Genomic DNA, 57,671 nt, shown 5'->3' with positions numbered 1-57,671 from the left:
CAGCAGACCGGCATCACGAACGGCGGGCGCATCAGCACCCAGGGCGCCTTCTGCGGCCCGGGCCCGAGGAAGTGCAAGATCTGGCAGAACATGCCCATCACTTCCCACGGCTGGTGATCGCGTTCGAATACGCGCGGGCCGTGAATTCCGCGAATGCGGGTCGAGCTGACTGATATGGCAATGATGCCGTAAGACGCCGCGCGCGCCGGGCGCGGGAAACCGGCGGGTCATTAGCCTGAAAAGGCCCGGGCGGAAAGTAGCCGCCCGGTGCATTGCGGCGGCGACTGGCGGGAGCGCGCGATGAAGTGTCAGCGGTACGGCGGGACGGCCATGAGGAAGATCGGCCTCGGTCTCCTCGCCTGCGCGTCGGTCGTGGCGGCGCTGGCCGCAGTGGGACCCGCCGCCGGGGCCACACGCACCCACGGGCGGGAGACGCCACGCCACCAGCCACGCCACCAGGAGTCCGGGCTCCGGCCCGCGCGGCCCGACAGGGACGCCGCCCAGCCCGGGCTCACCGCATCGAGTCCCACGACCAACCGCGGGACGCAGCAGATCACCATCAATGTCGCGAACGGCGGGACCGGCATCCAGAACGCGATGTGCAGGGGCAACCGGGCCTGTGACATCGCGCAGGCGCTCGGCACGCCCTACGCGAGCGCATCGCCGGCTCCGGCCCCGCAGGCGTCGCCCAAGGCGAGGGCGGCGACCCGTGCGGGGGCGGTGAATCGCGGAGGCACGGCGACCCGTACGGGAGCGGCACTCCGTGCGGGAGCGGCGTCCCGGCATGCGGCGGTCTCCGCGGACCGGCGGGTGACCGGCCTTCGGACCGGCCTTCAGGCGGCACGCGACCGGGGGCGCGCGGTGTCGGGGGATCAGGGCGCGCGGGGCCGTCGGTGAACGCGGGGCTCCGCCGCGGACGCCTCCATTGGTAATCTCAAGGTGAGGAAGGGGCCGCGGCCCCGCCCTCCTGTCCACGGCCCGCCAACGAGGAACTCCTCCGAGTCGTCAGGATTTGCGCACCATGTCGAAAGCCGGTCGGTCCCAAGAGGAGATGCGCCGGCGCAACCTCGGCGATCTGCTGCGGCACGTGCACCTGTCCGGCGCGCTCTCCCGTTCCGAGCTGGCCGACCGGATGGGCCTGAACCGCAGCACCATCATGGCGCTGACCGCCGAGCTGTCCGCGGCGGGCCTGGTCAGCGAGGAGCTGCCCGGAGACACCGGCAGGGCGGGCCGGCCGTCGCTCGTGGTCCGCCCGGAGCGCGACCGTGCGCACGTGCTGGCCTTCGACGTCCGCGTCGACCGCCTGGTCGCCGCCCGGGTGGGACTGGGCGGTGAGATCCTCGACCGCCGGGAGGCGGTCAGGCCCCGGACCGGCGCGGACCTGGAGGACGTCGTCGGCGTGCTCGCGGGCTTCGGCCGCGAGCTGCGGCGCGGCGCCCGGCCGGGCTCGGTGTGCGTCGGCGTCGGCGCGGCCTACTGCGGCATGATCCGGCCCGACGACGGCACGGTGCGGTACGGGCCCTACCTGGGGTGGGTGGACCAGGCGTTCGGCGTCGAGCTCGGCTCCCGCCTGGGGCTGCCGGTGCTCGTGGGCAACGAGGCCCATCTGGGCGCCCTGGCCGAGCGCGACCGCGGCGTGGGCCGCGGCTTCGACAACCTGATCTACCTGCACGGCGACGTCGGTGTGGGCGGCGGGATCATCGTCGGCGGCAAGCTGCTCGGCGGCGACGGCGGCTACGGGTGCGAGCTGGGGCACATGATGGTGAACCCGTACGACGGGCGGCCCTGCATGTGCGGGTCGCGCGGCTGCCTGGAGGCGGAGGTCGGCGAGCACGCACTGATCGACGCCGCGGGCCGTTCGGGCGAGCTGAGCGGCCGCGAGGGCGTACGCGCCGTGGTCGAGGCCGCCGAACGCGGGGACGCGGCGGCCGAGGAGGCGCTGCACCGGATCGGCGACTGGCTGGGCATCGGCGTCGCGAACCTGATCAACCTATTCAACCCCGGCATGGTGATCTTCGGAGGGATGCTGCGGGACGTCTACCCGGGCTCGGCGGCGCAGGTCGGCCGCAGGGTGGAGGCGAACGCCATGGTGATCTCCCGCGAGCAGGTGCGGCTGCGGGTGTCGGCGCTCGGCGACGACGTCACGCTGGTCGGCGCCGGGGAGCTGGCCTTCTCCAGGCTCCTGGCCAGCCCCCTGGAGGTGCTCGCGGAGATGCGGCGCCGTACGGCACACCGGGCCGTGCCCCGGAAGCGCGCGCTGGCGCTCTGACGGCGCCGCGCCGCACGGGGTTCAGCGGCAGGGGTCGAGCGGCACGGGGCTGATCGGCGCGGGGTTGAGCGGCGCTGGTCGACAGGCACCGCTCAGCGGCGGGCGAACGTCTCGGCCTGGCGGCGGAAGCCGTCCGCCCTGACCCGGTGGGAGTCACCGTCGCAGGACAGGCCGGAACACGGCCGCTCCGCGAGCGCGTTGTGGAGGACCGCGAGGCGCTCCTGGGCGTCCGCCAGCCCCGTGCAGAGCGACCACGCCCTCTCGCGCATGGTCGCCATGTGCGTCCGGGCCTGCTCGCGCAGCAGCCGCGAGTGCTCCAGCAGCGCCTCCCGGCCGCCCGAGTCCGCTATCGGGCGTGCCGTCTCGCCGGAGCGTACCGGCGCCACCGGGCGCCGGCCCGACCCTTCGAACCGGCCGGGCAGGAGCACGAGCCGCCGTTCCAGGGGCGCCACGGGCGCGGCGCGTACGACGGTCGGGCGTCCCGGCCGTCCCTCCGGCCACAGGAGAGCGAGCAGGCGGCCCAGGGGCCGGCTCGCCCAGACGATGAGACCTCCCGAGGCCGAGGCGGCGGCGGTGTGCACGCGCTCGAGCGTGCGCACCCCGGCGAGGTCGCAGAACTTCAGGCGGACCGCGTCGAGCACCAGGTGCACGCAGCCGTCCGCGAGCAGCGGCGCGACGGCCCCTTCGAGCTTCGCGCAGCTGAAGAGGTCCATCTCTCCGCTGACGCACACCACGGCGGAGTCCGATTCACGCTGTGTCACATTCACCCACAGGTCCATGGGTGACCTCCTTACCCCGTCCGAGGCGGGGGACGGGCAGCGGGCGATCGAATTTCTCTTCCGAGCGCTCCGCATGACTCCGGCACATCCAGGATATGGGGCGTTTGTGGGTGCGGTCCTGCAGCGCGATGTCGTGGTCGTCGCCGCCTCCGCGGGAGGCATCGAGGCCCTGCGGACGCTGCTCGGCAACCTCCCGGCCGGCCTGCGGGCCGCCGTGCTCGTCGTCCTCCACATCTCGCCGCGGGCGGGCAGCGCCCTGCCGGGCATCCTCGACCGCGCGGGGCCGCTGAGGTCGGCGGCGGCGCAGGACGGCGAGCCGCTGCTGCACGGGCGCGTCTACGTGGCCCCTCCCGATCTCCATCTGCTGGTGGACGGAGAGAACGTCCGGCTGTCCCGGGGCCCCCGGCACAACGGGCATCGCCCGGCCGCCGATCCGCTGTTCCTGAGCGCGGCGGCCTTCGCGGGGCCGCGGACCCTCGCCGTCATGCTGAGCGGGACCCTCGACGACGGGGCACGGGGATGCGCGGAGGTGGAGCGCCGCGGCGGGCTGGTGGCCGTGCAGGACCCCGAGGAGGCCCCTTTCGACGGCATGCCGCGGGCGGCCGTCGCCGCGACGAGCCGGCCGATGGTGTCCTCCGTACGGGAGATCGCGCAATGGATCGCGCGGGAGTGCGGAGGAACCGCGTCCCCTCCAAGGGAGACCGGGGAGACCGGGGAGACCGGGGAGACCGGGGTCGATCGGAAGCTCCGGCACGAGTTGGACGCGTTCTTCTCCGCAGGTGTGCCCGGCCCGCCCCCCGGCCGGTTCAGCGCCCTGACCTGCCCCGACTGCAACGGACCGCTGTACGAGGTGGCGTCGCCTCCGAACGGGCACTATCAGTGCATGGTGGGACACGCCTGGTCGATGGAGAGCATGGTCGACGGGCAGTCGGAGGCCGTCGAGCGGGCCTTCTGGGTGGCGATCCTGCGGATCGAGGAGCGGCTGCGGCTGCTGACGCGGATGCTGGGCAACGCCGAGGAGCGCGGGCAGGCCCTGGTGGCACGCCGCCTGCGGCAGCAGACGGAGCGGGACCGGGACGCCCTCGAGACCCTGCGTCACCTGCAGAGCCGGATCGGCCGCGAGGCACCCGCCCAGGTCACCCACGGCGACGAGCGGCGATAGCGTGGACCCATGGTCACCAGCGAGGAACGCGAGTTCGACGACCTCCTGTTGATGCTCAAGGAGACCCGGGGGTTCGACTTCACCGGGTACAAGCGCAGCACGCTGCAGCGCAGGGTCGCGCGGCGGCTGGAGGCGCTCAAGCTCGAGACGACGGGGGAGTACCGCGACCATCTGGAGCTGGAGCCCGGTGAGTTCGCGATCCTCTTCGACAGTCTGCTCATCAACGTCACCGGGTTCTTCCGCGACCCGCAGGCCTGGCGGGTCCTGGGTGAGAGGGCGATTCCCACGATCCTCGCTGCCAAGGGCGGCGGCCGGGCGATCCGGGCCTGGAGCGCGGGGTGCGCCACCGGCGAGGAGGCCTACAGCCTCGCCATCACCCTGGCGGAGGAGCTGGGGCTGGACGAGTTCCGGGAGCGGGTCAAGATCTACGCCACCGACCTGGACGAGAAGGCCCTGCAGGTGGCCCGTACGGCGGTCTACGACGAGCGCAAGCTCGCCGACGTGCCGTCCGAGCTGAGGGACAAGTACTTCGAGCCGGTGGACGCGGGGTTCGCGTTCCGCCGGGACCTTCGCCGTCAGCTCATCTTCGGCCGCAACGACCTCACCCGGGAAGCCCCGATCTCCCGGGTGGACCTGCTGCTCGCGCGCAACACGCTGATGTACTTCAACGCCGAGACGCAGCTCAACATCGTCCGCAAGTTCCACTTCGCCCTCGCCGACCCCGGCTACCTGTTCCTGGGCAAGGCGGAGATGCTGCTCAACCACGGCGACAGGTTCGAGCCGGTGGACCTGCGCGTGCGTCTGTTCAGGAAGATCCCCCAGCCCGTGGGCGGGGCGCGGATCGGCTGGAACTCGCCGCCGGCGCACGCGGAGGAGAACACGCGCCTTCCGCGGCTGCAGAGCGCGGCGCTCGCCTCCGGCCCGGTCGCCCAGATCACGCTCGACGCGGCGGGCAGGCTCGCCCTGCTCAACACCCGTGCCGAGATCCTTTTCGGCCTGCAGCCCCGCGACGTGGGCAGCCCGTTCCAGGATCTCGAGGTGTCCTATCGGCCCGTCGAGCTGAGGTCGCTGATCGAGCAGGCCGAGCTGGACCTGCGTACGGTCGAGCTCCACGACGTCGCCTGGCAGCGCCCCGGCACGCAGGCGCCGGGCGTCTTCGACGTCGCCGTCGTCCCGCTCATGGACAGGACGGGCGAACTCGTCGGCGTCACGATCAACTTCCACGAGGTCACCCGTTATCGGCGGCTCCGTGACGAGCTCGAACAGGCCAACAAGGAGCTCGAGCACGCGTACGAGGAACTGCAGTCGCTGAACGAGGAGCTGGAGACCACGAACGAGGAGCTCCAGTCCACCAACGAGGAGCTGGAGACCACGAACGAGGAGCTCCAGTCGACCAACGAGGAACTGGAGACGATGAACGAGGAGCTCCAGTCCAGCAACGACGAGCTCCAGCAGATCAACGAGACCCTCAACGCCCGGACGCTGGAGCTCGACCGGGCCAACCAGTTCGTCGCCTCGGTGGTGCGCTCGCTCGGCGACGTGGTCGTCGTCGTCGACCGGGACATGCGGGTGCTGCTGTGGAGCCCGGGGGCGGAGGAACTGTGGGGGCTGCGCGCCGACGAGGCCTACGGCCGTGACCTGCCCTCACTCGACATCGGCCTGCCCCTCGACCCGCTGCTGCCCGCGATGCGGCGCGTGCTGGACGGCGACCCGGTCGCGGGTGGTCAGGCAGACCAGGCGAGCGTCGAGGCCGTCAACCGCCGGGGCCGGCCCGTCCGGCTCGCGGTCACACTGGCGCCGCTCCACGAGGACGACGGCTCCGTCCGGGGCCTGATCCTGGTCCTGAGCGGAGAGTGACGCACGTCAGGGGCCGGGAACGAGGCCGACTCCGCCCAGGATGTCGCCTCCCGGCACGCCGGGCCATTCGTGCTCCACGGTCTCGGGCCGCCACCGGTCCAGCGGCACGACTCCGGGCTCCAGCACGTGGAGGCCGTCGAGGAAGCCGCGGACCTGGGCCGCGGTGCGAGGCACGATGCCGCCCGCGGTGGTCGCGGTGTAGACGTCCCTGCCCCGCCTGACCGCGTCCTCGTCCAGGTCGCCCTGGGTGATGTGGGAGACCACCAGGTGGCTTCCCGGGGCGAGCGGCTCGCGGAACGCGCCGACGACGCGCGCCGCCTCCGCGTCGTCGGTCACGAAGTGGAGGACGGCCAGCATGATCAAGGCGACCGGCCGGGTGAAGTCGAGGTGGGTGAGGACGCCGGGGTGACCGAGGATCGACTCCGGTTTCCGCATGTCGCCGTCGATCACGATCGATCGGGGGTTGTCGGCGAGCAGGGCGCGTGCGTGGGCGAGCACGATCGGGTCGTTGTCGACGTAGACGACCCGGGACTCCGGCGCCTCGGCCTGCGCCACCTGGTGGACGTTCTCCTGCGTCGGCAGCCCGGTGCCGATGTCGAGGAACTGCCGGATGCCCGAGCGCGCCAGGTGCCGCACGGCCCGCACGAGGAAGGCGCGGTTGGTGCGGGCGACCTCGCGGGCGTTGGGCAGGATCGATATGATCTTCTCGGCGGCCTCGCGGTCGGCCGCGAAATTGTCCTTGCCCCCCAGGTAGTAGTCGTACATCCGGGCCACGCTCGGCGTGCCGGGGTCCACCACCCACGCGGGAGCCTGCTCCTCGTGCACGCTCTGCCCTCCACTGCTCGGGTCGGTCCATCGCATGGGACGACGACCATCCTAGGGACACAAGTGCCGGTTTTGACTGTCTGATCCGACAATCGGCAATGTCAGATGTCCCCCGGTGCGGTGAACGCGTCGCCGTGGAGCGCCGGGACCGCACCTGGTGTGGGCCCGAGTGGGTAGGGCTCGATGTGTGGGAGGGAGGTGACGGCATGGAGAAGCGCCACCACGGGCGGACCGGCTCTCCGCCAGGCTCCTCGTCGCCGCGCGACCGGTTCTGGTCGGTGTTCTCCCCGACGTCCGAACCGCCGCGCAGCGCCCTCGGCCTGCGGATGGTGCTGGCCGCCTTCGGGCTGGTCGTCTGCGGCTTCATCGCGATCACGGGGTACGCGGCGGGGCTGGTCGTGCCGGCGGTCGTCGCGACCGTGCTCGGGATCGTCGCCGCGGCCGACTTCGTCGTGCTGGTCCGCCGCCGCGCCGGGCGGAGAGGAAAGGCCGAGCGGGGCATTCAAAAATAGAACGCGTTCTCGTACGCTCCGGGGTATGCGTTTCACCTACGCCGAGGCCATGACCGACCCGTCGTACTACCTGCCGCTCGCCCAGGCCGCGGAGGCGGCGGGGTACGCGAGCATGAGCGTGGCCGACTCCCTGGTCTATCCCCGGGAGTCGGACGCGCGGTATCCGTACACGGCGGACGGAGACCGCGAGTTCCTGGAGGACAAGAGCTTCATCGAGACGTTCGTCCTCATCGCGGCGATGGGGGCGGTGACGTCGGCGATCCGGTTCACGCCGTTCGTCCTCAAGCTCACGGTGCGTCCCCCGGTGCTGGTGGCCAAGCAGGCCGCCTCCGTCGCCTGGCTCACCGGAGGCCGGCTCGGCCTCGGCGTCGGGCTGAGCCCCTGGCCGGAGGACTACGCCGTGACGGGCGTGCCGTGGGCGCGGCGGGGCAGGCGCATGGACGAGGCCGTCGAGATCGTCCGCGGCCTGACGCGCGGCGGCTACTTCGAATACCACGGCGAGTTCTACGACCTGCCGGCGGTCAAGATGTCCCCGGTGCCAGCCGAGCCGATCCCCATCCTGGTCGGCGGGCACAGCGAGGGGGCGCTGCGCCGCGCCGCCAGGCTCGGGGACGGCTGGATGCACGGCGGGGGAGACCCGGCGGGACTGGACGCGCTGCTCGCCAGGCTCGCCGCGCTGCGCGTCGAGGAGGGCACCGCCGACCGGCCCTTCGAGATCCACGTGATCTCCCCCGACGCCTACAGCGTGGACGGCGTGAAGCGGCTGGCCGACAAGGGCGTAACCGACGTGATCGTCGGCTTCCGCAGGCCGTACGTGAAGGGGCCCGACACCGAGCCGCTGAGCCGGAAGATCGAGCACCTGGAGCGCTTCGCCGAGGCGGTGATCGCCAAGGTCGTCTAGGGAGTCCGGCAAATGCTGCCCGTCGCGGCTGCCGTCGCCGCGAGCGGCGTGTCGCCCTCGCCGTGAGGCCGGCCCTTCGAGCGGCCGAGGCGTAGGTAGAACGCGTTCTTGCCAGCTGTTCCGCGCTGTCGCATGCTGGGGCGCATGGATCTGATCGCGCTGGAGGAGATCCGCCAGACCAAGTATCGCTACCTGCGCTGCCTGGACCTCAAGCGCTGGGACGACTTCGCCGACACGCTCACCGGCGACGCGGTGGCGGCCTACGACAATCCGGTCGCCGGCGACCCGCTGCGGTTCGACGGGCGCGAGGCCATCGTCGGCTACATGCGCGCCAGCCTGGGGCCGGGGGTGATCACGACGCACCTCGCCGGTCACCCCGAGATCGAGATCGACGGCGACGACGCGAGGGGCACCTGGTGCCTCGACGACACCGTGCTGATTCCGCGCCACCGGCTGATGATCCGCGGATCCGCCTACTACGAGGACACCTACCGGCGCTGCTCCGACGGGCGCTGGCGGATCAGCGGCACCGGCTACCGCCGGACGTACGAGTACACGGTGTCCCTCGACGACCTGCCCAGCCTGCGGTTCACCGCGAACCGCTGGGTCGCGTCCTGACCTTCCCGGAGGCGGGTCGCGCCGCCGTTCCGCCGGGGACCGCACCGCCGAGTTCCGCGGTGACGGCGTCGGCCGCGGCCACCAGTGCGGCGCCGCGCCGGGCGATCTCGGCGCCGGTGACGGCGGCGCCGACGTGCAGGGTGAGAACGAGTTCCTGCTCGCCGCCGGGGCCGTAGGCGGGCGCGGCGACGAGGTTGACGGGATGCTTCCTGCGCGGGTTGAGGCCCGCGCCGAGGTAGACGCGCTCGCCCAGGCTCGACACCATCTCGCCGACCAGGGCGCGCACCTCCCGCGGCAGCTCGTACGCCGCCACCCCCGCCATCAGGGAGTGCAGCCGCATCCCCGCCGGGGTGAGGCTCTCCACGAGATAGCCCGCCGCCCGGCATTGCTCGACGACCGCGCGCAGGTGCTCGCGGTCCATGCGCACCGGCAGCGTCGGCTCCCTGGCCAGCCAGCGCTCCAGCTCCCGGTCGGGTCCCCACAGCACGTACATCAGCCCGACGGGCGGTGCGAACGGGTAGCGTTCGCCCACCCTGACCGGCGGCTCGCCGGGCGGGACGACCGCGTCGAGGACCATGATCTCGTCCCCGACGACGGCCGAGGCGGTGCAGGTGGCGTGATAGCGCTCGGCCAGCGGCTCCAGGTGCCGCCGGGCCGCGTCGCCGGCCAGGAAACCGCGCCGCGCCGCCCTCCCCGCCGCGATCAGCGCGGGACCGAGGCCGTACGTCAGGGTGGCGGGGTCGCGTACGAGATAGCCGGCGGCGACCAGTTCGGTGAGGATGCCCAGGCACGTGGGCTTGCTGATGCCCAGCTCGCGGGCGAGCGCGGACAGGCCGAGCCCGCGGCCGCCCGCCGCGACCAGATGGTCGAGCACGGCGACCACCCGCCGGGCGGGCGGAGAGCGGCGTGTCACCGCCATTGACCACTCCTAGAACGAGTTCTACTCTCGCGGTGGGAAAAGCCTACCGCTTCGGTACATATTTGTACCGCGTATCCGAGGGAGTCCGATGGCCACGGAACCGTTCGCCCGGGCGATCGCCGAGGCCGAGGAGCTCATCCGCTCCGCGCCGCACGTGCGCACCGAGCAGGACCTGGCCGAGGGCCTCGACTACCTGGCGGGCGGCATCAAGGCGGCGTTGCACATGACGTGGGCCTACGACCGCGACTTCCCCTTCTTCGCCGCCTCCACCGGCCCGTACGCCAAGCTCGGCCTGGACAACCCCGACACGCTCTACTTCCACGCCTACATCCGCGACGACGCCGAATACGTGGTCACCGGCCGCCGCGGCACCACGGCCGACCTGAGCTTCCAGGTGCTCAACGGCGACTACTCGCCCGCGCGGTCGCCCGACAGCCTCACCGCCTTCGACGACCGCGACATCGAGATCGCTCAGGACGGGTCGTACGAGCTGCGCTTCGGCCCGCCCGGCTCAGGGGCCCGCTTCACGCTGGGGCCCGGCGCGGCGATGCTGATCGTGCGCGAGGTCTTCTCCGACTGGGGCGCCGAGCGGCCCGGCGAGATCCGCATCCACCGCGCCGACACGCTCGGGTCGGCGCCCCCGCCCCCGGACACGGACACGCAGGCCAGGCGCTACGAGGTGGCCGCGAGGATGCTGCTGGGGCGGCTGCGGACGTTCCTCGCGTTCCCGGAGCGGCACTACCTCACGCTGCCGGTCAACACGATGACCGAGCCGCGGCCGACGCCGGGCGGCCTCGCGACGCAGTACTCCTCCGTCGGACACTACGACCTCGACGACGACCAGGTCATGGTCGTCACCGTGCCCGCGGCGGGCCGCGACGTCGCGCCCTACCAGGGGTTCCAGCTCGGCAGCATGTGGTACGTCTCGCTGGACTACATCAACCACCAGACCAGCCTCACCGCCGACCAGGCCCGCCACGACCCCGACGGGAAGATCCGTTACGTGATCGGCGAGCGCGACCCCGGGCTCGCCAACTGGCTCGAACGCACCGGGCACCGCCGCGGCTACCTGCAGATCCGCTGGCAGCGGCTCACCCGCCCGCTCGGGCCCGAAGACGGCCCCGAGGTGGAGGTGATGCGGTTCGAGGACCTGCCGTCCAAGCTGCCCTACCACGACCGGCAGCGGGTGGGCCCGGGGGAGTGGGCGGCCCGGATCGCCGCCCGGCAGACCGCCGTCGCCCGAAGGATGCTGGGCTGATGCCGCTGAAGGACCGGGTCGTCGTCATCTCGGGGGTCGGGCCGGGGCTGGGGCGCGGCCTGGCGCTGCGGTGCGCGGCGGCCGGGGCCGACGTGGTGCTGGCCGCTCGCCACGAGGAGCGGCTGGCCGCGGTGGCCGAGGAGGTCGCGCGGCTCGGCCGCCGCGCCGTGCCGGTGCAGGCCGACGTCACCGACGAGGCGTCGCGGCGGCGGCTGGTCGCGACGGCGCTGGAGACCTGCGGCCGGGTCGACGGCCTGGTCAACAACGCCTTCGCGATGCCGCCGATGACGGACCTCGTCGACGTGGACCTCGACGCGGTGCGCGCCGCCTTCGAGACCAACGTGCTCGCCGCGTTGCGGCTCACCCAGCTCTTCGCACCGGCGCTCGCCGAGCACGCGGGCTCGGTCGTGATGATCAACTCGGCGGTGCTGCGGCACTCGCGGCGCACCTTCGGCGTGTACAAGATGGCCAAGGCGAGCCTGCTCGCCCTCGCCCAGAGCCTGGCGACCGAGCTCGGGCCGCGCGGTGTGCGGGTCAACAGCGTCGCGCCCGGCTACATCTGGGCGGACAACCTGAAGCGGTACTTCGACGCCCTGGCTCGGCGGCGCGGCGTCCCCGCACGGCAGGTGTACGACGAGACCGCCGCCACGCTCGACCTGCGCAGGCTGCCCGAACCCGACGAGATCGCCGACGCCGCGGTGTTCCTGCTGTCCCCGCTCGCGCGGGCGATCACCGGCCAGTGCCTCGACGTCAACTGCGGCGAATGGCACCACTGAGCAGTTCCGATCAGCCTGTGGAGGGCGACCGATGAGCACGGGACGCGACGGCGTCGGCACGATCGAGGACCTGCACGCCTGGGCGAGCCGCGCCACCGGCCTGACCGGCTTCGGTGACGACCCCTACCGCGACGGCCTCGGCGTCCTGCTCGAGTCGTACGCCCGGGACGCGGCGCTCACCCCGCAGGGCGCCCGGGCGGCCCGCGCGATGCTGCGCGGCGCGCTGACCGCCCGGCTGCGGTGCGAGGAGGCGTGGCGGCGGCACCCGGAGCACGCGGCCGTGCACGTCGAGCGGCCGATCTTCGTCACCGGCCTGCCGCGCACCGGCACCACCGCCCTGCACCGGCTGCTGACCGCCGACCCCGCCAACCAGGGGCTGGAGCTGTGGCTGACCGACTCGCCCCGGCCGAGGCCACCGCGCGAGACCTGGGCGGGCGACCCGGAGTATCGGGCCGCCCAGGCCGCGTACGAGCGGCACCACGTGCGCCATCCGGAGTTCATGGGCGTGCACTACATGTCGGCGGACATGGTCGAGGAGTGCTGGCGGCTGCTCCAGCAGTCGATGCGGTCGGTCTCCTTCGAGTGCCTGGCCCACCTGCCCGCGTACTCGGCCTGGCTGGCGGCACAGGACTGGAGGCCCGCCTATGAGCGGCACCGGCGGATCCTCCAGCTCGTCGGGCTGGGCGACCCCGGCCGGCGGTGGGTGCTGAAGAACCCCAGCCACCTGTTCGCCCTGGACGCGATCATGGAGGTCTATCCCGGCGCGCTGGTCGTCCAGACCCACCGCGACCCGGTCACCGCCATGGCGTCGATGTGCAGCCTCGCCGCGCAGGCGACCGCCGGATGGTCGGAGGCGTTCACCCGCGCGGTGATCGGGCGGGACCAGCTCGACCTGTGGAGCCGGGGCCTCGACCGCTTCCGCGCCGTCCGCGCCCGGCACGACCCGGCGCGGTTCTTCGACGTGCGCTACGAGGAGTTCGTCCGTGACCCGCTCGGCACGGTCGAGGCCGTCTACGCCCACTTCGGGCTGCCGCTCGGCGACGCCGCCCGTACGGCCATGGCCCGCCTGCACGAGGAGAGCCGCTCGGGGGAGGCCCGGCCGTCCCACCGGTACGAGTTGTCCGGCTTCGGGCTGACCCCCGAGGAGGTCGAGGCGCGCATCGCCGGCCGCCCCGCCCGCTGACGTCAGCTCGGGCTGGGCGAGACAGGGCTGGAGAGAACGGCGAGGGCGCGGCCGGTGGCCGCGTCCCAGAGCCGGGCCGTGCCGTCGTAGCCGCCGCTCGCCAGAACCTTGCCGTCCCGGCTGAAGGCCAGCGCGGCGACCTCCCCGGAGTGGCCGGTCAGGGTGCGGATCCGCCGGCCGTTCGATGCGTCGGACAGTACGATGGTGTGGTCGTACCCGCCGCTGGCCAGGATCGCGCCGTCCGGGCTGTAACACAGGGCGGTCACGTGTCCCAACGTGTGACCGCTCACGGTCGTCACGACATCACGGGTGGAGGTGTCCCAGATCAGGACCGTGGTGGTGGCCAGGCTGTTCGTCGCGACCGTCCGGTTGTGCCGGGGGCGGAAGGCGGCCAGGGTGACGCCCGAGAGCACGCCGCCGTCACCGAACCGCCCGGTCAGGGCCCCGGTGGTGCGGGAGGTCTTCACGTCCCAGAGGTCGACGGTCCTGTCGAGGCCGGCGCTCGCCAGAGTCGTGCCGTCCGTGTTGAAGGCCACCGCTTCGACGAAGCCGTTGTGCGCGTTCAGGACCTGACGGCTGTCGCCGGTCAGGGGGTTCCAGAGCCTGACCGTCGTGTCCACGCCACCGCTGGCCAGGATCGTGCCGTCCGGGCTGAACGCCAGCGCGCGGACGGCGCTGACGCCGACCACGCTGGGGCTGGGGCCGGTGCCGAGAGTCTCCAGTCCCTGTGAGTGGCCGACCAGGGTGTTCTCGAGACGGCCGGTGGCGACGTCCCAGAGCCGGATCTTGTTGTCGCCGTGCCCCGTGGCCAGAAGCTTCCGGTCCGGGCTCAGCGCCATGGAGAAGATCCCGCTGTCGTGCTCCTCCACCATGGAGCCCGGGATCGTCCGGAGCACGCGGCCCGAGGCCGGGTCCCACACCTTGGCCTGCGGTTCGAGGTAACTGGCGGTGATCAGGAGATCGTCCAGAAAGAGCACAGTGGTGATCGCATCGCGGGCGTGGGCGGAGGAGGCGCCGCCCTGCGAAGCGAGCGATTCCGCCCACTTCGTGACGGCCGCCGAGGCCACCGCGAGCCCGGCGAGAAGCAGCATCCGCCGCGTCATCGGGCCCCGGCCGGTGGGGAGCGGAGCGGAGGCCGGCACTCGGAAGGACCGGGCGATCCTGATCAGTTCGACGTAGACGACCAGCTCCGGCAGGCCCAGCAGGGCGCCCCGGGTGAGGAGCTCGACGAGCCAGATCACCGGCAGGCTCCCCACCGTCGCCGCCGCCCAGGCGGGCCACAGCGAGATCCGCCATGCCGTCACGGCGAAGAGCGGAACGCCGAGCAGGACGACGAACAGCGACAGGAGTGTCCAGACGTCTCCGAACAATCCGGTGCGCGCCGCGACGGGCGCCCCGGCGACCACTGCGACGAGCAGCCCGGCGATGCCGAGCAGGAACGACAGTCGCCGGCCCAGGCTCAGGTCGGCGCGGCTGAGGTCGGCGCGGCCCAGGCCGGCGCGACTTAGGCCGGCGCGACTTAGGCCGGTGCCTGTGGGGACGAATCCCCAGAAGGCGACCGCGAGCGCCGTCAGTGAGAGAAACCAGCTCCCCGTCGCGATGCTCCTGGACGTGTCGTACGCAGGGGAGAAGTCCCTGTTCCCATAGGTGATCGAGCCGACCAGTGCGGCCACGCCGAACAGCGCGTTCAGGATGGCCGCCGTCGCGGATCCGGCGACGGCGAGCGCCGGCCGGCCTGCCGTCATCCGCCCGGACTCCGGCTCGCCCGGCGGCGGGGGTGCCTGTACGGAGAATCTCTCGGCCGCAGGAGAAACCGTCCGACGACCGGTCGCGGCCGTGTGCTCTTCGGCGACAGGGACGCGAGGGGGCACAGGCGGCGGCCCGGAGGCCTCCGGCGGGGTGAGCGTGTCCGCCCGCGACGAGGCCGGTGCCGTCGCGGTCGCCGTCGTCGTCGCGGCGGCCCCGGTCTCCGTTTCCGGCGAATCGGATGGTGCCTGCGGCGGTTCGGATGGTGCCTGCGATGCCGGCGGCTCGGATGGTGCCTGGGGCGACTCGGCTGGTGCCTGCGGTGCGGGCGACTCGGCTGGTTCCTGCGGTGCGGGTGGTTCGGAGCCGGAGGCGCGCGCGCCGGCCGGTTCTGTGGGCTCGGGCGGTTCCGGTGATGCGGGCGGGTCGGCGCCGAGGGCGCGCAGCCTGGCGGTGGCGGCCGCCGAGACCATGCGGCTGTCGTCGTCGGCCAGCCGCAGGAGCGCCTCGCGCACCCGGGCCCTGACCAGGCCGTTGCCGACCCGGTAGAGGTGGTCCAGCGTTTCCACGGCGTTCAGCCGGTCGCCGGCCATGGGGCTCGTGAGGGCGTGGCCGACGTGCGGAGGCAGCGACCAGTTCACATTCAGGGCGATGACGGTGCGGCCCTCGACGTTGTCCTGCCGCTTGGGCCGCTGCTGCGGCATCTCGGCCACGACACGGTCGTAGACGTAGCCGTACAGCTCGTCGAGCGTGATGTCGCCGTCGCCGTCCAGGTCGGCCCGGCCGGTGCGCAGCCCCTCCACCAGGTGCCGGGTGAACACCGATCGCGGAGCCTCCCCGTGCACCCGGTCGCCCTCGAAGGCGTACTGGGTGGCGTCGGTGGCGGTGAGGACGGTGCGGCCGCGCCCTCGGAACTGGTCCAGCGCGTGCACGTCGTCACCGGCCTTGGCCAGCCGTCCGGCCGGGTAGGCCCCGCTGTAACAGCAGTCGAGGATGAGGACCTTCCGGCGTGACGCGCATGCCTCCATCGCGTAGTCGATCTGCTCGCCGGATATGGCGGTGAAGATCAGACTGTCCCGCCGGGTGTCGCGCGTGGCCAGGTAGAGCCGGCCGTCGTCGTCCTTGAGGCCATGACCGGTGAAGTACAGCAATGTCAGGTCGTCGCCGCGCCGGTCGCGGTACAGCTCGGCGATGGCCTCCCCGACCCGGTGGTTCGGCTCGTTCACCAGCGTGGTGACCTCGAAGCCGCCGATCTCCGGATCCCGGAGCACGGCGGCGAGCGTCTCGGCGTCGTGGGCCGGAGCCGTCAGGCGACGCAGACCCGCGTCGTCGTACAGGTAGGTGGCGATCAACAGCGCCAACCGGCGGCCCATGCGCTATCCGCCCGAATGTCGCCGGATGAAGGCACCGATCAGCTCGCGTCGCTCGGCGGCCGTGGCCCGATCGAGCTCGAGGGAGTCGCCGTCGACGGTGACCACGATCCGGTGCCGCGCCGACTGCCGGTCGAGCCAGTCCTGCAGCACGCCGACCAGCGAGGTGAACACGCCGCCGGAGGCGCTGAAGGCCACCAGGAGTGCGCCCACGGTGACCGGGTCGGGGCTTTTCGCCCCCTCGGGCGCCGGGCCGCCGGGCACTGTGCGGATCGACTCGACGCCGGCCTCGCTCAGCTCCCGGCGGAGCCTCCGGGTGAGCCGGTCGTGCAGGTCGGCGTCCACGTCCGCGTCCGGCAACAGCTCCACGCGCATGCCGATCGCGCCGCCGGCCTCCGGACTTCCGCTCATCCCCGCCCCCTCGCCCGCGCCGCGCGGGTGGAGCCCGTGTGTCGCCCTGCTATCGTCGCCCGCCCCTGCTGCCGTTACAGCAGGCGCCGTTACAGCAGGCGCCGTTACAGCACGCGCCGTTACAACACGGGGGCGGCCATCGGTTCGGTGGCGGAGGCTCAGCTCGCGGCGAGGGCTCCCATGATGCGGTCCTCGCTGATCTCGGGCCCGGCCAGCTCGCCGACGACCGCGCCGTCACGCAGGACCACGACGCTGTCGCAGTTCTCCACCAGCTCCGACACGTCGGAGGAGATCAGCAGGATCGCCAGCCCGTCCACCGCCAGGTCGTCGAGGAGCGACCGCATGGCCAGCTTCGTCGCGATGTCGACACCCCGGCTGGGCTCGTCGAGCAGCAGCACCTTCGGGTGCATGGCCAGCCAGCGGGCCAGGAGCACCTTCTGCTGGTTGCCGCCGGACAGCTCCCCGGCCGCCTGCCGGGGCGAGACGGCCTGGATGCCCAGCCGCCGCATGAACGTGGCGACGATGCGGTCCAGGTGCGCGTCGGAGACGATCCCCGCGCGGGACAGGCGGGGCAGCGCGGCCAGCGCGATGTTGTCGCGGACCGACAGGGTCGGCACGATGCCCTCCACCCGGCGGTTCTCCGGCACGAGCCCGACACCGGCGCGGATCGCGTTCCTGATCGACCACTTGCCCGCGGGCGCGCCCGCGATCGTCACCTCGCCGGCGTCCACGCGCAGCGCGCCCGCGATCGCCTTCGCGGTCTCGCTGCGCCCCGCGCCCCGCAGCCCGCCGAGGCCGACCACCTCCCCCGTACGCAGGGCGAGGGAGACGTCGCGCAGCACGTGGCGGCGGGTCAGCCCCCGGGCTTCGAGCAGGGGCTCGTCGGCGGGCGGGCCGGCGGACTCGCCGGCGACGGCGGCGTCCGCCCCCTCGGCGTGGAAGGGCCTGCCGAGCAGGAGCGAGACCAGCCTGCGGCGGTCGAGCCCGGCGAGCGGTCCGGTGTGCACCACCCGCCCCTCGCGCAGCACGGTCACCCGGTCGCAGATCTCGTAGAGCTCGTCGAGCCGGTGGGTGACGTACAGCACCGCCCGGCCCTCGTCGCGAAGCCGGGAGATCGCGCCGAACAGGACGTCCAGCTCGTCACGCTCCAGCGCGGAGGCGGGCTCGTCCATGACGACCAGTCGCGCGTCCGCGGACGCGGCCCGGGCCAGGGCGACGAGCTGGCGCGCGCCGTCGCCGAGCGAGCCGAGCGGCCGGCGCGGGTCGGCGCGCAGGCCGTAGGAGGACAGCAGTTCGGCGGCCCGCGCGTGCATGGCCGCGAAGTCGATCAGGCCGAGGCGTCCGCGCGGCTCACGGCCGAGGAACAGGTTGGCGGCGATGCTCATCGTGGGGACGAGCCCGGCGTCCTGGTGGATCGTGGCGATCCCGAGCCGGGCCGCCTCGGTGGGGGAGGAGAGGGCGATCTCCTCCCCGAGGTAGCGCAGCCGGCCGGCGTCCGGCCTGCACACGCCCGAGAGCACCTTGACCAGGGTCGACTTGCCCGCGCCGTTGCCGCCGACGAGCGCGTGGACCTCCCCGGCCCGCAGGGCCAGGGTGACGTGGTCGAGCGCGGGCGCGCCTTGAAAGCTCTTGCAAATACCTGCGGCCTGCAGCACGGTTGCCTCCGACTCGAATGGTGAGCCCGGCAGGAAACAAACCCGTAACGAGGCCGTCACATTCGATCAAATCTGGGCAACGTGCAGGCGTACGCCCTTGCCGCCCAGCTCGTCGAGCACGTCGCGCGGCGCGGCGTCGTCGGTGACCAGATGGTCGATCTGCTCGGCGGAGACGGTCTGCACCATCGCGTCGATGCCGATCTTGGTGTGGTCTGCCAGCACGACGACCTCCTCCGCGGCGGCGGCCAGGGCCTGGTCGACGCAGGCGACCTGCATGTTCGGGGTCGACAGGCCGCGATCGGCGGTGAGCCCGTTGCCGGAGATGAAGGCCCGGCGCACGCGCAGCCCGGCGAGGGACCGCTCGGCCGCGCTGCCGACGAGGGCGAGGATCGGCCCGCGCAGCGTGCCGCCCGTCAGCATCACCTCGATGCGCGGGGAGTTGGCGAGGGCCTGGGCGACCAGCAGCGAATTGGTGACCACGGCGAGCTCGGTGTGCCTGCTCAGCCTGCGGGCGAACTCCTGAGTCGTGGTCCCGGGGCCGATGACGATCGCGTCGCCGTCCTCGACCAGCGACGCGGCCAGGTCGGCGATGGCCGACTTCTCCGCCGAGGAGAGCGTCACCTTCTGGACGTAGCTGGCCTCCCTGTTCAGGTCGCCGGGGAGGGTGGCGCCGCCGTGGTGCCGGTTGAGCAGGCCCTCCGACTCGAGCGCGCGCAGGTCGCGGCGTACGGTCACCTCCGACGACTGCACCGCCTGAGCGAGCTCGCGCAGCGAGACGGCGCCGTTGGCCCGCACCAACTCCAGAATGCGCTGGCGGCGCTCGGCCGCGAACACGGGCCGGCGCCCGTCGCTGTCCGTGTCGACCACGCCCCCACCCTCCGCTGTGACCGGTTCCGATCATAGTCGACCAGCCAAAGCGCGGCAGCGCTGACCGGAAATGAACGAATCTGATCCGATCTCTTGACCGGATGCCGTCCGCGATGCTTATTTGAGGGCGATAACCGACTCGATCCTGTCCGAATCTGATCGGTCCCGTTCGGGAAGGCACGTTCCCCGCGTGCCCCACGTCCGCGGGCCCGATCTCGACCCTCCCCCCACGTCATGGCAGGTCGCCGGGCGCGCCGTGCGGAACGCACCGCCGCGCCGGCCGGACGCGGCCACGCCGTACGGCGCGTCCGCCCGCCCCTGCCCGCAGGAAAGGATCCCTGTGAGAAAGCCCATCCTCTTACTGCTGGCCGTCGTTCTCGGCGCCGTCTGGCAGGTCGCGGGGCAGGGCCCCGCGACCGCCGCCGGCGCGGAGCGGCACGGCCTGCGCGGCGACTACTACCTGTCCTCGGCAGCGGGGAAGTTCGACTTCGCCCAGCTCAAGGCCACCGTGATCGACCCGGATCTCGAGCTGCCCGACCTCAACCCGGTCTTCACCTCGCTGACCGGGCGGGAGGACGACGTCACCGTGCGGTGGACGGGCCGCATCCAGCCCGCGTACTCCGAGGCGTACACCTTCTCGATCATCGGGGACAACGGCTTCCGGCTCTGGGTGAACAACACGCTCGTCATCGACCACTGGGTGGACGACTGGGACAAGGAGCAGACCGGCACCCCGATCACCCTGCAGGCCGGCCAGAAGTACGACATCAAGGTCGAGTACTTCGAGCACTTCGGCGGCGCCAACCTCCACCTGCGCTGGCAGAGCGCCAGCCAGCCCAAGCAGGCCGTGCCGGCGGACGCGTTCTACCTGCCCGAGGGCTTCGACCCGCCGGGGCCGGCCGGCGCCGCCGTCGACGCGGCGGGCGACACCGTCACCCTCGACTTCGGCGACACCGCGCTCGCGGCGCTGCCCGCCGGCGCCGCCGAGCACTTCGGCCTGACGGTGGCCGGCACGAAGTGGCAGGTCGCGTCGGCCGCCCTCGACGGGACCACGAAGGTCACGCTGAAGCTCGCCTTCCCCATCCCGCGCCTCGCCGCCGACATCCGGGCCTCCTACGACGGCAAGGGCGGCCTCGCCAAGGCGGACGGCACCGCGATCGAGGCGTTCACCTGGGTGCCGGTGTCCAACGGCTCCACTTACGTGCTGAAGACCCGCTGGTCCGACAAGGTGGACGCGAACAAGCCGCTGCCCGAGTACCCCCGCCCGCAGCTCGTCCGCGACCGCTGGCAGAACCTCAACGGCACCTGGCAGTTCGCCGCCGCCAAGGACGGTGAGGCGCCGCCCTTCGGCCGCGACCTCGGCGAGCGGATCGTCGTGCCCTACCCCGTCGAGTCGAGCCTGTCCGGCATCGGCCGTCACGAGGACCGCATGTGGTATCGCCGCACCTTCGAGGTGCCGGCCTCCTGGAAGAAGGACCGCGTCCTGCTCCACCTCGACGCCGTGGACCACGAGTCGGTCGTCTACGTCAACGGCAAGCAGGTCGGCGCCCACAAGGGCGGCTACGACAGGATCACCGTGGACGTGACCGACGCGCTCACCCGCAAGGGCCCGCAGGAGCTGGTCGTCGGCGTGACCGACCCGACCGACAACGGCCGCCAGCCCATCGGCAAGCAGCGGCTCAACCCGGGCAGCATCTGGTACACCCCCGCCTCCGGCATCTGGCAGACGGTCTGGATGGAGCCCGTCGACACGACCCACATCGAGGCCGTGGACACGATCCCCGAGGTGCTCGGGCAGTCCCTGCGGGTGAAGGTCAGGGCGAGCGGCGACGCCACCGCCGTCGTCACCGCCCGCGCCGGCAAGCGCGTCATCGGCAAGGTCTCCGGCCCGACCGGCAAGGAACTGGCCGTGCCGATCCCGGACCCCCACCTCTGGTCGCCCGACGACCCGTACCTGTACGACCTCACGGTCGAGCTCAAGGGCGGCGACAAGGTGGAGAGCTACTTCGGCATGCGCTCCATCTCGGTCGGCCGCGTGAACGGCACGACCCGGGTCCTGCTCAACGGCGCGCCGGTCTTCCAGTTCGGCCCGCTCGACCAGGGCTACTGGCCGGACGGCATCTACACCGCGCCGACCGACGAGGCGCTGCGGTACGACCTGGAGCAGACCAAGGCGCTCGGCTTCAACATGGTGCGCAAGCACATGAAGGTGGAGCCGGACCGCTGGTACGCCTACGCCGACAAGCTCGGCCTGCTCGTCTGGCAGGACATGCCGTCGATGTTCGGCGCGGCGAGCGCGGCCGACAAGACGCAGTTCGAGAGCGAGCTGAAGGAGATCGTCGACGAGCACCGCAGCAGCCCGTCGATCGTGATGTGGGTGCCGTTCAACGAGAGCTGGGGCCAGTACGACATCTCCAGGATCGCCGACTACGTGAAGAGCCTCGACCCCTCACGGCTCGTGGACAACATGAGCGGCATCAACTGCTGCGGCGCCCAGGACGGCGGCAACGGCGACGTGATGGACTACCACATCTACCCCGGACCCGGCAGCCCCGGTAAGCCCGGCTTCTTCCGGGCGTCGGTGCTCGGCGAGTACGGCGGGCTCGCCCTGCCGGTGATCGGGCACACCTGGACCGGCGGCGGCTGGGGCTACGCGGTCGAGGCCGACTCCGAGTCGTTGACCAAGCGCTTCCTGGAGATGGACGACGCCCTGCGCAAGCTGCACGCCTGCAACGGCCTGAGCGCGGCCGTCTACACCCAGACGACCGACGTGGAGACCGAGATCAACGGCCTGATGACCTACGACAGGGCGGTGACCAAGCCGGACGTCAAGCGGCTCCACGACGCCAACACGGCGCTCACCGGAGAGATCCTCCCGGCCTGTGCCTAATTCCTGGGCCTGATCCCTGGGCCTGATTCCCGGGCGTGAGTCCCGCCGTGATCGGGACCTCGCACGGCCATGCCCGACCGCCGACCCGCTCGGCATCGTGGCGGCCCGGACGGCACATCCGGGCCGCCACCCCCCACCACCCACGGCGGGTCGTCCTCCTGACCGCCGGACGCGCCGTGGCACCCCCCGATCGGAAGAAGGATCAGCATGAAGTCATATCCCCGCACGGCCGTCGTCGCCCTCGCCGTGCTGCTCGGCGCGGCCGGCTGCGCCAAGTCGGAGACCCAGGCCGCGGCGGGCCCCAGCGAGGCGGCGTCCGCGCAGCAGCAGGTGGTGCAGACCCCGGCGGGCTCGGCCGGCCCGACCTGCACGCTCGACCAGTTCGGCGGCACGAAGTTCGACCTGAAGACCGCCACGGTCGGCTTCTCGCAGTCGGAGAAGGAGGCCAACCCGTTCCGCATCGCCGAGACCAAGTCCATCAAGGACGAGGCGGCCAAGCTCGGCATCGCCGACCTCAAGGTCACCAACGCCCAGTCGCAGTTCTCCAAGCAGATCACCGACGTGCAGCAGCTCATCGCCCAGGGCGTGAAGCTGCTCGTCATCGCCCCGCTGAACTCCGACGGCTGGGAGCCGGTGCTCCAGCAGGCCGCCGCCAAGAAGATCCCCATCATCACGGTCGACCGCAAGATCAACGCCAACCCGTGCAGTGACTACCTGACGTTCATCGGCTCGGACTTCTACGAGCAGGGCAAGCGGGCCGCCGACCAGATGATCACTGCGCTGAGCGGCAAGGGCAAGGTGGCGATCCTGCTCGGCGCGCCGGGCAACAACGTCACCACCGAGCGCACCAACGGCTTCAAGGACCGGATCAAGGAGAAGGCGCCCGACATCCAGATCTCCTTCGAGCAGACCGGTGAGTTCGCCCGGGAGAAGGGCCAGCAGGTCACCGAGCAGCTCATCCAGTCCAACCCCGACATCAACGGCATCTACGCCGAGAACGACGAGATGGCGCTGGGCGCGGTGACCGCGCTGAAGGGCGCAGGCAAGGACCCGGGCGCCATAAAGATCGTCTCGGTCGACGGCACCCGCAGCGCCGTCCAGGCCATCGCCGACGGCTGGCTGCACGCGGTCGTCGAGTCCAACCCCAGGTTCGGGCCGCTCGCCTTCGAGACCGCGCAGAAGTTCCTGGACGGCCAGCAGATCCCGGACAAGGTCATCATCACCGACCGCGAATACGACGGCTCCAACGCCGAGGCGTCCCTCGGCGAGGCCTACTGACCTGCCACAGCCCGTCACGGACGCCCGCGAAGGTCCGCGCGCGTCCCGGGCCTCCGCGCGCACGCGCGCGCGGAGGCCCGCGCGAGGAAGGGAACTCATTGAGCCAGTCCGCTGCACCGGTGCTCGAGGCCAGGCAGATCAGCAAGCGCTTTCCCGGCGTGGTGGCCCTCGACGGGGTGTCCATCGCCCTCCTCCCCGGCGAGGTGCACGCCCTCGTGGGCGAGAACGGCGCGGGCAAGTCCACGCTGATCAAGGTCTTCACCGGTGTCCACCGCCCGGACGGCGGTGAGCTGATCTACAACGGTTCGCCGGTGGCCTTCGGGACGCCGCTCGACGCGCAGCGCGCCGGGATCTCGACCATCTACCAGGAGGTCAACCTTGTCCCGATGATGAGCGTGGCCCGCAACCTGATGCTGGGGCGCGAGCCACGCGGCCGCCTGGGCGTCATCGACACCGCCAGGATGTACGGCGAGGCGGAGCGGATCCTCGCCGGATACGGCGTCGTCACCGACGTACGCCGCCCGCTGCGCACCCTCGGAATGGGCGTCCAGCAGATGGTCGCCCTGGCCAGGGCCGTGGCGATCGACGCGCGCGTGGTCATCATGGACGAGCCCACCTCGTCCCTGGAGCCGCGCGAGGTCGAGACGCTGTTCTCGGTGATCAGGAAGCTCAGGGACGACGGCATCGCCGTCGTCTACGTCAGCCATCGCCTCGACGAGCTGTACGAGGTGTGCGACCGGGTGACGGTGCTGCGCGACGGCCGGGTCGCGCACACGGGGCCGCTCGCCGAGCTCGAACGGCTGAAGCTCATCGCCCTGATGCTGGGCCGCGACCTCGACGAGGTCAGGACCGGCGGCCTGACCAGGTTCTCCCGCGACCGCCGCCACGCCCGGGAGCGGGACGGCGCCGCCCCCGCCGTACGGGCCGAGGGGCTGACCCGGCGGCAGGTGCTGCGCGGGGTGGACGTCTCGGTGTGGCCGGGGGAGGTCGTCGGCCTCGGCGGGCTGTTGGGAGCGGGCCGCAGCGAGACGGCCAAGGGGATCGTCGGTGCGCTCCCGCTGGACGCGGGCCGGGTGCTCGTGGCCGGCCTGCCCCTGCGCACCGGCTCGACCACGGCGGCGATCAGGGCCGGGGTCAGCCTGCTGCCCGAGGACCGCAAGGCCGAGGGCATCATCCCGGCGCTGTCGGTCAGGGAGAACATCGCGCTCGCCGCCCTGCCGTCGCTGTCGCGGGCCGGCGTCGTCTCCGACGCGAAGATCGACAAGGTCGTCGAGGTCTTCATGCGCCGGCTCAGGATCAAGGCGGCCTCGCCGCACCAGCCGGTGCAGGAACTGTCGGGCGGCAACCAGCAGAAGGTCCTGCTCGCGCGGTGGCTCGCCATCCGGCCGAAGATCCTCCTGCTGGACGAGCCCACTCGCGGCATCGACGTGGGTGCCAAGGCCGAGGTGCAGGCCCTCGTGGACGAGCTGGCCGAGGAGGGCCTGGGCGTGTTACTGATCTCGTCTGACCTGGAGGAGCTGGTGGAGGGCGCCGACCGGATCCTGGTGCTGCGCGACGGCGCCGTCGTCGGCGAGCTGTCCGGCGACGAGGTCACCGAGGACAAGATCATGGCGTCCATCGCCGAACGAGGAGCGGAGTCCGATGGCTGAAGCGGTCGCACCGCCCGGGCGGCGGGTGCTCGCCTGGGCCCAGGAGTACGGCGTCTACGCCGCGGTCGGCGTCCTCCTGCTGTTCAACGTGCTGTTCACCCCCCACTTCCTCGACGTGGCGAACTTCCGCACCCAGCTCGTGCAGGTCGCCCCGATCGTGATCGTGTCACTGGGCATGGCGCTGGTCATCGGCACCCAGGGCATCGACCTGTCGGTCGGCTCGGTCATGTCGCTGGCCGCCGCGCTGGTCGCGCTCTACCTCGGGTACGGCGCGTGGCCCGCGCTGCTGGTCGCCCTCGTCGGCGGCGCGGTGGCCGGGACGGCGGGCGGCGCGCTGGTCGCCTACGTGGGCGTGCAGCCGATCGTGGCCACGCTCGCGCTGCTGGTCGGCGTCCGGGGCCTGGCCAACGTGCTCGTGCCGCAGCTCGTCGAGTTCCGCAACCCCGACCTGATCGCGCTCGGCAGCAGCTCGCTGTCCGGCGTGCCGGTCATCGTGGTCATCGCGGCCGTGCTGACCCTGCTGATGGCGTTCCTGGTCCGCAGGACGACGTTCGGCAGGCAGGTCGTCGCGATCGGCGGCAACCGCGCGGCCAGCGAGCTGTCCGGGCTGCCCGTCCGCCGGGTGCTGCTGCTGGTCTACGTGATCTCCGGGGTGCTGGCCGCGCTGGCCGGGGTGCTCGCGACCGCGCGGCTGCAGGCGAGCGATCCGACCTCGCTCGGCCTGTTCATCGAGCTGTCGGCCATCACGGCGGTGGTGGTGGGCGGCACGCCGCTGAGCGGCGGACGGATCCGGGTGCTCAGCACGGTCATGGGCGCGCTGCTCATGCAGCTGCTGTCGGCCACCCTCATCAAGCACAACCTGCCGCAGTCGTGGACGCAGATCGTGCAGGCGGTCATCATCCTGGCCGCCGTTTACGCCACCAGGGAGCGAGGAACCCGATGACCGGATCGCCCGGACGCGAGCAGGTGAGCCGCGTCCTCCAGCAGCACGGGGCGCTGATGGTGCTGGCGGCGCTGGTGATCGTCGGCAGCGTCGCCTTCGACTCCTTCGCCACCGCGGGCAACGCCGCCAGCGTCCTCGTCTCCTCCTCCTTCACCGCGATCATCGCCGTCGGCATGACCTTCGTGATCATCAGCGGCGGCATCGACCTGTCGGTGGGGTCGCTGTTCGTGTTCGGCGGGGTCCTCGCGGCGTACGGCTCGCAGTATGGGCTGTTCGTCGCGCTGGCGCTGCCGCTCGCCGCGTGCGGGCTGGTGGGGCTGCTCCAGGGGCTGCTCATCGCGAGGACGGGGATGGCGCCGTTCATCGTCACCCTGGCCGGGCTGCTGGGCGTGCGCGGGCTGATGCTGGCGATCTCCAGCGAGGGCGCCACGACCTACCTGGTGAAGGACTCCGCGTTCGCGCGGCTCGGACAGGGCGGGGTGTTCGGCCTGACCTGGCCGGTCTACATCACGGCGCTCCTGGCGGTGGCCGCCATGGTCCTGCTCCAGCGGACGGCCTTCGGCCAGAACGTCTACGCGGTCGGCGGCAACGAGCAGGGGGCCGCGCTCATGGGCGTGCCGGTGGCCCGGACGAAGGTCTACGTCTACCTCATGTCGGGTCTGCTCGCGGGGCTCGCCGGGGTGCTGAACGCGGCCCGGCTCTCCTCCGGCGTCACGATCCTCGGCATCGGCCTGGAACTCGACGTGATCGCCGCGGTGGTGATCGGCGGCACGCTGCTGACCGGGGGAGCGGGCGGCATCACCGGCACCATCGCCGGCGTGCTGCTGCTCGGAGTGATCCAGAGCCTGATCAACCAGGTGGGCAACCTGACGTCGGCCTTCCAGCAGGTGGTCAGCGGCCTGTTCCTCGCCCTGGTCGTGGTGGCCCAGCGGCTGCTCGGCAGAGCCCAACGGCTCGGCTGACCGGCCATCCCCCGGGGCCGCCGGGGAGCTCCGGACCCGCCGCGGTCAGACGGCCGCGCCGGGGCCCGGCAGCGGATCGACGTCGCCGCCGTGCATCGGCTCGCCGCAGTGGGCGCAGCGCAGCTCGACGTGGCTGATCTCACCGCACGCGTGATGGCGGTAGAGCACCGGCGGCCCCGCCTCACCCGCGAGCCACCGGTCCCCCCACCCGGCCATGACCATGAGCAGGTCGACCAGCTCGGCGCCCTTGGCCGTCAGGTGGTACTCGTAGCGCGGCCGCCGGTCGTAGGGGCGGCGCTCGAGCACGCCCTGGTCGACGAGGTGAGCGAGCCGCTCGGTCAGCACCTTGCGCGAGATCCCGAGGTCGGCCTGGAGCTGGTCGAACCGAGTCATGCCCACCCACACATCACGCAGGATCAGCGGCGACCACGGCTCTCCGATCACGTCGAGGGTGCGCGCGATGGAACAGGCCATCTCCCCGAAGTTCGTGCGTTGCATGAGAGCAGTCTAGCAATCGGAGTTCCCTCAAGGAACTCGGGCTCCGGCCGCCTCCCGTCCCACACCGGCACCCGGTGGCTCAGGCCGCCGCGCCGTCCGACCCGCCCAGTTCCACCAGTTCCCGCAGGGTCGCGTGGGGGATGTCGATGCCGGCGAAGGTCAGGAACCGTCCCATCGGCATCGACGAGGCCATCCGCAACCCGTTCTCGTCGTCCTCCTCGGGCCGCTCGCCCTTCCCGCCGGTGAGGACCCGCAGGAGAGCGGGCCCGGCGAGCGGGTGGGAGAGCCACTCGCCGAGCGTCGAGTCGAGCGACACCACGGGGACGAGGGAGTCGCCGCCGAGACCGATCGTCGTCTCGGCCACGACGGACGAGGCGTTCTCGCCGATCTGGATCGTGTAGTCGCCCGGCGCGACGACCCACCTGCCGAGCGGGACGTCGTAGTACGCGAACGCTCGCCGGTCGAGACGAAGGGTGACCGTGCGCGACTCGCCGGGGGCGAGGGAGACCTTCGTGAAGGCCCGCAGCTCCCGAACGGGCCGCCGTACGGGACCGGCGGCGGTGGACACGTAGACCTGCACCACGTGCTTGCCCGGCCGATCGCCGGTGTTGGTCACCCTCACGGTGACGGTCGCCCTGTCGTCGCCCGTACGGGTGACCGTGAGGCCGCTCGTCGCGAACGTCGTGTAGCTCAGGCCGTGGCCGAACGGGTAACGCACGGGCAGCTCGACCGTCTCGTAGTAGCGGTAGCCGACCATGACGCCCTCGCCGTAACGCACGTGCCCGGCCTCGCCGGGGAAGTTCAGGTAGCTCGGCGTGTCCTTCAGCCGCACAGGGATGCTCTCGGCGAGGCGTCCTGAGGGGTTCGCGACGCCGAAGAGGAGGTCGGCGACGGCGGAGCCGCCCGCCTGGCCGAGCAGCCAGCCCTCAAGCACGGCGTCCACGTCGTCGTGCCAGCCCTCCAGAGAGACGACGCCGCCGTTGGACAGGACGACCACCGTACGGCGGGCCGCGGCGGCGACGGCGCGGATCAGCTCGACCTGGACGGCCGGCAGGTCGATCGTCTCCCGGTCGAAGCCCTCCGACTCCTCCCGCTCGCCCAGGCCGGCGAAGACGACCGCGACGTCGGCGGACGCGGCCGCCTCGGCCGCCGCCTCGCGAAGCTCCCGCGCGTCGCCCGATCCGTCCAGCGAGAATCCCTGGGCGTAGGCGACGTCCGGGGCGAGGGCGCGGATCGCGTCGAGCGCCGCGTCGACCCGGGTGGCGTTGATGTGGGAACTGCCGCCGCCCTGGAACCGGGGCCTGGCGGCGAACTCGCCGATCACGGCGATGCGGGCTTCCGCGGAGAGGGGGAGCGTGCCGCCCTCGTTCTTGAGCAGCACGGCGCACTCGGCGGCGAGCTCGCGGGCGAGCGCGTGGTGGGCGTCGGTGTCGAACGCGCCGGAGACACCGTTGTGGCGTTCGGTGAGGGCGACGACGCGGCGCACGCTCGCGTTGACCACGGCCTCGTCGAGGTCGCCCGCGCGGACGGCGTCCACGATGCGCCGGTCGCTCGCGCCGCCGGTCCCCGGCATCTCGAGGTCCAGGCCTGCGGCCAGCGCGGCGACGCGGTCCTGGACCGCGCCCCAGTCGGAGACGACGACGCCGGTGAAGCCCCACTCGCGGCGCAGGACGTCGGTGAGCAGCCACCGGTTCTGCGAGGCGTGGACGCCGTTGACGCGGTTGTAGGAGCACATCACGGTGGCGGGCCGGGCCTGGGTGACCACCCGCTCGAACGCGGGGAAGTAGATCTCGCGCAGCGTGCGCTCGTCCACGTCGGCGCTGACCCGCATGCGCTCGGTCTCCTGGTTGTTGGCGGCGAAGTGCTTGACCGACGCGCCGGGTCCCTCGGCCTGCAGCGCGGCGACGTGCGCCGCCGCCAGCACGCCGGAGAGCAGAGGGTCTTCCGAGTAGTACTCGAAGTTGCGCCCGCACAGCGGCGAGCGCTTGATGTTCACGCCGGGGCCGAGCACGACCGCCACGCCGAGGGCCCGGCCCTCCCTGCCGACGGCGGCGCCGATCCGGGCGGCCACTTCGGGGTCCCAGCTCGACCCGACCGCGGCCGCGGGCGGGAAGCAGGTGGCGGGGATGCTCTCGTTGATGCCGAGGTGGTCGGAGCCGCCGGCCTCGCGGCGTACGCCGTGCGGCCCGTCGCACAGCGTGATGGACGGAATCCCGGCCTCATCCAACGGCTTGGTCGTCCAGAAATCCCGGCCCGACAGCAGCGAAGCCTTCTGCTCCAGGGTGAGCGCGTTCAGCGCGAGCGCGTCGAGGTCGGTCCGAGCCATCGGGGAGGCTCCTTTCACGGGGGTGGTTCACAGTGTTTCCTGCCCCGGTAGGGAGCAGCGGCAGACGGGAGCGGCGGCGGGCGGCCGGGCCGCCCGCCGCACGCGTGTCACGGTCAGGAGGCCGGTTCCGGCACCCGCGCGTGGGTGGTGAGCCGCCGGGCCCGGCCGAGCACGACGGTGTCGCCGGTCAGCAGGATCTCGGACCGCAGGGGGCGATCTGCGGCGGACGGGCCCGCGGTGAGCGCGATGACGCCCGGTTCGACGATCCTGCGCAGGCCGGGGTCGGTGTAGGAGAAGGCGTCGGCCGGGATCTCGAAGACCACTTCGCGGGTCTGTCCGGGCGCGAGCGGCACCCGGGCGAAGCCGACGAGCTGCGCGACGGGACGGGCCACCTGCGCCACCAGGTCGGAGGCGTACAACTGCACGACCTCCTCCGCCGCCCTGGCGCCGGTGTTGGTGACGGTCACCCGCGCCTCGACCGTGCCGTCCGTGGGGCACCGCTCCGCCGAGGTCGTCATCGCGTCGTAGGTCACCGTCGTGTACGACAGCCCGTGGCCGAAGGGGAAGGCCGGGGTCGGGTCGGACACGGAGATGCCGTCGATGCGCAGCCCCAGGGGCGGCTGCAGATAGGTGGAGGGGTTGACGAAGGGGGAGCCGGGGATCTGGACGGGCAGGCGGCCCGAGGGCTCGACGCGGCCGCTGAGCACCCCCGCGATCGCCGTGCCTCCCTCCACGCCCGGCAGGAACGCCTGGAGCGTGGCGGCGGCGCGGTCGGCGTAGGCGCCGATCGCGTACGGGCGGCCGGACACCACGACAAGGACGGCCGGCGTGCCGGTGGCCAGGACGGCCTCGACCAGCTCCGGTTGGACGCCGGGCAGGGCGAGGTGGGCGGCGTCGCAGCCCTCGCCGGAGGTGCCGTTGCCGAACAGCCCGGCCCGGTCGCCGACGAACAGCAGAACGAGGTCGGACCGTCCGGCCAGGGCGGCGGCCTCGGCGATGCCCGAGGTGTCGTCGCCCGACACGTCGGTGCCCCGCGCGTAGTTCAGCTCGGCATCGGGGAACTCGGCCCGCAGGAGGTCCAGGACGGGCGCGATGGGCAGGCCCATGCCGTGGTCGGGGAAGCGGTCGAGGACGTGGTTGGGGAAGGCGTAGCAGCCGAGCAGGGTCTGCGGGTCGTCGGCGCACGGGCCGATCACGGCGATGCGGGCGGTCGTCCCGGAGGCCAGCGGCAGCGCGCCGGTGGGGTTGCTCAGCAGCACGACGGAGCGTTCGGCCACGGTGCGGGCCAGGTCGCGGTTGCGGGGGCTGTCCAGATCGACGTCGTCGGCGTCCTCGGGCACGAGGGGGCCGTCGCCGAGCAGGCCGAGCTCGATCTTCTGCCGCAGCACCCGGCGCACGGCCTCGTCGATCAGGGCCTCCTCCACGTGGCCGGTCCGCACCTGCTCGACCAGCCGGGTGCCGTAGCCGACCGTCTCGGGCAGTTCGACGTCGACGCCCGCGCGCAGCGCGACCACGCCGGCGTGCGCCTCGTCGGCGGCGACGTGGTGGTTCATGGCCAGGAACGGCACCGCCCAGTAGTCGGCCACGACCGTGCCGTCGAATCCCCACTGGTCGCGCAGCACCCCGCGCAGCAGGCCGGCGTTGGCCGCGACGGGCACGCCGTCGATGTCGGTGTAGGAGTTCATGACCGAGCGGGCGCCGCCCTCGCGGATGGCCGTCTCGAACGGCGGAAGGATGACGTCGGCCATCTCGCGGGGGCCGATGCTGACCGGGGCGTGGTTGCGGCCCGCCCGGGAGGCGGCGTATCCGGCGAAGTGCTTGAGCGTCGCGATGATCCCCGCGTTCTCCAGGCCGCGCACGTAGGCCGCGCCGATCTGCCCCGCCAGGTAGGGGTCCTCGCCGAGGGTCTCCTCGACCCGGCCCCACCGGTAGTCGCGCACGACGTCGAGGACCGGCGACAGGCCCTGGTGGACGCCGACGGCGCGCAGGTCGTCGCCGATGGCCAGGGCCATCCGCTCCACCAGCGCGGGGTCGAAGGTCGCGGCCCAGGCCAGCGGGGTGGGGTAGGCGGTGGCGCCGTAGGTGGCGAACCCGGTCAGGCACTCCTCGTGCGCGATGGCGGGGATGCCGAACCGGTTGGCCGCGATCACCTGCTCCTGCAGCTTCCGCAGCCCGGCCGCGCCCTCCGCCGGGCTCACCGGCGCCGTGCCGTACACCCGGGTCAGATGACCGACCCCGTCGCGCATCCGGTCGGCGAGATCCGCGCCGTCCTTCATGAACAGGTCCTGCAGCGGCGCGACGTTGCCGCCCGCCGCCTCCGAGCCGGCGGGCGAGATGTCGACCCACACCGATCCGAGCTGGGCGACCTTCTCCTCCAGCGTCATCTCGGCCAGCAGAGCGTCCACGCGCTCGTCGAGAGGCCGGTCGCCGTCCCGCCAGGGCGCGAGCCCCGGCGCGTCTACGAATGTCATGACATCCCTTGTTTGTCGATCCGTCGCGTGGGCCTCGGCCCCGGAAGACGCCGTACGGGACCCAGGTGACGATCGGCCCGGCCGTACCCGCGCCGCGGCGGCGGCAGACGGCGGTACGCGAGCAACCGCATCGAGCGCCCCCTGCTCATCCGAACCCCTGCTCATCCGAAATGTCATCTGGACTGTAGTCCGAAACTTTCCGAACCAGGACCGATAGTTTATGTGGACTCTAGGCCGCTGTGCTGCAGGTCGTCAAGGAAACGGCGGTGAGATATCCGAAACATTCGGGTGAATGTCCGAAAGTTGGCGCTAAACTGCGCTCATGACCACGACCAGGGAGTCGACACCGCCGGAGCACACGCCCTCCCGGCCGCTGACCATCGCCCAGATCGCCGAGCTGGCGGGGGTGTCCCCCGCGACCGTCTCCAAGGTCGTCAACGGCAGGTCCGAGGTCGCCCCCGAGACCCGGGCCCTGGTCGAGGACCTGATCCGCGAGCACGGGTACCGCCGGCAGAAGAAGCGCCCCACCGCGGCTCCGCTCATCGAACTGGTCTTCCACGAGCTGGAGGGCGGGTACGCGATGGAGGTCATCAAGGGCGTCGAGCAGGTGGCGCGCGAGCACGACCTGGCAGTGGTCGTCTCCGAGCTGCAGGACCGCCACCCTCCCGCCAGGGGGTGGATCGAGGGGGTGATCGGCCGCCGTCCCTGTGGCGTGATCGTGGTCTTCTCCGGCCTCACCCGGGCCCAGCGTGAGCAGCTGAGGACCCGGGACATTCCGGTGGTACTGGTCGATCCCACCGGCGACCCCGGGCACGAGCTGCCCTCGGTGGGCGCGGGCAACTGGAGCGGCGGCCTGTCGGCCGCGCGCCACCTGCTGGAGCTGGGACATCGGCGCATCGCCCTCATCACGGGTCCCGCCCACGCCCTGTCCAGCCGCGCCCGGCTCGACGGGTTCCGCGCCGCCATGGACGCCGCGGGCGTGCCGACGGATCCGGAACTCGTGCGGCAGGGCGACTTCAGCGCGGAGGACGGCCTGGCGCACGCCCGCTCCCTGCTCGCGCTGCCCCGGCCCCCGACGGCCGTGTTCGCCTTCAACGACGCGCAGGCCATGGGCGTCTACCAGGCGGCCCACGAGATGGGGCTGCGCATCCCCGACGAGCTGAGCGTGGTCGGCTTCGACGACCTGCCGATGGCGCAGTGGCTCATCCCCGCGCTGACGACGGTACGCCAGCCGCTGACCGAAATGGCCGCCGCCGCGACGACCATGGTGGTCGCCCTCGCCCGGGGGGAAACCCCGCGGCAGAACCGCCTCGAACTCACCACCAGCCTCGTCGTGCGCGGCAGCACCGCCGCCCTCGCCGCCTGAATTTTCGGATCTCGGGAAGAAATTTCGGAGCCCCGGCCGATCCGGTGACGCTCTCCGCACCGGAGTCGCGGGAAGCGCACGGCGGACCGCAATGCGAACATCGGGTCCGGCCGTGGCGAGGCCGGTGCGATCGGACGGAGTGGCCGCCGGCTGACCTGCACCTCCTCGCCGGACGCATCCTCCGCCGCGCAGAAATATTCGACATTTATCCGAAAATTTCGGTGCCCTCCCGGCGTCACCATGGTGGAGCGCGCATCGAGAAGCGCCTGCTCTCGTTGCCCGACCGGCCCACGATCAGGGCCTTGGCGCCGCGCTGCACCACCCTATTAGTGCCGCGGCGAAATTTGTCGGGATGATCCCTGTTTCAGGGCGGGAACGTTTCGGACATCCAGTCGTAACTGATCATTTATAGCGTCTCGCGCATCACTGGGTTTCCCCAAGGAGCACCTCGTGCGCAAGGCTCGTCCCGTCCTCTGGTCTCTCCTCACCCTTTCCCTCGTCATCCCGCTCACGGCGGCGCCGGCGTCCGCCAAAGCGCCGCCTGAAGAGCCCGCGAAGGGCCACCGGCCACCCGTACTCGATCTGGAGACGCTCACCGGCGCGAAGGCCGAGGCCATGATGGAGCAGGGTCGGCTCACCTCTGTCGAGCTCACCCAGATGTACATCGACCGGATCGACGCGCTGAACAAGCGCGGACCGGGCCTGAACGCCGTCACGCAACTCAACGCGGACGCCCTCAAGGAGGCCGCCGAGGCCGACAGGCAGCGGGCGAAGGGGCATGTCCTCGGGCCCGCGCACGGGCTGCCGATCCTGCTGAAGGACCTCATCGACGTCAAGGGCATGTACACCTCGGCCGGCAACTACTCGCTGCGTAACTCGTTCCCGGCGACCGACGCGGGCATCACCAAGAAGCTGCGCGAGCACGGGGTGGTCGTCCTCGGCAAGGTCGGCCTGTCGGAGTTCGCCAACAGCTTCGGCAACCAGCCGTCCGGGTTCGCGAACCTCACCGGGCAGGTCATCAACGGCATCGACGCCGACCAGAACCCCAGCGGCTCCTCCTCCGGCACGGGCGCGGCGATGGCCGCCGCGATGTCCACGCTGGGCATCGGCACCGAGACCTCCGGCTCGATCATCAGCCCGTCGAGCACGCAGAGCCTCGTCGGGCTGCGGCCGACCGTCGGGCTCGTCCCCGGGTACGGCATCGCGCCGATCAGCGCCTCGCAGGACACCGCGGGGCCGATGGTCCGCAGCGTGCCGGACGCCGCGATGACCCTCCAGTCGATCGCCGGGCCCGACCCGGACAGCGACGCCGAATACCGCGCCGTCTTCGGCGACGACTACCTGAAGACCGGTGTCATCCCCACCCCGCCCGCCCAGGTGCCGGACTACATGAAGGCCCTGGACCTCGGCTTCGTCAAGGGCAAGAAGATCGGCTACAACGGCACGCTCACCGAGGGCAGCCCGCTCAAGATCGCGTACGACGCGCTGGTCGCCGCCGGCGCGATCATGGTGCCGCGGCCGACCGTGTCGATCCCGGCGATCCCCAACCTGCCCAGCGGGTACGAGCAGCACAAGACCATCGACGAGTACTACAAGCGCCTCGGCTCGCAGGCGCCGATCAAGTCGCTGGCCGAAGAGGTGGCCGACAACCAGGCCAACGCCCACCAGGCCCTGAAGTACGGCAACAACAACCACCTCGGCGCGCTGAACGCCGACGTCACCCCCGGCGGGGCCAACGAGACCGCCTACCGGGCGAACCTGCCCGTACGCAAGGCGGCCTGGCACAAGGCCATCGACGACATGATGACCTACCCCGGCTCCGACCCCTCCCAGCCCGCCGACCCCGTGATCGCGATCCTCGGCAGCGTGCCGAACGGGCCGCAGGCCGGGTACCCGTCGATGACGATCCCGATGGGGTACAACGCCACCACCCGCCGTGCGGTCAACGTGCAGATCCACGGCAACGCGTACGACGAGTACAACCTGATCGGCGCCGGCTACGTCATCGAGCAGGCCACGAAGCTGCGCCAGACGGCCGGCAACGTGAACCCCAGCATGTACCGGTGCGCGCCCACCGTCCCGGCGGAGCCGTACGCCTCGCGCGGGCACTGCAACCCCGCTTACGACACGATCATGAAGATGCTCGGCGGCGCGCCGGCGCCGCTGCCGTTCTCGCTGGAGACCGAGTCGGCGCAGAGCCTGTCCGCGCGGCTCGCCGCGGGCACGCTCACCTCGGAGGCCCTGGTCAAGGCGTACCTCTACCGGATCGCGCTCACCAACGCCGAGGGCCCGGCCATCCAGGCGGTACGTTCCGTCAACACCGATGCGATCAAGGAGGCCCGCAAGGCCGACAAGGAGCGAGAGAAGGCGGCTAAGGACAAGAAGGGCAAGCATGACCCGCTCGGGCCGCTGGCAGGCCTTCCCGTGCTGGTCAACGACGGGTTCGACGTGGACTCGCTGCCGACGACGGGCGGCTCGATCGCACTGCAGGACCTGCGGCCGGCGAAGGACTCGACGGTGGTCGCCAAGCTCAAGGCCGCCGGGGCGATCATCCTCGGCAAGACGAACATCACCGAGCTGAACGGTGTGTTCGACGCGAACCTGCCGGAGGGGTACTCCTCCCTCGCCGGTCAGGTGCTGCTTCCGTCGGACACCGACAAGACTCCGGCCGGGTCGTCCGCGGGATCGGCGGCGGCGACGGCCTCCGGGCTGGCGGCGTTCACCGTCGGCATGGAGACCTCGCCCGACTCCGCCCAGCTCGTGGCCCCCGCCGACGCGGCCGGCGTCGTCGGGCTGAAGCCGACCGTCGGGCTGGTCAGCCGCACCGGCACGCTGCCGGTCGCCAAGTCGCAGGACGCCCCCGGGCCGATCACCCGTACCGTGTACGACGCGGCGAAGGCGCTGACGGCGATGGCCGGGGCCGATCCGGCCGACCCGGCGACGAAGGACGCACCCGTGAAGGACTACACGGCGGGCCTGTCGAAGACCGCCCTGCAGGGCAAGCGGATCGCCGTCATATCGAGCACGTCCGGGCCGTACCCGGCGGTGGTGAGCGCCCTGCAGTCGCTCGGGGCCACGACGATCACGGTGACCGTCGGCACCCCGAGCCCCGACCCGGCGAGCATCGTGAGCCGGGAGTTCAAGCGCGACCTGAACGCCTACCTGTCCGGCGCCGAGCGCGGGCCCGGGGCGAGGTCCCTGCAGGACGTCATCGACTACAACGACGCCAACCCGGTCGAGGGGCTGAAGTACCAGCAGGGTCAGCTGCTCGACGCGCAGGCCGTGGACCTGTCGGACCCGGCCACCGGCGCGGCGTACACCTCCGATCTGCAGGCGGGGCAGGCGTCCGCCCGCGCGCTGATCGACGGCATCCTCGCCAACGGGACCCCCGGCGACCCGTCGGACGACTTCGACGCGGTGCTGGTGCCGTCCGGCAACGCGCTCGTCGGTCACGCCGACCGCGCGGGCTACCCGGTGCTGACCCTGCCCGCGGGGTACGGCGCCACCAACAGCTCGGCGGGCCGCAACCCGATCGGCGTCGCGCTCGTCGGCACGGCCTTCAGCGAGGCGACCCTGCTCGCCGACGGCTACGCCCTGGAGCAGGCGACCGCCGTCCGGCTCGCGCCCAGCGACACCAACCCGAGCATGTGGCGGTGCGTGCCCGGCAGCACGTTCTTCACGGGAGAGCTGTGCAACCCGGGTGACCGCCTCCTGCAGTCCGGCCCGCGCCGCTGATCGCTCCGATTCGAAGGTCCTTGAGGTCCGTCCCGAAGGCCCGCGCCGCCCGGCGCGGGCCTTCGGCCTTCCCATGATCGCCTGGAGAGCATCGGTCGCCGGACCTCGACCGCGATCAGGGTAAAGTACGCGAAATGCTCGATATGTCCTGGTCGGTGAGGTAAGGGTGGCGGGGGTACAGGCAGTTCTGAAGCGTGTCGCCCTCGACACCCGGCCCCTGAGCATTCCCGCGTACCGGCGGCTGCTGGTGGGGCAGGGCGTCTCCTTCATCGGCTTCCAGCTCACCTCGGTGGCCGTCAGCGGGCAGGTGTACAACCTCACGGGGTCGTCCCTGTGGGTGGGCCTGCTCGGGCCGGTGAGCCTCGTCCCGCTGGTCGTCTTCGGCCTGTGGGGCGGCGCGGTCGCCGACGCGATGGACCGCCGCAGGCTCCTGCTGGCCGGCTCGGTGGTGGCCTGGCTGTCCACCGTCGCCCTGCTGCTGCACGCCTGGTCGGGGCTCGGCAGCGTCTATCTCATCCTCGCCGTCATCGCCCTGCAGTCGATCGGCTTCGCCGTCACCTCGGCCACGCGCGGGGCGATCATTCCCCGCATCGTGCCCACCGAGCGGGTCCCCGCGGCCAACACCCTCAACTTCCTCGTCAGCAGCATCGGCACGGTGGTCGGGCCGCTGCTGGCCGGGGTGGTGCTCGCCAAGGGCGGGTACGCCACCGCGTACCTCATCGACGCCGTCCTGTTCGGCGCCGGCTTCTACGCGGCCGTACGGCTGCCGACGCTGGCGCCCGTCGGCGAGATCTCCCGGCCGGGCCTGCGCTCGGTGGTCGACGGGCTCAGATACGTGGTGAGCAGGCCCGTCGTGCTCATGTCGTTCGTGGTGGACATCATCGCGATGGCGTTCGCGATGCCGAGGGCGCTGTTCCCGGAGATGGCGGCCGAGCGCTTCGGCGGGTCGGCTGTGGCGTTCGGCTGGCTGTCGGCGAGCATCGCCATCGGGGCGGTCGTCGCCGGCGTCTTCTCCGGCTGGGTCGGCCGCGTACGCCGCCAGGGGGTGGCGCTCACGCTCGTCATCGCCCTGTGGGGCGTGACGGTGGCCGCCGCGGCGCTGGCGCAGCCGTTGTGGCTGGTGGTGGCGCTGCTGGCGATCGGCGGCGCGACCGACCTCGCCTCCGCCGTCTGGCGGCAGACGATCCTGCAGACCTACGCGCCCGACGAGATGCGCGGACGCCTGCAGGGGGTGTTCATGGTCGTCGTCGCGGGCGGGCCCCGCCTGGGCGACCTGCGGGCGGGCGCCACCGCGGACGCCTTCGGGCTCGTGCCCTCCTGGGCCGGCGGCGGCCTGGTGTGCGCCCTGCTGGTCCTGGTGACCGGCTTCGGCGTGTCCGCCTTCCGGCGGTACGACGCCCTGGCGAGCCGCCCGGAGACCCGCTGAGCCGTTCGCTCGGGCTCGGGTCTCAGGACCGGGCCTCGCCGCGTACGCAGAAGGAGATGGGGCTGCGGACGCGGGCGGGGAAGACGAAGCGCTCCAGCGACTCGACGGTGAAGCCGGCCGCCTCGACGGCCGCCACGCTGTCGCGGCCCGTGTGGCAGCCGCCGGTCAGGCACGGCCACACGGTCGCGTCCAGCATGTCCTGGGCCCTGGCCCAGCCCGTGGGCCCGGCGCGGACGTGTTCGAGGAAGCGCAGCCGCCCGCCGGGGGCCAGCACGCGGCGGATCTCCCGCAGCCCGGCGACGGGATCGGGCAGCGAGCACAGCACGAACGACACCACCGCCGCGTCGAACTCGCCGCCGGCGGCCGGGAGCCGGTCGGCCAGGCCGCCGACGACCTCGATCCGCGCCCGCGCGCCACGCGCCGCGTCGCGGGCGACCGCCCGCAGCCGCGGTTCCGGCTCGACGGCCAGCACAGCGGTGACGGACGGCGGATAGTGGGCGAAGTTCCGCCCGTTGCCCGCGCCGACCTCGATCACCCGGCCTGCCAGCCCCGCCACCAGCGCCTCGCGCTGCCCGGACATGCCCTGCCGGTCGAGCACCTGGCTGAACCACGTGTAGAAGCGGGCGAACAGCGGATGGCTGACCCTGGTCGTCGGCATGGCGCCCCCCTTCCCGTCCCTCGTTCATTCCCGCCCGGCACCGGCCCTCATGACCTGCGGCATTACCGAATCGGGGCGAAACGGTCGTGGTCGCCGCCCGTCTTCGCGGGTACGGGCCCGATGGACCGCGCCGGCCCCATCCGGGCGGCGTGACGCGGAAAGGAACCGACCATGACCTCTGCCGCGACCTCTGCGGTGAACCCCACGACGCCGGAGGTGGAACCCACCCGGCTGCCGCTCATCGGCGACAGGGCGCCGGACTTCGAAGCCCAGAGCACCCACGGGCCCGTCAGGCTCGCCGACTACGCCGGGCGGTGGCTGGTGCTGTTCAGCCACCCGGCCGACTTCACCCCGGTGTGCACCACCGAGTTCGTCGCGTTCGCCGAGCTGGCGGAGGAGTTCGCCGCCCGCGACGTCGCCCTGCTCGGCAACTCGGTCGACTCCGTGCACAGCCACCTCGCCTGGACGCGCGCCATCGAGGACAGGCTCGGCGTGACGATCCCCTTCCCGATCATCGCCGACCTCGACACGCGGGTGTCCCGCGCGTACGGCATGCTCCACCCGAACGCGTCGGCGACGGCGGCGGTCCGCGCGGTGTTCGTGATCGACCCGGAGTCGGTCGTCCGCGCGATCCTCTACTACCCGATGAACGCGGGGCGGATGGTACCCGAGATCCTCAGGCTCGTGGACGCGCTGCAGACGGCCGACCGCGACGGCGTCTCCTGCCCGGCCAACTGGCGGCCGGGCGACGACGTGCTGCTGGGTGCGCCGAAGACCCAGGCCGAGGTGGAGGCGAGGCTGGCCGACGAGCGGCTCAAGCTCGTCGACTGGTATCTCGCCAGCCTCCCCGGCCGCGGCGCCTGACCGCAAGCACGAGTTGCGGGAGCACACGGCCGCCGGTGTCGCCCGATACAAGGTGCCGTCGCGCTGGACGATCAGGACCGAGCCCCTGCCCCGCAACGCCACCGGCAAGGTGAACCGCACGCAGGTGGGCATCTGACGACCACGTGGGCGCCGCGGTCAGGTAGAACTCCTCTGTGACTCATTTGGTGACAAACTGGGCGGGCAACATCACCTTCGGGGCCGCGGCGGTCGAGCGGCCCTCCTCGGTGGAGGAGGTGCGCGCCCTGGTGGCGCGGACCGAGAAGGCCCGTGTGCTGGGCAGCGGCCACTCCTTCAATCACATCGCCGACTCCCCGGGCGCGCTGATCTCGCTCGACGCGCTGCCGCCGGAGATCGAGATCGACGGCGGGTCGTCCACGGTGCGGGTGGCGGCGAGCGTCCGGTACGGCGAGCTGGGCCGCCGTCTGCACGACAAGGGCTACGCCCTGCCCAACCTCGCGTCCCTGCCGCACATCTCGGTCGCGGGCTCCTGCGCGACCGGCACCCACGGCTCGGGCGACGCCAACGGCGGTCTCGCCACCTCCGTACGCGCGATCGAGATGGTGACCGCGGACGGCGACCTCGTCACGCTGAGCCGCGACGCGGACGGCGATCGGTTCGCCGGAGCCGTCGTCGCGCTGGGCGCCCTCGGCGCCGTCGTCGCCATGACGCTCGACGTCGTGCCGTCGTTCGACGTCCGCCAGCGCGTGTACGAGGGCCTGCCGGCCGAGGTGCTGGACGACCAGTTCGACGCCGTCATGTCCGCCGCGTACAGCGTCAGCCTGTTCACCGACTGGCGGACCTCCCGGATCAACCAGGTCTGGGTGAAGGAGCGGGCCGGCGCGGCCGGCGCCGACCCCGCCGAGGCGGCGGCCGTGAGCGGGCTCGCGGGAGACGCGGCCGCGGGCGGCCTGGAGGGGGCCACGGCCGCCGGAGGGCTCTACGGCGCCGAGGCGGGCGGCGGCTTCTTCGGGGCGACGCTCGCCGACGGCCCGAGGCACCCCGTGCCCGGCATGTCCGCGGTGCACTGCACGGCCCAGATGGGCGTCCCCGGCCCCTGGTTCGAGCGCCTGCCGCACTTCCGGCCCGACTTCACCCCGAGCAGCGGCGAGGAGCTCCAGGCGGAGTACATGGTGCCCCGGCGGCACGCGGCCGCGGCGTTCCACGCCCTCGACGCGATCCGCGACCGCATCGCCCCGGTCCTGCAGATCTCCGAGATCCGCACGATCGCCGCGGACGACCTGTGGCTGAGCCCGAGCCAGGGCCGCGACACCGTGGCCTTCCACTTCACCTGGATCAAGGACACCGCCGCCGTGACGCCGGTGCTCACCGCGATCGAGGAGTGCCTGGCGCCGTTCGGCGCGCGGCCCCACTGGGGGAAGCTGTTCACCCTTCCCGCGGACGTCCTGCGCTCCCGCTACGAGCGCCTGGACGACTTCGCGGCCCTGGCGCGGCACTACGACCCGCGCGGCGTCTTCGCCAACGAGTTCGTCGAGCGGTACGTCCTCGGCTAGTCGCCCGATTCGTCCCATGGTGACCGGGTAAGTCCCGGGGATCGCGGGAGAGGACGATGCGCATCGAGGACTACGCCCTCATCGGCGACATGCACACGGCCGCCCTGGTCGGCCGCGACGGCTCGGTGGACTGGCTGTGCCTGCCGCGGTTCGACTCCGGAGCCTGCTTCGCGGCGCTCCTGGGCGGCCGCTCGGCGGGACGCTGGCTGCTGGCCCCGGCGGGCGAGGGGACGTGCACCGGGCGCCGCTACCGCGACGGCACGCTGGTCCTGGAGACGACCTGGGACAATCCCGGCGGGTGCGTGCGGGTCCTCGACTTCATGCCGCCGCGCCGGGAGGCGCCCGACCTCGTGCGGATCGTGGAGGGCGTGCGGGGCCGGCGGGAGACCGGGTGCCGTTCGTGCTCACCTGGCAGCAGTCGTGGCAGGGCCGGCCGCGGCGGCTGGAGGCGGGCGAGGAACTGGCCGCCACCGACCGGCTGTGGAAACAGTGGCTCGGGCGGTGCGGCTACCAGGGGAGGTACGGCGAGGCCGTGGGCAGCAGCCTCCTCGCGCTCAAGGCCCTCACGTACGCCCCCACCGGCGGCATCGTCGCGGCGCCCACGACCTCGCTGCCCGAGCAGATCGGCGGCCCGCGCAACTGGGACTACCGCCACAGCTGGCTGCGGGACGCGTCGTTCACCCTCCAGGCGCTGATGGGCGCGGGATACGCGGACGAGGCGACGGCCTGGCGCGACTGGCTGCTGCGGGCCGTCGCCGGAGACCCCGCCGACCTGCAGATCATGTACACGGTCGACGGCAGCAGGCACATTCCCGAGTGGACCGTCGACTGGCTGCCGGGATACGAGGGCTCGAGGCCGGTGCGGATCGGCAACGCCGCCTCGCGGCAGTTCCAGTTCGACGTGTACGGCGAGGTGATCGACTGCGCGGCCCGCGCCGCGACTTCGTCCACTCCAAGATCTTCGCCTGGGTGGCGGCGGACCGCATGGTCCGCTCGGTCGAGAAGCAGGGCCAGGCCGGCCCCGCCCGCCGCTGGCGCGCCCTGCGCGAGGAGATCCACCGGGACGTGTGCACGCACGGCTACGACCCCGGCCGCAACACCTTCACCCGGTTCTACGGGTCGAAGGGTCTCGACGCCGCGCTGCTGCTCATTCCTCGCCTCGGCTTCCTGCCCCTGGACGACCCTCGCGTGGCGGGCACCGTCGACGCCGTGTGCCGCGAGCTGACGGAGGACGGCCTCGTCCTGCGCTACCGGCCCGAGGCCGACGACATGGACGAACTGCCGGACGGGGAGGGCGTCTTCATCGCCTGCTCCTTCTGGCTCGCCCACGCGCTCGCCCTGCTCGGCCATCGCGAACGCTCGCGGCGCCTGTTCGAGCGCCTGCTGTCCCTGCGCAACGACATCGGCCTGCTGTCGGAGGAGTACGACGTCCGCAAGGGGCGTCAGGCCGGCAACTTCCCCCAGGCCTACAGCCACGTCTCCATCGTGAACGCGGCCCGGGCGCTGGCCTCGCCGGACATATCTGCGTGACAGATGTCGTCCATCTGTTTCCTGCGCATCTCGCGACCTCCCCTTCGCCACCTGCGGCGTTGCATGATGCAACCGAGGGGTCCGGGTCTTCGCCCCGGCCCGTCTGGGAGAAGAGGTGACGCGACATGGTGCGACCAGGGCTGGCACGCCGCCCGGACGTCACGGAGCTGCGCCAGACGTACGACCGGGCGGGATCGACCGTTCCCGCGCAGCTCATGGACGGAGTGACGTTCCTCGCCGGGGTCTGTCTCGCCATCTCGCCGTGGATCGTGGGCTTCAGCGGTCTCGGCGGTCTGGCGATCAACAACCTGATCGTCGGGCTGACGGTCGCGGCGCTCGCGATGAGCTGCGCGTCCGCCTTCGGCCGCACGTACGGCATGAGCTGGGTGGTGCCGGTGCTCGGCGTCTGGACGATCATCGCGCCGTGGGTGATCCGCGGCCGGCCGGCGACCACGGCGGCCATCTGGGACAACGTGGTCACCGGGGCGATCATCTTCCTGTTCGGCCTCGGCGGGCTGGTGTTCGCCGCGAACTACCGGCAGCACGAGCACGGCGGCAGGCGGCGGGGGGTCGGCGCACCCGGCGGTGAGTGGTAGCCGGTGGCGGTCAGGCCGCGTACACCTGCCGTCCCGCGACGTACGTGAGCGCCGCGCGGGCCGCCGCGATCTCCTCGACGGGCGCCGCGAACGGGTCGCGGTCCAGGACGACCAGGTCGGCGAGCATGCCCGGGGCGATGGTCCCGGTCTCGTCGAGGTGGTTCACCCGGGCCGAGCCCGCGGTGTAGGCGGTGAGGGCGGTCGCCAGGTCGAGCGCCTGACCCGGGAGGAAGGGCGTGGTGCCGCTCTCCCTGGCCCGGTTCACCGCGACGTGGATGCCCCACATCGGGTCGGGGCTGCTCACCGGCCAGTCGCTGCCCATGGCGAGCGGCGCGCCGGCCCGGTGCAGGGCCCCGAACGGGTACTGCCACGCCGCCCGCTCCTCGCCCAGGTAGGGAATGGTCAGCTCGTCCATCTGCGGCTCGTGGCAGGCCCAGAACGGCTGCATGTTGGCGGTGACGCCCTCCTCGGCGAACCGGGTGACGTCCTGCGGCCGGACGACCTGGATGTGGGCGACGTGGTGGCGGTTGCCCGACGGGCCGTTGGCGGCGCGCGCGGCGGCGACCGCGTCCAGCGCGGCGGTCACCGCCCGGTCGCCGATCGCGTGGAAGTGGACCTGGAAGCCCTCGGCGTCCAGCAGCGTCACGTAGCGGGGCAGTTCGGCGTAGTCCACGAAGCCGATCCCGCGGTTGCCCGTGAGGCAGCCGCATCCGTCGAGGTACGGCTCGTGCAGGGCGGCCGTGAAGTTCTCCGCCACGCCGTCCAGCATGATCTTGACGCTCGCGGCGGCGAACCCGCCCTCGGCGGTCCGGCGGCCGATCAGGTCGGGGATCTGCTCGGCGCCGCGCTCGCGGTCCCACCACAGCGCGCCCCGGACCCGGGCGGTGAGCCGTCCGGACCCGGCGACGTCGAGATAGACGGGTGTGACGTCGCGGTGCCCGGCGTAGTCGCCGAGGATCGCGTCCTGCCACGCCGTGATGCCCAGCGAGTGCAGGTGGGCCTGGGCGACGAGCAGGGCCTCCACGTAGTCCTCGTGCGAGGTCACCGGCAGGTGCGGCTCGACCAGCGCCATCGCGCCCTCGTGCAGGGTGCCGGTCGGCTCGCCGGCCGCGTCGCGCTCGATGCGCCCGCTGGCCGGGTCGGGTGTGTCGCGGGTGATCCCGGCCGCGCGCAGCGCCGCCGAGTTCACCCACGCGCTGTGGTGGTCCCGGTTCGGCAGGAACACCGGGCGGTCGGGCACGATCGCGTCGAGGTCCTCCTTCACCGGGGTCCCGCCGGGGAAGGCGTCCATCGACCAGCCGCCGCCCGTGATCCACTCGTCGTCCGGACGGGCGGCGGCGTAGGCGGCGACGGCGTCCAGGTAGCCCCCGCGGTCGGTGATCTCGGACAGGTCGCAGCGCAGCCGTTCCAGGCCGCCCATCACGGGGTGCGCGTGCGCGTCCTGGAAGCCGGGCGCGAGCAGCCGGCCCGCCAGGTCCACGACCTCGGTCCCGGGTCCGCGCAGGTCGCGTACGTCATGGTCGTCGCCGACGGCGACGACACGGCCGTCCCGCACGGCCACCGCCCGCGCTCGCGGCGCGGCGGGGTCGGCGGTGAAGACGTGGCCGTTCACGAACAGCAGGTCCGCGTGCATCTGTCGTCGTCCTCTCAGCTCTTGAAGTCCGTCCAGACCTTGTCGTAGAGATCCAGGGCGGTCTGGGAGCAGGGCGGCACAGGCTGCGCGAGTGCCGCCTTGTCCGAGGGCGGGTTGATCGCCGGATCCTTGGCGAGGTCCTTGTCCATGTACGCGTCCGAGCCGGTGACGGCGTTGGCGTAGCCCACGAAGTTGGTGGCCTCGGCGGCGTTCTTCGGGTCGAGCATCCAGTTGATGAAGATCTTGGCGTTGTCGACGTTGCGCGCGCCCTTCGGCACGGCGAAGTTGTCCTGCCACAGCGGCAGGCCCTCGGAGGGGTAGACCCAGGTGATGCCCTTGTTCTTCACCGAGGCCCGGTGGAAGGCGCCGTTCCACATCATGGCCAGCGTGGTCTCGCCCGACGTCATCCGGTCGATCTGCCCGTCGGAGCTGATCACCTTGAGCTTGCCCTTGACCCCGGAGAGCAGCGCCTGCACCTTCTGGTAGTCGGCCGGAGTCTCGCTGCACGGTTTGGCGCCGACGGCGCGCAACGCCGCGGCGACCACCTCGTTGGAGTCGTTCAGCATGCCCATGTTGCCGCTCGCGCCGGCCGGCGGGTTGAAGAACTCCGCCCAGCTGGTGACCTTGCCGCCGACCTTCGCCTCGTCGACCGCGATGCCCGTGGTGCCATGCATGTACGGAGCGGTGAACTTGCGCCCCTGGTCGAAGTACACGTCCTTGAACTCGGGCTCGATGTTCTTGCCGTTGGGGAAGGCGTCGGCGTCGATCTCCTGCAGCAGGCCGAGCTGGACCATCTGCTGCACCATGTAGTCGCTGGGCACGATCACGTCGTAGCCGGTGCCGCCGGCCTGCAGCTTGGCCAGCAGCCCCTCGTTGGACTCGAAGGTGTCCAGGTGCACCTTGATCCCGGTCTCGGACTCGAAGCGCTTGAGCAGGTCGGGGGAGATGTAGTCGGTCCAGTTGTAGAGGTTCAGCTCGCCGCTCCCCTTGGCGGGGAACGCCCCCGAGCCGCCGGAATCCGAGCCGGAGCCGGAGGCGGCGGTGCCGGTCGAGCCGCCGCCGCAGGCGGCGAGCGCGAGCACGCCCGCCCCGAGAAGGGCCGTGAGGGGGAGGAGCCGGTGCTTCGAAACCATGTGCGGTCAGCCTCTCTTGCGGCCGGCGAAGTACGCCGCCGCGAGAACGAGCAGGGAGACGAGGAGGATCAGGGTGGACAGCGCGTTGACGGCCGGGGTGATGCCGACGCGGAGCATGCCGTAGATGTAGATCGGGAGCGTGGTGGTGCCCGGTCCGGCGACGAAGAAGGTGATCAGGAAGTCGTCGAGGGAGACGATGAAGGCCATCAGCGCGCCCGCGACGATGCCGGGGGCCAGCAGCGGGAGGGTGACCCGGCGGAACACCCGCCAGGGCGAGGCGCCGAGGTCGGCGGCGGCCTCGAACACCCGCTGGTCCATGTCGGCCAGCCGGGCCCGGATCGGCAGCAGCGCGAACGGCACGCAGAACGCGATGTGGGCGAGGGTCACGGTCGTCATGCCCAGCGGCACGTCGAGGAAGGCGAACATCGCCAGCGTCGCGACCGCGAGCACGATCTCCGGCAGCACCAGCGGCGCGCCGGCGACCAGCATGACCGCCCCCCGTGCCGTACGGCGCAGCGCGGCCAGGCCGAGGGCGATGCCGATGGCCAGCACGACCGAGCAGACCGTGGCGACGGCCGCCACCTGGAGCGAGGTCAGCGTCGCGTTCCTGATGTCGGCGTTGGCCGCCACGTCGCCGAACCAGTGGAGGCTGAAGCCCTCCCAGATCGTGGCGATCCTGCCGGTGTTGAACGCGTACACCACGACGACGAGCAGGGGAAGGTAGAGGAAGACGAGCAGCAGGACCGAGATCGTGGCGAAGGCGGGGAAGCGCCGCAGGTCGACGCGCCGTGTACGGTTCGCTTCGCGGTTCACAGCAGACTCACCTTCTGGTCGCCGCGGCGACCCGCCAGCGCGAACCCCATGAGGGTCAGCAGGGTGAGGACCAGCAGGGCGACCGCCACGGCCGAGCCGAGCGGCCAGTTTCGAGAGGCGCCGAACTGCTGCTCGATGAGGTTGCCGATCATCAGCGACTTGCCGCCGCCCAGCAGTTGCGGCTGGAGGAACGCGCCGAGCGACGGGATGAAGACCAGCACCACCCCCGCGACGAGCCCGGGCCGCACGGCCGGGTAGACGACGCGCCGCAGGACGGTCAGCCGCCGGGCGCCCAGGTCGTAGGCCGCCTCGGCCAGGCGGAAGTCGAACTTCTCCGCGCTGGAGTAGACCGGAAGGATCATGAACGGCAGCGACACGTAGACCAGCCCGACGGCGGTGGCGAACGGCGTGTAGAGCAGCCCGATCGGCGTGCCGAGCAGGTCGCCGACCGGCCCGTTGTCGTTGAGGATCAGCACCCAGGCGTACGTCCGCACGAGCGTGTTGGTCCAGAAGGGGATCGTCACGGCGAAGACGAGCAGCGCCCGCGTGCGCGGCGACCTGGTGGCCATCCACACCGCAATCGGGAAGGCGAGGACGGCGCAGCAGACGGTCGTGAGCGCGGCGAGCCAGATCGACTGCCAGAACACGCCGATGTAGCGGGGATCGAAGGTCGTCGAGCCGTCGAGCTGCGTGTCGAACAGCAGCCGGACGTAGGAGTCGACGGAGAACGGCCCGGCGACGCCGACGCCGAACATGCCGCGCGACATGAACGAGTAGGCCACGACGACGACCAGCGGGGCGCCGACCAGGGCCAGCAGGAAGAGCGTGCCCGGCAGCACCGAGGACCGGGCGCCCTGACCGGCCGGCCGGTGGACGCGGCGGGCGCCGGAGGAGGACGCTCGCCCCGGCCGGGCCCGTGCGGTGCCGGGGGCGGCCGAGGTCGCCGGGTCGTCCGCCTGCTCGTTCGCGGGGGTCGGCGCGGTCTCCGGCGTGAGCGGCGTCACGAGGCCACCGCCCAGCCGCGGCCCGGCAGCACGTCCAGGCCGACCCGTTCGCCGGGTTCGGGGAACGCGGCGCCCACCGGCAGCCGCACCACCACCCGCTCGCCGCCGGCGAGTTCTGCGCCGACGCGGACGTCGCTGCCGACGTAGACGGACTCGCGTACGACGCCGTGCAGCGGGGCGTCCGCACCCCCCATCACCAGGTGTTCCGGGCGCAGGGCGATCGTCACCTCGCCTCCTCCGCCGCCCGTGCCGCCCGTGCCGCCCGCGCCGCTCACCCGGTCGGCGGGGAGCACCTCCCCGCCCTTGAGCCGGTAACCGGCGTCGGTGCGCTCGGCGGTCAGGAAGCTGGTCTCGCCGATGAAGTCGGCGACGAACCTGTTGGCCGGCCGCTCGTAGACCTCCTGCGGCGTGCCGATCTGCGCGACGGTGCCCTCCTGGAACACCGCGAGCCGGTCGCCGAGCGAGATGGCCTCCTCCTGGTCGTGGGTGACGAAGACGAAGGTCACCCCCGTCGTCTGCTGGATCCGCTTCAGCTCCGTCTGCATGCCGCGGCGCAGCTTGAGGTCGAGCGCGGCGAGCGGCTCGTCGAGCAGCAGCACCTCGGGCCGCTTGGCGAGCGCCCGGGCGAGGGCGACGCGCTGCTGCTGGCCGCCGGACAGCTGGGCGGGCCTGCGCCTGCCGTGCTCCGGCAGGCGTACCAGCTCCAGCGCCTCGGCCACGAGCGGGGCCGCCTGCCTGCGGCTCATCCCCTCCATCTCCAGGCCGAAGGAGACGTTCTCCGCCACGGTGAGGTGGGGAAACAGCGCGTAACTCTGGAAGACGGTGTTGACCCGGCGCTTGTACGGCGGGAGCACGTCCAGCCGCTCGGAGCCGAGCCACACCTCGCCCTCGTCCGGGTACTCGAGACCGGCGATCGTACGCAGGAGCGTCGTCTTGCCACATCCCGAAGGGCCCAGCAGGACGAAGAACTCCGCGGGCTCGATCACCAGGGAGACGTCGTCGAGCGCTGTGACGATCCCGCCCTCCGGTGCCGGGAAGCGGCGCGTGACTTCCTGGATCCGAAGCCCGTCATGAGACGCCGCTGAAGCCATGGGCGACCTCCGAAAGAGCAGCTGAGCGGCCTCGGCAGCGGGGGGGCCGCGAATGGGTGGGGAAAGAGAAGCACGGCGTAAACGGCGTTGTCAACGGTGATGACAACGCTTCCCGCGTTGTGAAGAATGTGTCGCGACGGTCACGTCTCACTGAGGAGAATGTGCTCATGCCCCCACGCCGTACCGTCGCGCTCTCCCAGGAGCGGATCGTCGCCGCCTGTCTCGAACTCGTCGAAAGCGGCGGCCCGGGCGCCCTGACGTTCCGGAACATCGGCCGGCATCTCGGCGTGGACGCGACGGCGGTCTACCGGCACTTCCGGGACAAGGACGACCTCGTGCGGGCGCTGGCCGACCGGCTGTACGAGGAGGCGCTGGACGGGTTCGCCCCCGGGGAGGACTGGCTGGACACGCTGCGGGACGCGGCCATGCGCGTCTACCGGGCCTTCGCCGGCCACCCCCAGGCCGCGGTGCTCGCGGCCAGCAGGTCGACCCGCCGCCAGGCCGAGATCAACGCCATCGAGGTGCTGCTCGACGCGCTGCGCCAGGGAGGCTTCGAACCGCCGGAGGCCGCGCGGTTCGAGCGCGCTCTCGGCGACCACGTCCTGGCCTGGGCGGCCTTCGAGGCGTCGTTCGTGATGCTCCCGTCGGAGGTGCGCGAGGGTGACGCCGGGGCGCCGCTGGTCTACGCGGCGCAGAGCCGGGACCGCTATCCGCGGCTCGCCGAGTGCGCCCCCCACCTGCCGCCCGTCACGGTCCCCCAGTTCGAGACCGCGCTGGAGATCTTCCTCGTCGGCCTGCGCACGCTCGCCCCGGAACGGCCCTCCAATCCGGCCGGTGCGGCGCCCGCCGGCCAGGACTGAGCCGGCGGTCACGACCCGCCGCCGGATGTCGGCGGCGGGCGGTAGCGTGGCGCGTCGTGTCGAGAAGATCGCGTTGGTGGTGGACCGTCGCTCTGGTCGTGTCGTCGGCCGGGCTGGCCTACGACCTGACCCTGACGAACACGGGCTTCGGCTGGTTCTCGTTCGGGTACTGCCCGGCGCGCGATCTCTACGACTCGGCGACGGCCCTGTGGTGGCCGGCCCGCGTGTACCTCCCACTGGCGTGGTACGCGGGGCTTCCCGGCATCGTCCTCGCGTTCCTTGCGCACTGGGCCACCACGCACTGGGCCGCCACCAGGAGAGGGGGCCTCCGCGCCGGACGCGTACTGGCCCGCGTCGCGGTGGCGCCGCTGCTCGTCCTGTACGGACTCGCCCCGCTGGCGTTCGCGCTCGACATCGCACGCGATACCCAGTGCCTGGACAGGTGGGGCGGACCTCCGGGGGTCGGCCTCTTCGTCGTCCCGGACGCCGTCGCCGCCGTGGCCGCCCTGTGCGCGCTGGCCGCGGTGCGCGTTCCCCGGCACAGGGCCGGGCGGCTGCTACGGTCCCTGACGCGCCCCCCGTGGGTGCGCAGGAGCGCCGCGCCGCTGGCCGCGCTGGCACTCGTGGCGTTCCTGCCGGTCGCCGACCTGGCGGTAGGGGACATCGCCCGTCGTCCCTGCGAACTCCGCCCGGGGGAGGGCTCTGTGCCCGGGGAGCTCGACGTGCTGGCGTACGGCGCGGGCGAGCGGGCCTTCCTCTGCGGCGCACGCGCGAGCGGTCGCTTCCGGAACGTCTCCGACCGTGACCTGATCGCCTACGGGCGTGCCGTGTGCGACGCCTACCGGCCGGGCGACGCGGACGCGTACTTCGCCGCCGCCATCTGCCCGCCGGCCGAGGCGGACCTGCGGAAACAGAAGGCGGCCGAGGAAGCCGAATTCGAAGCGCGGGAGGCGGCGGACCAGCGGGTGTGCGACGCGGCCCGGCACCGGCCGCTGACCAGGCCGGTACGCGTCATGAGGACCCGGATGGGCACCGACTACGGGGTGATCGAGTCTTCCGAGACGGAGGACGCGTTCGACGACGATCTGCTCAGGTCCATGGCGGCGGGCGATCTCGTCGCCGCCGTCCCGGGGCATCTGATCATCCGGAGCCACTCCGACTACGACAACTGCCTGACCGCGGAGCTGTACCGCCGGCGGCCTCCGGTCGAGGTGAAGGGCTGGGACCACGTGGTGGAGATCGGCTACGAGAGCCCGACCGGTCACATCGAACTCATGGACCCCATGGTCGGCGAGAGCGAACTGCCCGACCTCGCCTTCCGGGGCAAGGGCCGCTACCGCGTCCGGGTGCACTACAGGAAGCCGGAATGGGAGGCGGGCACGCCCCAGCACCTTCTGATCATGGTGTATCCCGGCAGCGGGCGCAGGACCGTCGAATACCTCCCCCGATCCTGAGCGCGGGAAAGCCGATGTCACCCGCTCCACTTTCCGGCCGACTGGGCGGCCCCGCAAGGGGCCGCGTAAAAGGGGACGACACAAGATCGGGTTGCGGGCTAGGGTGACAGGCCAAGGGGCGGCTCCTGGACGTGCTTCCTTCTCGATCTATAAATCGCTTTAGTGCGTCCGTTCTCCGCCCCGTCTCACTTTCTCGGTGCCTGCCCGATCGCTCGCACACAAGGAGGACGCCCGTGGACCGGCTGGCGGAGCTGCTGATGCGGCAGCGGCTGATCGCCCCCGACCTTCTCGTCCCCGCCGTGGAGCGGGAAGCCGCCGTCCCGGGCCCCGAGGGCTCCGGCCGTTCGTCGCGCTCGTCTCGCCGGGAACGGCCCCTCGCCACCGTCGCCGACGGGGTGGTCGCGCTGGAGTCCGACCTGCTCCAGCTGGGGCACGTGCTGAGCGCGCCGCTGCGTGCCCGGCTGGCCGAGCTGGACGCAGGGGATCTCGGGCAGGCGGGCCGCGCGCTCGTCTCCGCCCTGTCGGCCCAGCTGGGCGGGCGCGTCGTGCACACGCCGCTGTTCCGCCGCTTCCCGGAGTCGGTCCCCGCCGACACGGTGGAGCTGTTCGTCCGCAGGGTGTTCTCCCTGCTGCTCCAGCGGCCGGAGCAGCCGTGCGTGCTGTGCGGGGAGGTCGCCGCCGTCCATCCGGTGTCCCCGTGCGCGCACCTCGTCTGCCGGGCGTGCTGGGACGGCGCGGACTACAGCGCCTGCCCGATCTGCCATCGCCGGATCGACCCCGGCGATCCCTTCCTGCGCCCGGCCGACGACGTCTACGCCCCGGCCGTCGGGTGGCATGGCCGGGTGCCGGAGACGCTGACCCTGCTCGGGCTGTGCGACGACCCTGCCGCCCGGGCCCGCGACCTGCTGGGTCCGCTGCTGTCCCGGCAGGCCGCGCCGCGCGCGGAGGACAGGGCGGTCGTCGCCGAGATCGTCGATCGCTTCTGGCCCGAGTCGGCCGGCTGGCTGCCCGAGCGGATCCCGGCCCGCGAGACCCGCGCCGTCGTCCTGGCCACGGCCGTACGGCACGGCGACCTGGCCCTGCTCACGCGGCACGCCGACACGGCGACCGATGTGCTGCGGCTGCTCCACGCCCTCATGGGCGGCGACCCCGGGTTGCGCGCCCGCCTCCCGCGCCGCACGAGCCTGTCCCGGCCGGTGCGCCGCGCGCTCCTCGCCGCGCTGGACCGGCAGGCGCTGCCGTACCTGATCGAGGACCTGCACCGCTACCCGGCGCAGTGGCGGCACATGGCCGAGGTGCTGCACCCGCACGAGTTCCACCGGCGTCACCCGGACGCGGCCCTGGCGTTCGCCGTGCTGCGCGGCACCCCGCTGCGGAAGGGCACGCCGATGGCGGACGTCCTGCTTGAGCGCGCGGCGGCCCACGGGGACCTGCTGGCGTTCGACGGCGTAAGGCTGCGCGCCCGCACCTTCGCGGGGCGGTTCGAGGCCGCGCTGCGGAGCGAGCCCCGCGAGGCCCTCGCCCTGCTGGCGGGCCGGCCGGGAGAGCTGCTGCGGCGCACCGCCGATCTCGCTCGCCGCCTGCCCGCCGCCGATCTCGCCGAGGCCCTGCGCGCCGCCGCGCCGCACGTCGCCCCGGCCGTGCTGATCGCCACCCTGGGCCAGTTGCGCACGCCGCCGGGCGGCACCCGCATGTTCCTGCCGCGCGGGGGAGCGGCGCGGATCTGGGCCGGGCCCGACGCCCGCGAGGAGCTCGCCCCCGAGACCGTGGCCGCCCTGACCGCCGTGCTGACCCGCGAGATGCTGCGCCGGGCCGCCGCGCTGCCGCCCGTCGAGACCGCGCTGCTGGACGAGGAGCTAGCCGACCTGCTCGCGCCGGAGGCGGAGCGGTCCGCCTCGGCCTCGCTGGTTCGGCTGCCGCGCGGCAGCGTCCGGCCCCTGCCGGACGGCGCGCGGATCCGGCTGTTCCTGCACTGGGCGGAGCCCGCTGATCAGAAGGTCGATCTGGACCTGTCGGTGGCGGTGTTCGACGCACGGTGGGAGTTCGTCGGGCTGTGCGACTACACGAACCTGCGGCTCGGCGCGAGCGCCGCCGTGCACTCCGGGGATCTGACCTCCGCGCCCCAGCCGCTGGGCGCGTCGGAGTTCGTGGACCTCGATGTTGCCGCGCTGCGCGCGACCGGCGGCCGATACGTGGTGCCCGTCGTGTTCAGCTACGACGACGTGCCGTTCGACGACCTGGCCCGCGGCTTCGCCGGGTTCATGGACGATCCGGACGGCCTGTTCGACCCGCTCGCCGTACGACAGCGTTTCGACCTGACCGGCCCGGCCAAGATCCTCGTCCCGCTCGTCGCCGACCTCTGGTCGCGCACGATGCGCTGGGTGGACCTCAACGTGTCCGCGTTCGGCGGGTTCCACGACGTGTACGAACACGAGGAGCAACTCGCCCGTCTGGGCGCGGCCGCCGAGGACGCCTACGGTCTCGGCGAGCGCGTCACCCTGTGGGAGGTCGCCTGCTGGCACGCCGCCGCCCGCGCCCGCGAGGTCGTCGTACGGCACCGCGACGGCGCCGTGAGCCGGCACGCGCGGCGTCCCGGCGAGGACGCCGCCGCCTTCGCGTCCCGCCTCGGCGTACGGCAGGCGGCCGACCCCGCGGCGGAAGCGGGTCTCGCCGTGGTGCTGGAGGACGACGTGCGGGTGAGCGAGGGGGCACAGGTCTACGCCCTGCACCCTGCCCGTCTCGACCCCGCCGTGATCCGCCCTCTCGACGCCTCCGACCTCGTCGGCATGCTCGCCCCCGCGACGCGCTGACCCCGCCGGAAATAACCGTTTGCGCGCTCACGGACCCGCGTGGGAAGTTGCTCGTGCTTCACACGAGTAACAGCGAAGGAACGAAGCCTATGTTCTCGGCGTCCCCCAGCGGCCGTCGTCGGCACTGACCGGTACGCTCCCGCGTCGTCGGTTCACTGCCTTCACCGTCTCACGGCGGCCCCACGTGGCGGTGCCCTGGTGCACCTTCTCCATCCCGTCGGGATGGCTTCGCCATGCGAGTTCACCCCTCCGCTCCGGGCGGCGGGCGAACCGCTCCACCTTGTCATTCGTGAGGTCGATATCACCGTGGGCATCGATGTCCAGAGTTTCGCCGTGGCCAACCTTCGCCGCCGTCCCGAATTCGTCGAGATCGGGGGCTTCGTCCTTGGCGTGGATCCCGGCACCACCAGCCCGTACGTCAACTACGCGACACCCCTGCCCGGCGCCCGGCCGGGCGGGCGGGACGTCGCGGCGCTGATCGGGGCGTTCCGCGAGCGCGGCCTCAAGCCTCGTCTCGAGTTCGCCCCGGACGCCGCGCCCGCCGTGGAGCCCGCGCTTCACGAGGCCGGGTTCACCGTCGAGGCGGTGCACGACTACCTCGTCTGCACCCCGGCCACGCTGACGCCGCCGCCGGCCGTACTCCCTGTGGAGACGCCGTCCACGGACGAGGACTACGTGGCGATCGACGCCGCCCTGTCCGAGGCGTTCAGCGGGGAGTTCGCCTCGTCGCCGGAGGGCGCGGCCCGGCTGCGCCGTACGGAGGAGAGCGGGGGCGCGGTCCGGTTCGTCCGGGCGCCAGGCGGCGGCTGCGCCGGAGCGGCCATGTGCTCCGCTCCGGCCGTGGAGACGTCGGAGCTCGCCGGGGTCGGCACCCGCCCCGATTTCCGCGGGCGGGGCATCGCCGCCGCGGTCACCGCCGCGCTCGCCGAGGCGATGCTCGCCAGGGGAGCACGGTCGGTGTGGCTGGAGTACAGCGGCGACGGATCGCGCCGGGTCTACGAACGCGTGGGCTTCCGGCCGGGCGGCACCCGCCTGTACATGTCGCTCGACAACTGACGCGCGCCGTCCGCCGGCCGTTCGTGGCCCCTGCCCACTCACCCCTGCCCACTCACCCCGGGGCGGGCGTCGCGCGGCCGGCGGACGGGGCCGGATCAATTGGAGGCGGATCAGACGGAGGCGGATCGGCGGGCGGCCGACGCGAGCCCGGGCGGCGCCGCGGCCAGGGCCTTGTGGATGGCCTCCACCAGGGCGAGCGCCGCCTCCTCGGTCAGCTCGATCGCGACCCGGGCCGACGGGCCCTCGGCCGGGTTGGTGAGGTCGATGTTCACCGTGTGCTCCTGGCACGCGTGGTAGGGATGGTCGACGTAGACCATGCCGTCGGTGACGGTGAACCAGCCCGACGCCCCCTTGGCGGCGCCGTCGATCCGGATCTTCTCGGTGAGATAGGTGCACATTTCCGTTCTCCTCAGGCGGCGAGGTGGCGGCCGAAGAAACCGAAGACCTTCTTCCAGCCCTCCACGGCGGCGGCGGGCCGATACGCCGGCCGGTCCACGGAGAAGAACCCGTGGCCGGCGTCGGGGAAGACGTGGAACTCGTGTTCCTTGCCGAGCTTGTCCAGCTCGGCGGAGAGCACGTCCACCTCGTCCGGCGAGGGGAACTTGTCGTCCGCGCCGAAAAGCCCGAGCAGCGGGCAGGACAGGTCGGCGGCCCGGGAGATCAACGGTTCGGCCTTGAGCGGGGAACCGGCGGGCGGCGCGGTGACCACGAAGGCCCCGTAGCAGTCGACGGCCGCGTCGATCCGGAGCGAGCAGGCGGCCAGGAACGTCTGCCGCCCACCGGAGCAGTAGCCGATGACGCCGATCTTGCCGTTGGCGTGCTCCAGGCTTTTGAGGTAGTCCGCGGCGCCGGCGACGTCGCCGACGAGTTGCTCGTCCGGGACGCCCCCCTTGGCCCGGGCAGCGGCGGCCTGGTCGTCCGGGCTGACGCCGGCGCCCTCCCGGGAGTACAGGTTGGGGCAGATAGCCGCGTAGCCGTGCGCGGCGAACCTGCGGACCATCTCCTTGGTGGCCTCGTCGTAGCCGGGCAGGTGATGGATCACCACGACACCGCCGTGGGGCCCGGAGGCGAGCGGCCGCGCCGCATACGCTTCGAGTTCGGCGCCTTCGTGCCCGGTCACGGCGACTGTGCCGGCCCACATCGCGTCCGTCATTCCGATTCCCTTTCTCTGTGATCACAGCGCTGCCCGTGAGATGGCGGTGCCGGGAGCCCACCTTAGTAGTTAGTTTGGCTAACTAAGTAGCCCCCTATCAGTGATCGGATGAATGTGGCATCGCTACTCGTCATGGTCGCACCGGAACGGTTCGATCTTTACGTGGACCTTGGGGTTGTGGCAGGCTCGGCAAGTCGAGACATCGGGTGTATTGCGGAGGAGGCGATCGTGAAGCTGTTGCGGGTGGGTCCGGTGGGTGCGGAGAGGCCCTGCGTGCTCGCGCCGGATGGGCGGGTGTTGGATGTGTCGTCGTTGACGGCCGATATCGACGGCGCGTTCCTGGCGGGGGGTGGTGTGGAGCGGGTGCGGTCGGCTGTGGCGGAGGGGCGGTTGCCGGAGGTGGGGCCGTTTGAGCGGGTGGGCGCGCCGGTCTCGCGGCCGGGGAAGGTGGTGTGTATCGGGTTGAACTATTCCGATCATGCGGAGGAGACGGGGGCGGCGGTTCCGGCTGAGCCGGTGGTGTTCATGAAGGCGTCCAACACGGTGGTGGGGCCGGATGATGTGGTGCTGGTGCCGCGGGGCAGTGTGAAGACCGATTACGAGGTCGAGTTGGCGGTGGTGCTGGGTCGTACGGCGCGGTATTTGTCGTCTCCGGAGGAGGCGGCGGGGGTGATCGCGGGGTATGCGGTCGCCAACGATGTGTCGGAGCGGGAGTTTCAGAACGAGCGTGGGGGCCAGTGGGACAAGGGCAAGTCGTGTGAGACGTTCAATCCGCTGGGTCCGTGGCTGGTGACGGCCGATGAGGTGGGTGATCCGCAGGCGCTGGGGTTGC

Annotated in this window: 47 protein-coding genes and 1 pseudogene (1 of these 48 running past the window's edge); 30 read left to right on the top strand and 18 right to left on the bottom strand. The window is 72.2% G+C overall.

Translation table 11 applies throughout. From position 1 onward, the window contains the following. The 3 genes from FLW16_RS29805 to FLW16_RS29795 all read left to right on the top strand — a co-directional run. Positions 1-117 carry the end of a hypothetical protein gene (locus tag FLW16_RS29805; protein WP_142563461.1) on the top strand. It extends 213 nt beyond the left edge of the window, so the window shows 117 of its 330 coding nt (coding positions 214-330); its start codon lies off the left edge, out of view; its stop codon occupies positions 115-117. A gap of 183 nt (positions 118-300) precedes the next feature. After that, complete coding sequence (locus tag FLW16_RS29800) at positions 301-897, top strand: hypothetical protein (RefSeq protein WP_142563460.1); 597 nt, start codon at positions 301-303, stop codon at positions 895-897. A 124-nt stretch (positions 898-1,021) separates the two neighbouring features. After that, positions 1,022-2,269: an ROK family transcriptional regulator gene (locus FLW16_RS29795; RefSeq protein ID WP_221891348.1), complete on the top strand. Its 1,248-nt coding sequence runs from the start codon at positions 1,022-1,024 to the stop codon at positions 2,267-2,269. A 92-nt stretch (positions 2,270-2,361) separates the two neighbouring features. Here FLW16_RS29795 and FLW16_RS29790 read toward each other — a convergent pair whose 3' ends face one another. After that, positions 2,362-3,048 (bottom strand): STAS domain-containing protein, encoded by a 687-nt coding sequence (locus FLW16_RS29790; RefSeq protein WP_142563458.1) that lies wholly within the window; start codon positions 3,046-3,048, stop codon positions 2,362-2,364. 106 nt (positions 3,049-3,154) lie between these two features. Between FLW16_RS29790 and FLW16_RS29785 the strand changes: the two genes are divergently transcribed. Together FLW16_RS29785 and FLW16_RS29780 are read left to right on the top strand one after the other, a co-directional pair. Beyond that, positions 3,155-4,210 carry a chemotaxis protein CheB gene (locus FLW16_RS29785; RefSeq protein WP_185949646.1) on the top strand — a complete coding sequence of 352 codons (1,056 nt, stop codon included), beginning with the start codon at positions 3,155-3,157 and terminating at the stop codon, positions 4,208-4,210. Between the two features lie 9 nt (positions 4,211-4,219). After that, positions 4,220-6,067 (top strand): CheR family methyltransferase, encoded by a 1,848-nt coding sequence (locus FLW16_RS29780; protein WP_142563456.1) that lies wholly within the window; start codon positions 4,220-4,222, stop codon positions 6,065-6,067. Between the two features lie 6 nt (positions 6,068-6,073). On the opposite strand, the gene FLW16_RS29775 is transcribed toward FLW16_RS29780, so the two are convergent. Continuing rightward, on the bottom strand, positions 6,074-6,928 hold the full coding sequence (locus FLW16_RS29775) for an SAM-dependent methyltransferase (protein WP_142563455.1): 855 nt from the start codon (positions 6,926-6,928) through the stop codon (positions 6,074-6,076). Between the two features lie 170 nt (positions 6,929-7,098). On the opposite strand from FLW16_RS29775, the gene FLW16_RS29770 reads away from it, so the two are divergent. The 3 genes from FLW16_RS29770 (at position 7,099) to FLW16_RS29760 (ending at position 8,923) form a co-directional block, all read left to right on the top strand. Further along, positions 7,099-7,404: a DUF6343 family protein gene (locus FLW16_RS29770; protein ID WP_142563454.1), complete on the top strand. Its 306-nt coding sequence runs from the start codon at positions 7,099-7,101 to the stop codon at positions 7,402-7,404. Positions 7,405-7,429: 25 nt separating this feature from the next. After that, positions 7,430-8,305 (top strand): TIGR03619 family F420-dependent LLM class oxidoreductase, encoded by an 876-nt coding sequence (locus FLW16_RS29765; RefSeq protein ID WP_142563453.1) that lies wholly within the window; start codon positions 7,430-7,432, stop codon positions 8,303-8,305. A gap of 144 nt (positions 8,306-8,449) precedes the next feature. Continuing rightward, positions 8,450-8,923 (top strand): nuclear transport factor 2 family protein, encoded by a 474-nt coding sequence (locus tag FLW16_RS29760; protein WP_142563452.1) that lies wholly within the window; start codon positions 8,450-8,452, stop codon positions 8,921-8,923. Here FLW16_RS29760 and FLW16_RS29755 read toward each other — a convergent pair. Next, positions 8,895-9,842 (bottom strand): IclR family transcriptional regulator, encoded by a 948-nt coding sequence (locus tag FLW16_RS29755; protein ID WP_142563451.1) that lies wholly within the window; start codon positions 9,840-9,842, stop codon positions 8,895-8,897. The genes FLW16_RS29760 and FLW16_RS29755 overlap by 29 nt on opposite strands. Before the next feature lie 88 nt (positions 9,843-9,930). On the opposite strand from FLW16_RS29755, the gene FLW16_RS29750 reads away from it, so the two are divergent. From FLW16_RS29750 to FLW16_RS29740, 3 genes are read left to right on the top strand one after another with little or no spacing between them, the layout of a single operon-like run. Then, entirely contained in the window at positions 9,931-11,100 is a 1,170-nt protein-coding gene (locus FLW16_RS29750; protein ID WP_142563450.1) for a hypothetical protein, read from the top strand. Continuing rightward, a complete protein-coding gene (locus tag FLW16_RS29745) occupies positions 11,100-11,876 on the top strand; it encodes an SDR family oxidoreductase (protein WP_142563449.1) in 777 nt (258 codons plus the stop codon). Before FLW16_RS29750 ends, FLW16_RS29745 begins: the two co-directional genes overlap by 1 nt. Before the next feature lie 31 nt (positions 11,877-11,907). After that, entirely contained in the window at positions 11,908-13,059 is a 1,152-nt protein-coding gene (locus FLW16_RS29740) for a sulfotransferase (RefSeq protein ID WP_142563448.1), read from the top strand. A gap of 2 nt (positions 13,060-13,061) precedes the next feature. Here the strand turns inward: FLW16_RS29740 and FLW16_RS29735 are convergent, their stop codons facing one another. The 4 genes from FLW16_RS29735 to FLW16_RS29720 form a co-directional block, all read right to left on the bottom strand. Further along, entirely contained in the window at positions 13,062-16,178 is a 3,117-nt protein-coding gene (locus tag FLW16_RS29735; RefSeq protein ID WP_142563447.1) for a caspase, EACC1-associated type, read from the bottom strand. A gap of 3 nt (positions 16,179-16,181) precedes the next feature. Continuing rightward, the gene (locus FLW16_RS29730) at positions 16,182-16,586 is read right to left on the bottom strand and encodes an effector-associated constant component EACC1 (protein ID WP_142563446.1); all 405 of its coding nucleotides are present in this window, start codon (positions 16,584-16,586) and stop codon (positions 16,182-16,184) included. Between the two features lie 158 nt (positions 16,587-16,744). Further along, positions 16,745-18,241: a sugar ABC transporter ATP-binding protein gene (locus FLW16_RS29725; RefSeq protein ID WP_221891347.1), complete on the bottom strand. Its 1,497-nt coding sequence runs from the start codon at positions 18,239-18,241 to the stop codon at positions 16,745-16,747. Positions 18,242-18,307: 66 nt separating this feature from the next. Further along, positions 18,308-19,108, bottom strand: coding sequence for a DeoR/GlpR family DNA-binding transcription regulator (locus FLW16_RS29720; protein ID WP_221891346.1), 801 nt, complete (start codon positions 19,106-19,108; stop codon positions 18,308-18,310). Between the two features lie 340 nt (positions 19,109-19,448). Here FLW16_RS29720 and FLW16_RS29715 point away from each other — a divergent pair, with 340 nt between their 5' ends. The 5 genes from FLW16_RS29715 (at position 19,449) to FLW16_RS29695 (ending at position 26,830) form a co-directional block, all read left to right on the top strand. Then, positions 19,449-21,998 carry a PA14 domain-containing protein gene (locus FLW16_RS29715; protein WP_221891345.1) on the top strand — a complete coding sequence of 850 codons (2,550 nt, stop codon included), beginning with the start codon at positions 19,449-19,451 and terminating at the stop codon, positions 21,996-21,998. Between the two features lie 207 nt (positions 21,999-22,205). Next, positions 22,206-23,276: an ABC transporter substrate-binding protein gene (locus FLW16_RS29710; protein ID WP_142563444.1), complete on the top strand. Its 1,071-nt coding sequence runs from the start codon at positions 22,206-22,208 to the stop codon at positions 23,274-23,276. A gap of 98 nt (positions 23,277-23,374) precedes the next feature. Next, positions 23,375-24,925 (top strand): sugar ABC transporter ATP-binding protein, encoded by a 1,551-nt coding sequence (locus FLW16_RS29705; RefSeq protein WP_142563443.1) that lies wholly within the window; start codon positions 23,375-23,377, stop codon positions 24,923-24,925. Beyond that, the gene (locus FLW16_RS29700; RefSeq protein ID WP_139575104.1) at positions 24,918-25,868 is read left to right on the top strand and encodes an ABC transporter permease; all 951 of its coding nucleotides are present in this window, start codon (positions 24,918-24,920) and stop codon (positions 25,866-25,868) included. The genes FLW16_RS29705 and FLW16_RS29700 overlap by 8 nt, the downstream gene beginning before the upstream one ends. Next, a complete protein-coding gene (locus FLW16_RS29695; RefSeq protein ID WP_142563442.1) occupies positions 25,865-26,830 on the top strand; it encodes an ABC transporter permease in 966 nt (321 codons plus the stop codon). The genes FLW16_RS29700 and FLW16_RS29695 overlap by 4 nt, the downstream gene beginning before the upstream one ends. A gap of 45 nt (positions 26,831-26,875) precedes the next feature. Here FLW16_RS29695 and FLW16_RS29690 read toward each other — a convergent pair whose 3' ends face one another. The 3 genes from FLW16_RS29690 to FLW16_RS29680 form a co-directional block, all read right to left on the bottom strand. Further along, on the bottom strand, positions 26,876-27,328 hold the full coding sequence (locus tag FLW16_RS29690; protein ID WP_142563441.1) for a helix-turn-helix domain-containing protein: 453 nt from the start codon (positions 27,326-27,328) through the stop codon (positions 26,876-26,878). Positions 27,329-27,407: 79 nt separating this feature from the next. Next, positions 27,408-29,654, bottom strand: coding sequence for a glycoside hydrolase family 3 C-terminal domain-containing protein (locus FLW16_RS29685; protein ID WP_142563440.1), 2,247 nt, complete (start codon positions 29,652-29,654; stop codon positions 27,408-27,410). Positions 29,655-29,767: 113 nt separating this feature from the next. Next, positions 29,768-32,125: a glycoside hydrolase family 3 N-terminal domain-containing protein gene (locus tag FLW16_RS29680; protein WP_142563439.1), complete on the bottom strand. Its 2,358-nt coding sequence runs from the start codon at positions 32,123-32,125 to the stop codon at positions 29,768-29,770. 322 nt (positions 32,126-32,447) lie between these two features. Here FLW16_RS29680 and FLW16_RS29675 point away from each other — a divergent pair, with 322 nt between their 5' ends. The 3 genes from FLW16_RS29675 to FLW16_RS29665 all read left to right on the top strand — a co-directional run bounded on the left by FLW16_RS29675 (position 32,448) and on the right by FLW16_RS29665 (position 38,652). Continuing rightward, complete coding sequence (locus FLW16_RS29675; RefSeq protein ID WP_142563438.1) at positions 32,448-33,491, top strand: LacI family DNA-binding transcriptional regulator; 1,044 nt, start codon at positions 32,448-32,450, stop codon at positions 33,489-33,491. A gap of 450 nt (positions 33,492-33,941) precedes the next feature. After that, complete coding sequence (locus FLW16_RS29670) at positions 33,942-37,226, top strand: amidase family protein (RefSeq protein ID WP_142563437.1); 3,285 nt, start codon at positions 33,942-33,944, stop codon at positions 37,224-37,226. Between the two features lie 166 nt (positions 37,227-37,392). Further along, positions 37,393-38,652, top strand: coding sequence for an MFS transporter (locus tag FLW16_RS29665; protein ID WP_142563436.1), 1,260 nt, complete (start codon positions 37,393-37,395; stop codon positions 38,650-38,652). A 22-nt stretch (positions 38,653-38,674) separates the two neighbouring features. Here FLW16_RS29665 and FLW16_RS29660 read toward each other — a convergent pair whose 3' ends face one another. Next, complete coding sequence (locus FLW16_RS29660; RefSeq protein ID WP_142563435.1) at positions 38,675-39,310, bottom strand: class I SAM-dependent methyltransferase; 636 nt, start codon at positions 39,308-39,310, stop codon at positions 38,675-38,677. Between the two features lie 171 nt (positions 39,311-39,481). Between FLW16_RS29660 and FLW16_RS29655 the strand changes: the two genes are divergently transcribed. The 6 genes and pseudogenes from FLW16_RS29655 to FLW16_RS29640 all read left to right on the top strand — a co-directional run bounded on the left by FLW16_RS29655 (position 39,482) and on the right by FLW16_RS29640 (position 43,832). Next, complete coding sequence (locus tag FLW16_RS29655; RefSeq protein WP_142563434.1) at positions 39,482-40,174, top strand: peroxiredoxin; 693 nt, start codon at positions 39,482-39,484, stop codon at positions 40,172-40,174. Positions 40,175-40,187: 13 nt separating this feature from the next. Then, positions 40,188-40,310, top strand: a complete 123-nt coding sequence (locus tag FLW16_RS45470; protein ID WP_260615705.1) for a hypothetical protein — start codon at positions 40,188-40,190, stop codon at positions 40,308-40,310. 37 nt (positions 40,311-40,347) lie between these two features. Then, complete coding sequence (locus tag FLW16_RS29650; protein ID WP_142563433.1) at positions 40,348-41,706, top strand: D-arabinono-1,4-lactone oxidase; 1,359 nt, start codon at positions 40,348-40,350, stop codon at positions 41,704-41,706. Positions 41,707-41,762: 56 nt separating this feature from the next. Next, positions 41,763-42,401, top strand: a complete 639-nt coding sequence (locus FLW16_RS45465) for a trehalase-like domain-containing protein (RefSeq protein WP_312847165.1) — start codon at positions 41,763-41,765, stop codon at positions 42,399-42,401. Next, a pseudogene (locus FLW16_RS45460) lies at positions 42,284-43,236 on the top strand (glycoside hydrolase family 15 protein); the annotation flags it as partial. The gene FLW16_RS45465 and the pseudogene FLW16_RS45460, both read left to right, overlap by 118 nt. A gap of 125 nt (positions 43,237-43,361) precedes the next feature. Next, positions 43,362-43,832 (top strand): SPW repeat protein, encoded by a 471-nt coding sequence (locus tag FLW16_RS29640; RefSeq protein ID WP_142563432.1) that lies wholly within the window; start codon positions 43,362-43,364, stop codon positions 43,830-43,832. Between the two features lie 10 nt (positions 43,833-43,842). Here FLW16_RS29640 and FLW16_RS29635 read toward each other — a convergent pair whose 3' ends face one another. The 5 genes from FLW16_RS29635 to FLW16_RS46275 are packed head-to-tail and all read right to left on the bottom strand — an operon-like array spanning position 43,843 to position 49,506. After that, positions 43,843-45,465: an amidohydrolase gene (locus tag FLW16_RS29635; RefSeq protein WP_142563431.1), complete on the bottom strand. Its 1,623-nt coding sequence runs from the start codon at positions 45,463-45,465 to the stop codon at positions 43,843-43,845. A 14-nt stretch (positions 45,466-45,479) separates the two neighbouring features. Further along, entirely contained in the window at positions 45,480-46,598 is a 1,119-nt protein-coding gene (locus FLW16_RS29630) for an extracellular solute-binding protein (protein WP_142563430.1), read from the bottom strand. Between the two features lie 6 nt (positions 46,599-46,604). After that, positions 46,605-47,411 (bottom strand): ABC transporter permease, encoded by an 807-nt coding sequence (locus FLW16_RS29625; RefSeq protein ID WP_142563429.1) that lies wholly within the window; start codon positions 47,409-47,411, stop codon positions 46,605-46,607. Next, the gene (locus tag FLW16_RS29620; RefSeq protein ID WP_221891344.1) at positions 47,408-48,415 is read right to left on the bottom strand and encodes an ABC transporter permease; all 1,008 of its coding nucleotides are present in this window, start codon (positions 48,413-48,415) and stop codon (positions 47,408-47,410) included. Before FLW16_RS29620 ends, FLW16_RS29625 begins: the two co-directional genes overlap by 4 nt. Then, positions 48,412-49,506, bottom strand: a complete 1,095-nt coding sequence (locus FLW16_RS46275; protein ID WP_142563428.1) for an ABC transporter ATP-binding protein — start codon at positions 49,504-49,506, stop codon at positions 48,412-48,414. Before FLW16_RS46275 ends, FLW16_RS29620 begins: the two co-directional genes overlap by 4 nt. A 167-nt stretch (positions 49,507-49,673) precedes the next feature. On the opposite strand from FLW16_RS46275, the gene FLW16_RS29610 reads away from it, so the two are divergent. From FLW16_RS29610 to FLW16_RS29595, 4 genes are all read left to right on the top strand, one after another. Further along, positions 49,674-50,366 carry a TetR/AcrR family transcriptional regulator gene (locus FLW16_RS29610; RefSeq protein WP_142563427.1) on the top strand — a complete coding sequence of 231 codons (693 nt, stop codon included), beginning with the start codon at positions 49,674-49,676 and terminating at the stop codon, positions 50,364-50,366. A gap of 56 nt (positions 50,367-50,422) precedes the next feature. After that, positions 50,423-51,820 carry a hypothetical protein gene (locus FLW16_RS29605; RefSeq protein ID WP_142563426.1) on the top strand — a complete coding sequence of 466 codons (1,398 nt, stop codon included), beginning with the start codon at positions 50,423-50,425 and terminating at the stop codon, positions 51,818-51,820. A gap of 233 nt (positions 51,821-52,053) precedes the next feature. Beyond that, on the top strand, positions 52,054-54,630 hold the full coding sequence (locus FLW16_RS29600; protein ID WP_142563425.1) for an MXAN_6230/SCO0854 family RING domain-containing protein: 2,577 nt from the start codon (positions 52,054-52,056) through the stop codon (positions 54,628-54,630). Positions 54,631-54,963: 333 nt separating this feature from the next. Then, positions 54,964-55,686: a GNAT family N-acetyltransferase gene (locus FLW16_RS29595; RefSeq protein ID WP_221891343.1), complete on the top strand. Its 723-nt coding sequence runs from the start codon at positions 54,964-54,966 to the stop codon at positions 55,684-55,686. 110 nt (positions 55,687-55,796) lie between these two features. Here FLW16_RS29595 and FLW16_RS29590 read toward each other — a convergent pair whose 3' ends face one another. Further along, positions 55,797-56,084 carry a DUF6295 family protein gene (locus FLW16_RS29590; protein ID WP_142563423.1) on the bottom strand — a complete coding sequence of 96 codons (288 nt, stop codon included), beginning with the start codon at positions 56,082-56,084 and terminating at the stop codon, positions 55,797-55,799. An 11-nt stretch (positions 56,085-56,095) separates the two neighbouring features. Further along, on the bottom strand, positions 56,096-56,839 hold the full coding sequence (locus FLW16_RS29585) for a dienelactone hydrolase family protein (RefSeq protein ID WP_142563422.1): 744 nt from the start codon (positions 56,837-56,839) through the stop codon (positions 56,096-56,098). Between the two features lie 228 nt (positions 56,840-57,067). Here FLW16_RS29585 and FLW16_RS29580 point away from each other — a divergent pair. After that, a partial coding sequence (locus FLW16_RS29580) for a fumarylacetoacetate hydrolase family protein (RefSeq protein WP_142563421.1) occupies positions 57,068-57,671 on the top strand: 604 nt, incomplete at its 3' end.

Origin of the sequence: Microbispora sp. KK1-11 (assembly GCF_006874435.1) — a bacterium.
Lineage (GTDB): Bacteria > Actinomycetota > Actinomycetes > Streptosporangiales > Streptosporangiaceae > Microbispora > Microbispora catharanthi.
Note: the sequence above shows the minus strand (reverse complement) of the source record. Positions and strands in the feature narration are given on the sequence as shown.

Excerpts from the sequence above, each read along its gene's own strand:
- FLW16_RS29800 (WP_142563460.1), top strand. The coding sequence starts at position 301 with ATGAAGTGTCAGCGGTACGGCGGGACGGCCATGAGGAAGATCGGCCTC.
- FLW16_RS29795 (WP_221891348.1), top strand. The coding sequence starts at position 1,022 with ATGTCGAAAGCCGGTCGGTCCCAAGAGGAGATGCGCCGGCGCAACCTC.
- FLW16_RS29790 (WP_142563458.1), bottom strand. The coding sequence starts at position 3,048 with ATGGACCTGTGGGTGAATGTGACACAGCGTGAATCGGACTCCGCCGTG.
- FLW16_RS29780 (WP_142563456.1), top strand. The coding sequence starts at position 4,220 with ATGGTCACCAGCGAGGAACGCGAGTTCGACGACCTCCTGTTGATGCTC.
- FLW16_RS29775 (WP_142563455.1), bottom strand. The coding sequence starts at position 6,928 with ATGCGATGGACCGACCCGAGCAGTGGAGGGCAGAGCGTGCACGAGGAG.
- FLW16_RS29770 (WP_142563454.1), top strand. The coding sequence starts at position 7,099 with ATGGAGAAGCGCCACCACGGGCGGACCGGCTCTCCGCCAGGCTCCTCG.
- FLW16_RS29765 (WP_142563453.1), top strand. The coding sequence starts at position 7,430 with ATGCGTTTCACCTACGCCGAGGCCATGACCGACCCGTCGTACTACCTG.
- FLW16_RS29760 (WP_142563452.1), top strand. The coding sequence starts at position 8,450 with ATGGATCTGATCGCGCTGGAGGAGATCCGCCAGACCAAGTATCGCTAC.
- FLW16_RS29755 (WP_142563451.1), bottom strand. The coding sequence starts at position 9,842 with ATGGCGGTGACACGCCGCTCTCCGCCCGCCCGGCGGGTGGTCGCCGTG.
- FLW16_RS29750 (WP_142563450.1), top strand. The coding sequence starts at position 9,931 with ATGGCCACGGAACCGTTCGCCCGGGCGATCGCCGAGGCCGAGGAGCTC.
- FLW16_RS29745 (WP_142563449.1), top strand. The coding sequence starts at position 11,100 with ATGCCGCTGAAGGACCGGGTCGTCGTCATCTCGGGGGTCGGGCCGGGG.
- FLW16_RS29740 (WP_142563448.1), top strand. The coding sequence starts at position 11,908 with ATGAGCACGGGACGCGACGGCGTCGGCACGATCGAGGACCTGCACGCC.
- FLW16_RS29735 (WP_142563447.1), bottom strand. The coding sequence starts at position 16,178 with ATGGGCCGCCGGTTGGCGCTGTTGATCGCCACCTACCTGTACGACGAC.
- FLW16_RS29730 (WP_142563446.1), bottom strand. The coding sequence starts at position 16,586 with ATGAGCGGAAGTCCGGAGGCCGGCGGCGCGATCGGCATGCGCGTGGAG.
- FLW16_RS29710 (WP_142563444.1), top strand. The coding sequence starts at position 22,206 with ATGAAGTCATATCCCCGCACGGCCGTCGTCGCCCTCGCCGTGCTGCTC.
- FLW16_RS29700 (WP_139575104.1), top strand. The coding sequence starts at position 24,918 with ATGGCTGAAGCGGTCGCACCGCCCGGGCGGCGGGTGCTCGCCTGGGCC.
- FLW16_RS29695 (WP_142563442.1), top strand. The coding sequence starts at position 25,865 with ATGACCGGATCGCCCGGACGCGAGCAGGTGAGCCGCGTCCTCCAGCAG.
- FLW16_RS29690 (WP_142563441.1), bottom strand. The coding sequence starts at position 27,328 with ATGCAACGCACGAACTTCGGGGAGATGGCCTGTTCCATCGCGCGCACC.
- FLW16_RS29685 (WP_142563440.1), bottom strand. The coding sequence starts at position 29,654 with ATGGCTCGGACCGACCTCGACGCGCTCGCGCTGAACGCGCTCACCCTG.
- FLW16_RS29680 (WP_142563439.1), bottom strand. The coding sequence starts at position 32,125 with ATGACATTCGTAGACGCGCCGGGGCTCGCGCCCTGGCGGGACGGCGAC.
- FLW16_RS29675 (WP_142563438.1), top strand. The coding sequence starts at position 32,448 with ATGACCACGACCAGGGAGTCGACACCGCCGGAGCACACGCCCTCCCGG.
- FLW16_RS29660 (WP_142563435.1), bottom strand. The coding sequence starts at position 39,310 with ATGCCGACGACCAGGGTCAGCCATCCGCTGTTCGCCCGCTTCTACACG.
- FLW16_RS29655 (WP_142563434.1), top strand. The coding sequence starts at position 39,482 with ATGACCTCTGCCGCGACCTCTGCGGTGAACCCCACGACGCCGGAGGTG.
- FLW16_RS45465 (WP_312847165.1), top strand. The coding sequence starts at position 41,763 with ATGCGCATCGAGGACTACGCCCTCATCGGCGACATGCACACGGCCGCC.
- FLW16_RS29640 (WP_142563432.1), top strand. The coding sequence starts at position 43,362 with ATGGTGCGACCAGGGCTGGCACGCCGCCCGGACGTCACGGAGCTGCGC.
- FLW16_RS29635 (WP_142563431.1), bottom strand. The coding sequence starts at position 45,465 with ATGCACGCGGACCTGCTGTTCGTGAACGGCCACGTCTTCACCGCCGAC.
- FLW16_RS29630 (WP_142563430.1), bottom strand. The coding sequence starts at position 46,598 with ATGGTTTCGAAGCACCGGCTCCTCCCCCTCACGGCCCTTCTCGGGGCG.
- FLW16_RS46275 (WP_142563428.1), bottom strand. The coding sequence starts at position 49,506 with ATGGCTTCAGCGGCGTCTCATGACGGGCTTCGGATCCAGGAAGTCACG.
- FLW16_RS29610 (WP_142563427.1), top strand. The coding sequence starts at position 49,674 with ATGCCCCCACGCCGTACCGTCGCGCTCTCCCAGGAGCGGATCGTCGCC.
- FLW16_RS29590 (WP_142563423.1), bottom strand. The coding sequence starts at position 56,084 with ATGTGCACCTATCTCACCGAGAAGATCCGGATCGACGGCGCCGCCAAG.
- FLW16_RS29585 (WP_142563422.1), bottom strand. The coding sequence starts at position 56,839 with ATGACGGACGCGATGTGGGCCGGCACAGTCGCCGTGACCGGGCACGAA.